The sequence below is a fragment of the Amycolatopsis thermophila genome (genome assembly GCF_030814215.1).
In the GTDB taxonomy this organism is placed as follows: Bacteria; Actinomycetota; Actinomycetes; order Mycobacteriales; family Pseudonocardiaceae; genus Amycolatopsis_E; species Amycolatopsis_E thermophila.
In genome coordinates, this window is record NZ_JAUSUT010000001.1 from 5802687 (window position 1) to 5858082 (window position 55396).

Sequence of the window (55396 nt, forward strand, 5' to 3'; positions counted from 1 at the left end):
CCGAGCAGGTGGTCAAGCACAAGCTCGGCCTCAAGCCGGTCGACCGCCAGGACGCGATGATCGACTACCTGCGCGGTACCCCCGGCGTGCGGGACGTGGTGGTCTCCGGTGGTGACGTGGCGAACGTGCCGTGGCACCAGCTGGAGTCGTTCCTGATGCGGTTGCTGGACATCGAGACGGTGCGCGACGTCCGTTTGGCGACCAAGGCGCTGGCCGGGCTGCCGCAGCACTGGCTGCAGCCCAAGATCGTCGAGGGCCTGGAACGGGTGGCCGGCACCGCGCGGCGGCGCGGGGTGAACCTGGCGATCCACACGCACGTCAACCACGTCCAGTCGGTGACCCCGCTCGTGGCCGAGGCGGCGCGGACAGCGCTGGAGGTCGGGGTGCGCGACGTGCGGAACCAGGGCGTGCTGATGCGCGGGGTGAACGCGACGCCGGCGGCGCTGCTGGACCTGTGTTTCGCGCTGCAGGGCGAGGCGAACATCCTGCCGTACTACTTCTACCTGTGCGACATGATCCCCAACGCCGAGCACTGGCGGCTGGCGGTGTGGGAGGCGCAGGAGCTGCAGCACTCGATCATGGGGTACCTGCCGGGCTACGCGACCCCGCGCATCGTGTGCGACGTGCCCTACGTCGGGAAGCGGTGGGTGCACCAGGTCGCCGAGTACGACCGCGAGCGCGGCATCTCCTACTGGACCAAGAACTACCGCACCGGGATCGAACACGCCGACCCCGAGGCGCTGCGCCGCCGCTACCCGTTCTACGACCCGATCTCCACCCTGCCCGACGAGGGCCGCGCCTGGTGGGCGGCCCGGCAGGGGTAGCCCGGCCGCGTCCGGACGGCCCGATCGCGCCCGGCTTCGTCACCCTGGCCGGCGTGGGCGCCTGCACACTGTGGCCAGGCGCCGAGCCCACCCACCGGCCGCCCGGGTCACCGGCCAGTGCGCGCGCGGTCCGCTGTGGACGGTGCAGGAAACCGCCGCGAGCCACGCAGTCGGCGATCGTGATCAGCAGGTAGGCGATGAACGCGAGCGGCCAAGTCCCTCATGCGCGGCGTCAGCGCCCGTTCACCTACCAGCCGTGGCGCGGGTGAGCCTGCGCCATGTCGGCGCTAGGCGTGGCGCAACGCCTGGTTGAGGAGGTTTCCGCTGTGGTCGAGGCAGTCGTCGCAGATGGTGGCGTCGGTCTGCGGGCAGTGCATGCGCGGCAAGGTGCGGCGGAAACCGAAGAAGCCGGTGCGGTCGGTGCGGTCGCAGAACTCGCACGGCGCGCCGCCCGCCCGCACCCGTTCCAGGTCGGTGCCGCCGTGGCTGGTGCGGGCGTGACCGTCGCGCACCAGGCCGAGCCCGGCTTCCACGCACCGCGCGCAGATCGGGCCGTTCGGGCCGGGGACGCGGCGCTCGCCGGCCGCGGGCTGGGTGTCGCAGAACCTGCACCGCATCGTCCAGGGTTCCCGCGCGGGTGACGCGGGAAACCCCGTCACTCGACCCGTGCGATCAACGCGCCCTGGACGAGGGCGTCGCCCTCCTTGGCGAGCAGGTACACGACCCCGGAGGCGGGTGCGGAGATCTCGACGTCGACCTTGTCGAGCGCCACCTCGGCCAGCAGGTCACCTTCGGCGACCCGTTCGCCGTCGTGGACGAACCAGGTCGCCACCACGCCCTCGGCGTCCGGGTCCTTCTCCGACAGCAGCGGGAACAGCACCTCGGTCACGTCACCGCCACCTCCCCGCACACCCCGGCGGGGCGCACGCACCCAGCATGGGACCCGCCGCGCCCCGGTGACAAGCACTAACCCCGGACGAGCGCCCGGAGCGCGTCGTCCAGGTCGCCCGCGGACTCCAGGTGCCGGGCCGCGGACTCGGCCAGCGACTTCCACGTCCCCGGGGATTCCACCATCTGCCGCACCGCCCGGGTGAGTTCACCGTCGGCCTCGCACACGACCGCCAGCCCGGCTTCGGCCATCAGGCGAGCGTTGGCGCGGCCGTGCGCGGCGATCGGGCGGTGCATCAGCACCGGCCGCCCGCAGGCGAGCGCCTCCAGCCCGGTCGCCCCGCCCGCGTTGGTCACCACCACGTCGGCGGCGACGGTGAACGCGGGCATCTCGTCGGTCCAGCCCAGCACCCGCAGCCGCGGATCGGTCAGCCGCCCCAGCGCGCGGACCAGCCGCTCGTTGCGGCCGCACACCACCACCGGCACCACGGACGGGTGCGCCGCCAGCAACTCCGCGGCGGCCGCCTCGACCTGCCCGAACCCGAGCGACCCGCAGGACACCAGCGCGACGAACGCCTCGGCCGGCAGCCCCAGACGACGGCGGGCCTCGTCCCGGTCGCCGGGCCGGAACGCGGCGCGCACCGGCGGCGCCGACACCGCGACCGGCGCGTCCGGCACGCACCGCACCGCGGGCGGGATCGCCACCGGGTGCATGACGAGGTTGCGGTCGACGCTGCCGTAGACCCAGAACGGGTGCGGCGCGAAGTCCGAGATCCACGCACCCACCGGGGCGGGCAGGCTGCCGCGACGGCGCAGCCACTCCAGCCCGGCGGTGCCCAGCGGGTAGGTGGACAGCACCAGGTCGGGTTCGCCGATGACGCGGGCCAGCCGCCGCCCGCACCAGGCGCCGGTGAAGCGCTTACCCGCCGCGGCGAACCACCGGGATCGCCACAGCAGCGCGTAGAAGAACTCGTACAGCCACGGGGTGCGCCGCACGTTCGTCACGTAGATCAGCCGGAACAGCGGCCCGACGCCCGGGCCCATCACGTCGAGCGCGTCCAGCCACCGGATCTGCGCTTCCGGCCACAGCCGGTGCACGGCCTCGGCCAGGGCGCGGCCGGTCGCGTTGTGCCCTTCGCCCATGGTCGCCGACAGCACGAGGACCTGTTTCACCGGACCTCCGGAGTTTCGTGGGTCAGACGCGTGGCCCGGGCGGCCAGCACGACCACGCCGGCGAGGACGACCAGCCCGGCCACGGCCGCCCCGGTGATTGCGGCCGGGTCGGTGGTGGCGGTCTCCCCCAGCCACCACAGCCCGATCGCGACGCCGACGAGCGGGTCGAGCGCGGTGATCACGGCCAGCGCCGGGGTGAGGAACTCGCCGCGCTGGAAGGTGTTCTGGCTCAGCAGGAACCCCATCGGCCCGACCACGCACACCACGTAGAGCACGGGGTGCGTGAACGGTGCGAGGAGGTCCTCGCGCGCCTGACCGGCGACCACCTTCATCAGCCCCGCGGTGACGCCGTAGAGGACGCCGGTGGCGACCGCGAGGCCCAGCACGGCCGCCGCCCCGGAGGCGAGCACCGACACGGCGAGCCCGGCCACGGTCAGCGCGGCCAACGTCAAGGCCAGCGCCACCGGTGCCGGGCCGGACACGAACGTCGTCGTGCCGGTCTCGCCCGGGCGGGCCAGGACCATGAACACCGCCAGCCCGGCCACGCACAGCACCGACCCCGCGGCGAGGACGGCGTCGGGCGGGCGGTGTTCCAGACGGGCGGAGAAGAACCCGGCGAAGATCAGCGACGTCACCAGCAGCGGCTGGACCACCAGCAGCGGCGCGAACGCCAGCGCCACCAGCTGCAGCACGAGGCCGGCGACGGTGGCGGCGATCCCGGCCAGCCACAGCGGGCGGCGCACCAGCCGGGACAGCAGGGCCGGGTCGAGCGTGCGGGCCCGGTCGACCTGTTTCGTGGCGCGCGCCTGGGCGGCGCTGGCCAGTCCCATCAGGGCGGCCCCGGTGACCGCGGCCGGGACGGCCACCACCAGCGAGCTCGTCGGCACCCTTCCCCCTCGGGGCGGTGATCGGTGTTCACCACGACGGTAGCGGGGAACGATGATCATCGGGACCGGGGTTCACAAGGGCTTCGGCGGCTCTTCTCTAAACTGCCACCGGTGCGACGGTATCGGTGGTGGATCGGCGGGGGCGTTGCGCTCTTCGTCGCGGCCCTGGTGGGGATCTTCGTGTTCGCCGGGCCCAGCACACCACCCGGGCCGATCCAGCGTCCCGGCCCACCGGGCACCGGCCCGCTGACGATCGTGTCGATGGGCGACAGCACGCTCTCCGGTGAGGGCGCGGGCAACTACACCGCCGACACCAACGGCGCCAACGGCGACTGGTGCCACCGCTCCCCCGACGCGACGGTGAAGAAGACCGACGTCCCCGGCATCGTGGAGAAGGTCAACCTGGCGTGCTCGGGCGCACCGGCCGCGCAGGTCGGTCTGGGCGAGGCGAAGCAGTGGACCGAGCCGTCGCAGGCCGGGCAGCTGGCGGAGCTGGTGAAGACCCACCGGGTCGCGGCGATCGTGGTCGCGGTGGGTGCCAACGACGATCCACACTTCTCGCAGCTGATCTCGCAGTGCTTCCAGGCGTGGTTCGTCTCGGGCAACGCGCCCTGCCGCACCGCGATCGCGCCGACGTGGCAGCAGCGGGTCGACGCGATGGTGCCGAAGGTGGTGTCCGCGCTCGGCGACATCAAGTCGGTGCTCGCCCGCGCCGGGTACCGGCCCGACGACTACCAGCTGGTGCTGCAGTCCTACGCCGCGCCGATCGGGCCGGGCATCCCGGCGAACCTGCAGAACCTCAACGGGTGCCCGTTCCGCACCGAGGACCTGCAGTGGGTGGTCGAGCGGGGCGTGCCGGTGCTGTCCCGTGGTCTGGCGGCGGCCGCCGCGCAGGCCGGCGTCCGGTTCCTGGACCTGTCGCGAGCCGGCATCGGGCACGAGGCGTGCAGCGGCGGCGCCGATGCCTCGAAGGAATGGTTCAGCCGGCTGACGCTGCAGCTGAACGACCTCGCGGACGCCGATCGCGCCGGTCATGCCATCCAGGAATCGTTCCACCCGAACGCCAACGGCCACGCGCAGATCGGCCGGTGCCTGACGGAGTTCCTGGCCACCGCCGAACCGGCCGCCGCCTGCCTCTCCGGCGCCGACGGCAACCTCCATCCCGCGGCGGCGGTCACGGCCGGGTGAGAGGCTGGGCGCCCGGTGCGCCGCTACAGGTCGAGTGCGGCGCGGAGGGCGATGTCCACCTGTTCCTGCGTCTGCTGGTCGATCTCGGCGATGCGTTCGACGAGCCACCCGCGGTACAGGCGGGTCAGGAAGAGCGTCGAGATCCAGAAGCGGCTGTCCAGGGCGACGCCGAGGATGTCCTGCGGGTCCTCCTCGAGCAGCTCCGTCCCGATGAGCCACGGGCGCTCCGACTCGTTCACCCCGTCGGACGACAGCAGCAGCACAGTGCGTTCCCGCGCGGGCTGGGTGGGCGGCTTGTACGCCCAGATTTCACCCTTCCGCACGCAGGTCCTTCTCGGCCGCGGCCAGTTCGGCCTCGTCAGCCGCCGCGAGTGCTTCGGCACCGTGCGGTCGCGAGCGGTAACCGGTGCGGACCGCCTCGCGGCGGGCGGCTCGCGACAGCCACGCGGACAACGAGACGCCGTGCGCCTTCGCCGCGCGTTCGGCGTACTCGATCGCCGCGGTGTCCAGCGAGAGCGTGACCTTCCGAGTTGCCATACCTTTTATCGTACTCATCGCCCGGCGCTCTGTCACACCGTCGGCGGACGGCCCTCGAACGGCGTGGACAGCACGACCGTCGTGCGGGTGGAGACCTTCGCCGCTTCCCGGATCCGCCGCAGCAGCTCCTCCAGATCGCGCGGCGACGCGACCCGCACCAACAGGATGTAGGACTCGTCCCCCGCCACCGAGTAACACGACTCGATCTCGCGGATGTGCTCGATGCGCTGCGGATAGTCGTCCGGCGCGGCCGGGTCGTTCGGGGTCAGCGAGATCAGCGCGGTCAGCGGCAGGCCGATCTGCTCGCTGTCCAGCCGCGCCACGTACCCCTGGATCACGCCACGCTGCTCCAGCCGCCGCACGCGCTGGTGCACCGCCGACACCGACAGTCCCACCCGCTCGGCCAGATCGGTGAAGCTGCACCGGCCGTCCCCGGCCAGTTCCCGCGCGATCGCCTGGTCCAGCGGCTCCAGCGGCCCGCTCACGAGTCGAGCACGACGAGCTCGTGCGGGCGCTGGTTGAGCGGTTCCACCCCGTCGGCGGTGACGACCACGATGTCCTCGATCCGGGCGCCCCACCGGCCCGGCCGGTAGATGCCCGGTTCGACGGAGAACGCCATGCCCGGCTCCAGCACCAGGTCGTTGCCCTCGACGAGGTAGGGCTCCTCGTGCACGTCGAGCCCGATCCCGTGCCCGGTGCGGTGGATGAAGAACTCCCCGTACCCGGCGTCGGCGATGATCTCGCGCGCCGCGGCGTCGATCGACTGCGCCGTCACGCCCGGCCGCACCGCCTCGACCGCGGCCTGTTGCGCGCGCTGCAGCACCGCGTAGGTCTCGGCCACGTCGGCGTCCCGCGGCTCGCCGACGGCGTAGGTGCGGGTGGAGTCGGAGTTGTAGCCCTCGGGGATCGGGCCGCCGATGTCGACGACCACCACGTCACCGCGCTCGATGACCCGGCCGGACACGTCGTGGTGCGGGCTGGCGCCGTTCGGGCCCGACCCGACGATCACGAAGTCGGCACGCAGGTGGCCCTCCTCGACGATCGCGGCGGCGATGTCGGCGCCGACCTCGGCCTCGGTCCGGCCGGGACGCAGCCACTCGGCGACCCGGGCGTGCACCCGGTCGATGGCGGCGCCGGCCCTGCGCAGCGCGTCGATCTCGGCGGCGTCCTTGCGCATCCGCAACTCGCGGATCACCGGCCCGGCCAGCGTCTGCTCCGCGGAGCCGAGCGCGGCGCGGAAGGCCAGCACGTGCAACGCGATCAGCCCGTCGCTGACGGCGACCCGGCCGGGTTTGCCGAGCCGGTCGGCCACCATGCGGTAGGGGTCCTCACCGTCGACCCAGGTGACCACCTCGACGCCGAGTTCCCCCGTCGGCACCGCCGCGTAGCCGGGGGCCTCCAGCTTCGGCACGACGAGGGCCGGGGTGCCCTCGGCCGGCACCACGAGCGTCGTCAGCCGTTCGAACGAGCCGCCGGCCTCGCCGAGCAGGTACCGCAGGTCCGAACCCGGCGCGATGAGCAGGGCGTCGGTGCCGGCGTCGGCAGCGGCGGCGCGGGCCCGGTCGAGGCGGGCGCGCAGGGTTTCCGGGGCGAGGGCTGGGATCTCGGGTGAACGGGACGACATGCCACGCAGCGTATCTGGCCCGGGCCGCGACCGCGTCTGGCAGGCTGTGCTCCGTGACACTTGCCCTGCTGGACTCCGCGAGCCTGTACTTCCGGTCGTTCTACGCGTTGCCCGATTCGATGACGGCACCGGACGGCACGCCGGTCAACGCGGTGCGCGGGTTCACCGACACGCTGGCCCGCATCGTCACCGACCGGCGGCCCAGCCGGCTCGTGGCGTGCCTGGACGCGGACTGGCGGCCGCAGTTCCGGACCGAGCTGCTGCCCAGTTACAAGGCGCACCGTGTGGCCGACGCCGAGGCCAACGAGGAGGAGGTGCCCGACACGCTCACCCCGCAGGTGCCGATCATCCTCGAGTTGCTGGAGGCGTTCGGGTTCGCCACCGCGGAGGCGGCCGGGTACGAGGCCGACGACGTCATCGGCGCGCTCACCGCGCGGGAGAAGACCGACCCGGTCGAGGTGATCACCGGGGACCGGGACCTGTTCCAGCTGGTGCGCACCGAGCCGACCCCGGCGTCGGTGATCTACGTGGGCAAGGGCTGGGCCAAGGCGGAGGTGCTGGGGCCGCCGGAGATCGCCGAGCGCTACGGCGTGCCGGTGGCCGGCGCGGGCACGGCGTACGCGGAGATGGCCGTGCTGCGCGGCGACCCGTCCGACGGGCTGCCGGGCGTGGCCGGGATCGGTGAGAAGACCGCGGCGAAGCTGATCACCCAGTTCGGGTCGCTGGACGGCCTGATCGCGGCGGCCGCGGAGGGCAGCAAGGACGTGCCGCCGAAGACGCGGGTGAAGCTCGCCGAGGCCGCGGAGTACCTGCGGGTGGCGCCGACGGTGGTGCGGGTCGCCGCCGACGCGCCGGTGGAGATGTCCGGGCCGGACACCCTGCCCGTCACCCCGGCCGACCCGGACCGCGTCGTCGAGCTGGCGGAACGGTGGAACCTGGGCGGCTCGGTGACGCGGCTGGTCAAGGCCCTCACGGCGGCCGCCCGCCGCTGATCAGCCTCCGGAGGCGACGGCCGCGCGCTGGGTCTGGATGGCCTTGCGCAGCGCGGTCACCACGGGTTCGACCGGGCGGCTCAGCTCGGCCAGCCGCGCCTTGTACTGGCGCCGTTCGGCGCGGCTGAGGATCGTGCGCAGTTCGGCGGTGCCGGCCAGGGCGCACAGCGCGCCGAGGCGGGGGTCGACCCGGTAGGCCGGTTGCGCGCCGCGCACGGTGCGGCGCACCTCCTCGGCCAGGCGTTTCGCGTCCGGGGTGTGGCGCAGCGCGATCCGCGGGACCGGGAACAGGCCGAGCACGCGGCCGGTCTCGACCTTGATCACCCGTTGCTCGGCCAGGTGGTCGCGCACCGCCGGCACCATTTTGGAGCTGCGCCGCGACACCCAGCGCCGCCAGGACCGGGCCGGGGCGTCCCTGATCTCCAGCAGCACCGGTTCGAGCACCGGGTCCAGCGCGGCCGCCCGGCCGGCGGGCACGGCCTTGCCGCCGTCGTCGACGAGGTGCCCGCCGAGCACCAGGTCGGCCAGGGCGGCGGCGCGCAGCGCGTAGCCCAGTTCGGACCGCGAGGCCAGGCGCTTCTTCTGCGTGTCGTAGGCCAGCAGGAAGAGCTGCCCGGCCAGCGAGTCAGGTCGTTGCATCGTCGTCCTCTTTCCTGGGACGTCCCCGCGGACGCATGCGGCCGACCTCACGGGGCAGCCGTCCGGCGTCCGCGAGTGCCTTCCGCAGCAGGAACTCGATCTGGGCGTTGGTGCTGCGCAGCTCGTCCCCGGCCCAGCGCGCCAGCGCGTCGTGCACGGCCGGGTCGAGCCGCAGCAGGATCTTCTTGCGTTCCGGCATCTACTGGTACAGCGTTCCGGTGTTGACCACCGGCTGCGCGTCGCGATCACCGACGAGGACGACGAGGAGGTTGCTCACCATCGTCGCTTTGCGTTCCTCGTCGAGCTCGACGACGTCGTGCTCGGCCAGGCGGTCCAGTGCCATCTCCACCATGCCGACCGCACCTTCGACGATGCGCTGGCGCGCGGCCACCACGGCCCCGGCCTGCTGGCGCCGCAGCATCGCCTGGGCTATCTCGGGCGCGTAGGCCAGGTGCGTGATCCGCGATTCGATGATCTTCACCCCGGCGGAGGCGACGCGGGCAGCGATCTCGGCGGACAGCTTCTCGGTGATCTCATCGGCGTTGTCCCGCAGCGACATCCGGTTGTCGTCCGGCGTGTCGTAGGGGTAGGCGTTCGCGATGTGCCGCACCGCGGTCTCGCTCTGGATGGCGACGAACTCGGCGAAGTCGTCGACCTCGAACGTGGCCTGCGCGGTGTCGGCGACCTGCCACACCACCACCGCGGCGATCTCGATCGGGTTGCCGTCGGCCTCGTTCACCTTCGCCACGCCGGTCTCGTGGTTGCGGATGCGGGTGGAGACCTTGCGCCGCTGGGTGAACGGGTTGACCCACTGCAGCCCGGCGGTGCGCACGGTGCCGACGTAGCGGCCGAGCAGCTGCACCACGCGCGCCTCCCCCGGCGCCACCGGGGTCAGGCCGCCGAGAAGCACCACACCGGCGATCAAGGCGACGATTCCGCCGCCCATGATTCCCCCGGACCCGTGACCAACGGTGATCAGCACGATGCCGGCGGCCATCAGCAGCAGCGCCAGCCCCAGCATCGCGAACCCGTTGACCACGGTCGCCTGCCGTTCGCGCGTGCTCGGCGCCGGCATGTCCACGATTGTCTCCACGGAAGAGCTCCCCTCGCTTGCCTCGATGGCTTGAATGTAGCATAGTGATATCACATTTTCTATCGAGTGAATGGGGGACCACGTGGCGGACGGGCAACTGGAGATCGACGGCCTGACCAAGCGTTACGGGCCGAGACAGGCGTTGTCGGACATGACGTTCGAGGTCCGCGCGGGCGAGCTGTTCGGGTTCGTCGGCAGCAACGGCGCGGGCAAGACCACGACGATGCGGATCGTGCTGGGGGTACTGGCGGCCGATGACGGTGAGGTGCGCTGGGACGGCGCGCCGGTGACGCTGGAGACGCGCCGTCACATCGGCTACATGCCCGAGGAGCGCGGCCTGTACCCGAAGATGAAGGTCGGCGAGCAGCTGGTGTACCTGGCCCGGTTGCACGGGATGCCGGCCTCGGCTGCGCGCCGGTCGGTCGAGGCGTGGACCGAGCGGCTCGGGGTGGCCGCGCGCCGCGACGACGAGGTGCAGAAGCTCAGCCTGGGCAACCAGCAGCGGGTGCAGCTGGCCGCGGCGCTGGTGCACGATCCGGCGATCCTGGTGCTCGACGAGCCGTTCTCCGGGCTGGACCCGGTCGCGGTGGACGTGATGAGCCAGGTGCTGCGGGAGAAGGCCGCCGAGGGCGTGCCGGTGGTGTTCTCCAGCCACCAGCTCGACCTGGTGGAGCGGTTGTGCGACCGGATCGGCATCGTGCGCGACGGGCGCATGGTCGCCTGCGGCACGGTGTCGGAGCTGCAGGCCGGCTCGGTCGTGCGGCTCGTGGTCGACGCGCCGGCCGCGCCGCCGGGCTGGGCCGAGGGGCTGCCGGGGGTGACCGTGCTGCGGCACGAGGGCGGGCGCACCGAGCTGGAGCTGGCCGAAGGCGCCGATGACCAGGCCGTGCTGCGCGCGGCGCTGGCGAGCGGGCCGGTGCACGAGTTCGCGCGGCGCCGGCAGTCGCTGACCGAGTTGTTCCGGCACGTCGTGACCGAGGAGGTGGCGGCATGACCACGCCGCGGATGGACCAGGGCGGCTGGTCCGGTGTCTCGCTCATCGCCTCCCGCGAGATCGGCATCCGGTTGCGGTCGAAGGCCTACCGGCTGAGCACGCTCGCACTGCTGATCGTGATCATCGGGTTCACGGTCGTGATGAAACTGATCGGCGGGAGCGGCGCCGACGGCACGGTCGGGGTCACGAGCACGACCTCGGCTCTGGCCGCGCCGATGCGGGCCGCCGCGGCCGCGGTCGGCGAGACGGTCGAGGTGAGGACCGTGCCCGACGAGGCCACCGGCGAGGCCCAGGTGCGCGACGGCGACCTGGACGTGCTGCTGGTCGGCGACGGCAGCCGCGTGCAGGCGGTGGTGAAGAAGGACCTGGACGACAAGGGCCGCACGGCGCTGGAGCTGCTGGCGAGCCGGCTCGCGCTCGACCGGCAGATCACCGGCCTGGGCGGTGACCCGGCGCAGGTCAACGCCGCGGTCGCGAGCGCGGGCGTGGACGTGCGGCCGCTGGAACAGCCGTACCCCTACAACGGGCAGCAGCTCGTGCTGGGGATCATCGCCGGCGTGCTGATCTACCTGTCGCTGATGCTCAACGGGCAGTCGGTGGCGCAGGGCGTGGTCGAGGAGAAGACCAGCCGGGTGGTCGAGCTGCTGCTGGCCACGGTGCGGCCGTGGCAGCTGATGACCGGCAAGGTGCTCGGCATCGGCGCGGTGGGGCTGATCCAGATGGTGGTGATCGGCGTCGTCGGCATCATCGCGGGGCTGGCCACCGGGGTGCTGACGATCTCGGTGTCGGCCGCGGCGGGCACGGTGGTGTGGCTGATCGTGTGGTACCTGCTGGGTTTCCTGATGTATTCGATCGTGTTCGCCGGGCTGGGTGCGCTGGTGTCGCGGCAGGAGGACGTGGGCGGCGCGGTCACGCCGGCGCTGTTCTTCGTCGTCGCCGGGTACGTCGTGGGGATCTCGGTGCTGCCCAGCGACCCGGGCAGCGGGCTGGTGGCGCTGCTGTCGGTGATCCCGGTGTTCGCGCCGACGCTGATGCCGATGCGCCTGGCGATGGGCGGGGTCGCGCCGTGGGAGGCGATCCTGTCGGTCGGGCTGGTCGTGGCGCTGATCCCGGTGCTGGTGTGGTTGTCCGCGCGGATCTACCGCAACGCCGTCCTGCGCACCGGCGCGAAGGTGGGTTTCCGCGAGGCGCTGCGCGCGGCGTGAGCAAGATCGGAGAAGACCGGCGGCCGGTGTTCTCCTAGGGTCGGAGGTGAGCCGGCCCCGCCTGGGGGCGGGGCCGGCCGTCACCAGCGGGTCGGCTCGCGCCGGGTCACGGTCCAGCTGCCGGCGATCGCCCAGCACCCCGCGCTCGCACCGGCACCTCCCGTGCGGTCAGCTTCAGCGCGGGTGAGGTCGTCGCCTGGCTCGGCCTCTCCCACCTTCCAGCCCGTATCACGCCGTGAGCGATGGACCTGGCCGAGCAGTATGCGTGGAACGGCGTGGCCACCCAGCAGGCCGTGGGGAATGCTGCGCTGGCACGGCTGGGAGAGGGGCCATGAGCCCGGGAGGAGCATGCGAGTGGTAGGCGCGCCACCGCGGCCCAGCCGACTTGCTCTGGGTCTACTGGTGGACCGCTGCTACTCGACCCCGATGCTTCCTGGCCTGGTACTGGATTCACGCCTCCTCCAGCGCGCGCTCCTTCACCGCTGCCAGCAGCGCGATGGCCGAGTCGACACCGATGTCCTCGATCACGCACCGCTCGGCCAGCTCCACCGCCCACTCGGCGAAACGGCCCGGATCAGGGTCGAGAGCCAGCCAGCGGAACACCGAGTCGGCCGTGTCATCCCGCACGAACCGGATCAGCGCCAGCATCGCCATTTCGACGTGATCCACGACGTGCCGCTGCAGCGAGTACAGCCTCTCCCGCCCCCGCCACTCCCGCACCAGCTCGTCCACACCGGCCCAGGTCACCTGGCTCGTGCGGGGCATTCTCGTTCCGACCGCATGGTGGAATTCCTCCCACACGTGCCACAACAGGCCGGGCGACGGCGGTTCAGGCACGCACCGCGCCAATTCCGTGTCCTCCAGCAGCACGGTTACCGCCTGCCGGGCCTGGACCACCCGCTCGTCGGAGCGCGGCAGATCGACGATCCGGCTCCAGTCGCATTCGTCCCAAGGCTGCGGCAACGACCGTAGTGCGCGGGGCAGAACGTAGTCGCCCTCGGGATCACGCCACCGCGCGACGTGCGGATCCCACATCTCCTCGGCACCCGGCTCCGTTCCCGGCCAACTCATGTCTGCCCCCTGCGCTCCTGCGCCGGCTTTTCACGGAGGGCCCGCCCGGGAACAGCGCGCGGGGCTCCAGATCCAGCCGCGTGGTCGGTACCGCCTCGGGTGGGTCGAGGTCGACGACCAGGTCGCCGAGGCGGCGGATGGTGTGGGTGATGTACGGGGTGATGGTCGTCATCGTGGTCGATCGGATGTCCTCCGGCGGCCAGCGCGGTCGCCGGCCGATGACCAGTGCTCCCCCCAGGTCAACGGGAAGCGTCACCGGCCGGCGCCGCGGGCGGTGGACCCGGCGACTACCGGTCCTGTGCGCCCCCGAAGTCCGTACGCTTGATCTTCGCGCGGCGGCCGTCCGCGTGGTGGAACACGATGCCCTCCGCCAGGTGACCCGGCGCGAACCTGCTCTCCAGCGTGGCGAGGAAGTCCCGCAGTTCGGCGTACCCGCGGGGCACGTCGGGGATCACCGGGGCCCGCAGGTCGAACGGGACGCACACGTGGGAGCTCAGCGCGAGCGGGTTGCCCTGGATGCGGGGGCCGAGCGCTTCGCACGAGTGCTCGCCGTCGGGCCAGGTGGAGACGTCGGTGGCGGCCGCGGCGGCGAGGATCCACTTGTCCTCGGCGGACTCCTCGCGCGCATCGGCGTACCAGCCGTCCACGATGCCCTGCCGCTTCTGCGCCTTGGACGGGTTGCGCCGCTTCTCCACGCGCACCAGCTGTCCGCTGCGGACGGTCAGGCGCACGTTGGTGCCGTCGAGCTTCTCGGTCCCCACGCCCGCGCCCTCGAACACCCACGCGCATTCCGCGCGCGGCCGGTCGATCACGTGGAAGCGCTCGTCGCGCTCGAACAGCGTGGGGATCTTCTCCATGACGTCCATGATCAGCCACCGGGACGAAGCGGCACAACGGATTTAGAACGGCGTCCCGCACCACGGCGGCACCGGCACGGGGAACAGGGTGTCCGCGCGGGGCAGGGCCGCGGCGTCGGCCACCTCGATCCGGCCGGCCGCGGCGAGCGCGCTCGGCAGGGCGTCGCCGAGGTAGAGCATCGCCAGGACGTCCGGCGCCATCCGCAGCTCCGGCTCCGCCGCAGTGGTCCGGACCTCCTCCGGCCCGATCCGGTAACGGCCGGTGTTCGACGGCAGCAGCGGGTCGCTCACCTCGACCACCACCGGCTCGCCAGGGCCGTAGGTGCGGGCCGCGAGCGCGGCGGGCACGTCGACCAGCCGCAGCCACAACTCGTCGTCCAGACCCGTCACCGCGGCGGCACGCGGATCGGTCAGCACCGTGCGCAGCGGGTCGCCGAGCGGGCGGCCGGGCGCGCGGATCTCGGAGACGAGGTCGACCCGCAGCAGGAACCGCCACAACCCCGCCAGCGCCCGGGTGTCCGCCGCGTGCAGATCCCGCACCGTGAGCACCGCCCCGGTGTTCGGATGGTCGAACGTGCGCACGTCCTCCGTGCGGTAGAGCACGAACCCGTCGTCCCCGTCCGGTCCGGTGTGGACGGCGACCTGGTGCTCGCCGATCAGCCGGTGCCGCGCGTAGGACCACCACACGTCGGGGCGCTCGATCATGCCCGGCCGCAACGCCGGCCCGGCGTACAACCGGGGCACGACATCCCGCGCTTCCGCCGTCGAGAGGAGCCGCACGGCACCACCGGCAGGCGCGTCGGGGCGCAGCGCGGCCCGGGTGACGCGCAGGGCCTGGGAACGGGTCGCGACGCCGTAACCGAACCGGCCGTAGATCGTGGTCTCGCTCGCGTGCAGGACGGCGACCACGTCACCACGGCGGGCGCAGTCTTCGAGCTGCGCGGCCATCAGCGCGGTGAGGATGCCGCGGCGGGTGTGGTCGGCCCGCACCCCGACGCCGTCGACGGCCGCGGCGGGAAGCGCTTTCCCGCCGGGCACCGCGAGCCGGGTGGCGAACGAACCCGCCACACCCACCGGGTCGCCGCCGGCGAAGGCGGCGAATCGGCGCTCGGCGGGGAACGACCCGGCGCGGCATTCCCACACCTCGTCGGTGACGGTGGCGTGCAGGGAGCGGCCGAGCAGCTCGAACGCCACCCGCTCCTCCCCCACGGCCAGCGGCCGGATCTCGGCGGCGGTCATGGCTCGGGTTGCGACACCTCGTAGCCGCCATCGGCGTCGCGCACGGTGATCGTCACCTTCTTCTTCTCCCCCGCGATGTCCACAGTGCACTCGAAGACGCGGCCGGTGACGACGTCCTCCCCGGCCGGGCACGACACGTCGCCGACGCCGGTGAGGAGGTAGGACTCGGTGAGCACCCGCCGCACCCCGTCCTGGACGCGCACCGGGTCGAAGACGCGCCGCACCGGTGTCAGGCTCTTCGTCGATGCCGGAGTGGACGTCGCGGGCGGAACCGGTGGTGCGGACGGCGCGGGCGGCGGGGCACTGTCGCACGCGGACAGCAGCAGCGCGGCACCGGTGACCACGACCGCGGTCCTCACCAGCCTGATCACCCCCGCAGAACGGCTTCTCAGAAGTGTGTACCACACCACGCCGGCACCGGCGTGGCGAACAACCGGTCGGCCCGCTCCAGCGACGAGGGCGCCACCGGCTGGATCCGCCCGGCCGCCGCCAGCTGCGAGGGCCGCCACGCGCCGAGGTAGATCATGGCCAGCGCGTCCACCCCGAGCCGCAGGTCCGGGGTCTCCTCCGTGCGCTCGACACCGTCGGGCGCTACGCGGTAGCGCCCGGAGTTGCCGTCCAGCACCGGGTCGGCGACCTCCAGCACGACCGGTTCGCCCGCGTACGACCGTGCCGCCAGCGCCGCCGGGACGTCGGCCAGGCGCAGCCACAGCTCGTCCCCGCCGCCGGTGTCCTTCACCGCCCGGATGTCGGTGAACAGCAGTTCGGGCAGCTCGTCCAACGGCCGCTCCTCGGCGCGGAGGGTGTCGACGAGGTCGACGCCGAGCACGTAGCGCCACAGGCCGGTGGACGCCTCGCTGGTGGCGGTCTGCAGGCTGATGATGTTCAGCACGGCGGGGTCGTTCCAGTGCTTGCGCTCCACGGAGTAGACGACGTAGCCGTCGGGTCCCTGGGCGCCGTGGTGGACGGCGGTGACGACCGGGCTGGTCGCCTCGCGCGCGTGGCGTTCCCAGCCGGGCCACCAATAGGGCGGGCGGGTCATCATGCCGGGCCGCGTGTGCGGCAGCGACTCGTACAGCGCCGGCAACCGTTCGAGGGCGGTGTCCAGCGACCACAGCTCGACCTGCCCGCCGGCGGGGACGTCGGGCCGGAGCACGGCTCGCCGCCGGTCGATCTCGTAGCCCCGGCTGCGGGTCGCGACGCCGTAGCCGAAGCGGTTGTAGATCACGCCTTCGCTCGCGCGCAGGGCCGCGAACGGCAGGCCGCGGGCGGCGATGTCGGCGAGCTGGGTGCGCATCAGCCCGGTGAGGATCCCGCGGCGCGTGCGGTCCGGCCGCACGCCAACCCCGGTCACCCCGGCGACACCCGCGCGGGCGCCGCCGGGCAGGGTCACCTCGGCGTCGAACGAGCGGGCCGTGCCGATCAGCTCCGTGTCGAACGCGCCCAGCGTGCGGCCGGGCTGCAGCATGCGCTCGGACAGCTTCCACGTCTCGTCCGTGGTGGGCACCACGTGGAGGGTGGAGCGGAACAGGTCGACGGCAGCGCGGTGCTCGTCGGGCCGCAGCGTGCGCACGGTGTAGTCACTCACGACGCGATCGTTCCCGACGGCGCCGCCCCGCGCCAGCCAATTACCGGGGGTAGGCGACCTCGTAGTTGGCGGCGTCGTCCTTGATGGTGACGGTGACCGTCTTGCCCTTGCCGTCCACCGTGGTGGCGCAGTCGAAGGTGCGGCCCGCGACGACCTCCTGGTCGGCCGGGCAGGACACGCTGCCGACGTTGGTGAGCTGGTAGTTGCCGGTGAGGACCTGCTTGACGCCGTCCTGGACCGCGGTCTGGCTCAGCACCGTGGTCTTGAGGAAGCCGGGTGCGAGGAACGCGGTGACGCAGAACGCGGCGACCACCACGACCAGCGCGCCGACCCCGGTCAGCAGTCCCTTGGCGCTGTTCTTCTTCGGCGGTTGCTGCCCGTAGCCGGCCGGTGTGCCCTGGCCGGGGAACTGCTGCTGCCCGGGGTACTGCTGGGCGCCGGGGTGCGGGGACGGCGCCTGTCCCGGGTACGGCTGACCGTACTGGGGCTGCGCGTACCCCGGCGGCTGCCCGTGCTGCGGTGGCTGCGCGTACTGGGGTTGCTGCCCGTGCTGTGGCGGATAGCCGGGCTGCTGGCCGTACTGGGGCTGACCCTGTTGGGGCTGCCCGCTCCACTGCTGGGGGTCGTTGCCGCCGTAGGGCGTGCTCATCTGTCCGCCTCCGCTGTCGTCCTCGCTCAGCGCGATCCAACCACAACGCTGGGTGGGCCGCGCTACTCGGCGCCCGCCGCGACGACGCCGCGCCGCAGCGCCTTGACCGCCTGGGCGGCCGCGTCGCCGACCGGGTCGGCCTTGCCGAGCACGGTCTTGATCTGGTCGAGCAAGTCGACCACCTGCCGCGACCAGCGCACGAAGTCGCCGGCGGACAGTTCCTGGCCGTTGGCGTCGGCGGCGGTGAGCACCTTTTCGAGTGACTCGCCGCGCGCCCACCGGTACACCGGCCAGGCGAACCCGGCGTCCGGTTCGCGGGTGCGGTCCAGGCGGTGGCGGCGCTCGTCCTCGGCCAGGTCGGCCCAGATCTTCGCGGTCTCCTGCCACGCCTTCGGCACCCCGCCCGCGGGCAGCCGCGGCTCGCCCGGGGAGTCGCGGCGGGCCTCGAACACCAGGGTCGAGACGACGGCGGCCAGTTCCGGCGGGGTCAGCCCCTCCCACACGCCGTGCCGGATGCACTCGCTGGCGAGCAGGTCGGATTCGCTGTAGAGGCGGGCCAGGCGGGCGCCGTGCTCGGTGACGCGGTCCTCGCCCTCGGCGAGGTAGCCGCGCTCGGCCAGCAGCGCGCGGATCCGGTCGAACGCGCGCGCCAGGGAGTGGGTGGTGGCGGCGACGCGGCGTTCCAGCTGCTCGGTTTCGCCGGCCAGCCGGTGGTAGCGCTCGACCCAGCGGATGTTCGCTTCACGCTCGGCGAGCCCGTGGCACGGGTGGGAGCGCAGCGCACGGCGCAACGCGGCCAGCTCGCCGTCCTCGTTGGTGCCGGACCGGCGTTTCTGCCGTCCCGGCAAGGCGATGCCGGAGTCGCGCAGGTGCGAGGCGATGTCGCGGCGCGTCTTGGGTGAGCGCAGCTCGACGTGCTTGGGCAGCTTGATGCGGCCCAGCGGCTCGACGGGAGCGGGAAAGTCCGACAGCGACAGCGGCCCGGACCACCGGTCCTCGGTCACCACCACGGGGCGCGGCTCGCGCACCGGGTCCAGGCCGGGGTCGATCACCACGGCCAGTCCTGCGCGCCGACCGGCGGGCACGGCGATGACGTCGCCCTTGCGCAGCTTTTCCAGCGACACCGCGGTGTCGGCGCGGCGCGCCGCGGTGTTCTGCCGGGCCAGCGCCTTCTCCCGGTCGGAGATCTTCTTGCGCAGGCCGACGTAGTCGAGCATCGCGTCGAAGTCGCCCGTCACGGCCTCGGCGTAGCCCTTGAGCGCCTCGCGGTTCTTCTCGATCCGGCGGGACAGGCCCACCACCGACCGGTCGGCCTGGAACTGGGCGAAGGACTGTTCCAGCAGCTCACGGGCCTGTTCGTGGCCGAGCTGGGCGACCAGGTTGATCGCCATGTTGTAGCCGGGCCGGAACGACGAGCGCAGCGGGTAGGTGCGGGTGGAGGCCAGCCCGGCGACCGCCTTGGGATCCACGCCCGGCTGCCACACCACGACCGCGTGGCCCTCGACGTCGATGCCGCGGCGCCCGGCCCGGCCGGTGAGCTGGGTGTACTCGCCGGGGGTGAGGTCGACGTGCGCCTCGCCGTTGTACTTGACCAGCCGCTCCAGCACGACGGTGCGGGCGGGCATGTTGATGCCCAGCGCGAGTGTCTCGGTGGCGAACACGACCTTGACCAGGCCGCGGACGAACAGTTCCTCGACGGTCTCCTTGAACGCGGGCAGCAGCCCGGCGTGGTGGCCGGCGACGCCGTTCTCCAGCGCCTCGCGCCACTCCCAATAGCCGAGCACGCCGAGGTCGCCCTCGGGCAGGTCCTTGGTGCGCGTGTCGACGATGCGCCGCACCTCGGCCGCCTCCTCCGGGGTGTTGAGCCGCAGCCCGGAGCGGGTGACCTGGCCGACGGCGGCGTCGCAGCCGGCCCGGGAGAAGATGAACACGATCGCCGGGAGCAGCCCGGCCGCGTCCAGGCGGCTGATCATGTCCACGCGGGACGGGGGCCGGAACCGGGGGCCGCGCGAGTACTGGCGCCCGCCCCGGCCGCGCCGCAGCGCCGCGGGGGCGTGCATGCGGCCGACCTCCTCCACGCGCCGCAGCAGCCCGGGGTTCATCCGCAGCTCGCCGTCGGAGCCGTCGTCGGCGAACAGGTCGAGCAGGCGGTTGCCGACCATCATGTGCTGCCACAGCGGGACGGGCCGGTGCTCGTCGACGACCACGGTGGTGTCGCCGCGCACGGTGACCAGCCATTCGCCGAACTCCTCGGCGTTGGACACCGTGGCGGACAGGCCCACCACGCGCACGTACTCGGGCAGGTGCAGGATCACCTCTTCCCACACCGCGCCGCGGAACCGGTCGGCGAGGTAGTGGATCTCGTCCATCACCACGTAACCGAGGTCGTCGAGGGCCGAGGAGCCCGCGTAGAGCATGTTGCGCAGGACCTCGGTGGTCATCACGACGATCTGGGCGTTGCCGTTGATCGAGGTGTCGCCGGTGAGCAGGCCCACGGTGCCGGCGCCGTAGCGGTCCACCAGGTCGCCGTACTTCTGGTTGGACAGCGCCTTGATCGGGGTGGTGTAGAAGCACTTGCGGCCCTCGGCGAGCGCGAGGTGGACGGCGAACTCGCCGACCACGGTCTTGCCGGCGCCGGTGGGCGCGCACACCAGCACGCCGTGGCCGTCCTCCAGGGCGCGGCAGCCGCGGATCTGGAAGTCGTCGAACCCGAAGGCGGCCTCGTCGGCGAACCGGGTCAGCTGGGGGTACTGGGCGCGGCGCTTGGAAGCCTGGTAGGCCTCGGCCGGCGACACGGAAGGGCGAGGGGCCACCTTGCCAGGGTGTCACATCCCGTGTCCGCGTCGCATGCGGCGGGTGTCATCCCAGGACAGTGAGCGCGCCGGGCTCGCACCGCGCGGTGACCGTACGCGCCGAGAGCATCTCGCCGTCGGCGCACAGGGGCCAGCCGGTGGCCTCGATCCGCACCTCGCGGGCGCGCAGGGTGCGCACGGCGGGGTGGCGCAGGTGCCGGCCGTGGCGCAGGCCGGGCATGATCCGCAGCAGGTCGGCGCGGGTGGCGTGGCCGACGACGGTGATGTCGAACAGTCCGTCGCCCGGGTCGGCGCCGGGGCAGATCCGCATGCCGGCGCCGTAGCAGCTGGTGTTGCCGATCGCGATGAGAGTGGCGTCGAGGGCGAGGTGCTCGGTGTCGGCGGTGAGGGTGACCGGGCGGGCCCGGAACGCGGCGAGTTCGGCCAGGACGGCGAGGTCGTAGCGGTGCGGTCCGGGCGGCCACGTCAGGCGGGCGGCGCGGGCGTTGACCGCGGCGTCGAAGCCGGTGCACAGGACGGTGGCGAACCAGGTGCCGTCGACGTGGCCGAGGTCGACGCTGCGGTGGCGGCGCTCCCGCAACGCGCCCAGCACCGCGTCGACGGCGCGCATCGGGTCGAGGGGGACGCCGAGGCCGCGGGCGAGGTCGTTGCCGGTGCCGGCGGGGACGAGCCCGAGCGGGGTGCCGGTCGCGGCGCAGAACTGCACCGCGTGGTGCACGGCGCCGTCGCCACCGAGGACGACGAGCGCGTCGAGCCCCTCGGGCAGGGACGACGGGGACGCGGTGCCGAGCAGCTCCAGCCGGTCCACGCCGGTGCGCAGGCGGTCGGCCACGGTGCCGGCGATCCTGGCCGCCGCACCGCGGCCGGTGTCGGGGTGGACGGCCAGTGCCGCGCGGATACCCATCGTGGACGGCCGGTTCAGGTCGTGGTCCCGAAGCGGCGGAGCCGTTCGCGCGCCCCGCACCGCGGCGGTGCCTCGCGAACGCGGTGCCGAGGTGGTGAACCGGCGCTCAGGACGCCCACCACCGGTGCCGCCACCCGAACCAAGTCAGCGCACGTCCTAGGTCACGTCCTCGGTCGTGGGTTTGCCCGGCGTCTCCTCGTCGAGGGTGCTGGGTGTGTAGTCGAACGGTGCGGCCTCGTCGTCGGCCAGGTTGTCCCAGCCCTCGTCCCGGCGGGTGCGTTCCTTGCGCCGGTCGTGGACGCGCGCGATCTGGATCGCGAGCTCGAACAGCAGCGTCAGCGCACCGGCCAGCGCCAGCATCGAGAACGGGTCCGACCCGGGCGTGGCGAACGCGGCGAAGACGAACAGGATGAAGACGATGCCGCGGCGCCACTTCTTCAGCTGCTCGTACTTGACCACGCCGACGAAGTTCAGCATGACCACCAGCAGCGGCAGCTCGAAGCTGACCCCGAAGATGATCAGCAGCGACAGCACGAACGAGATGTACTTGTCACCGGTGAGGCCGGTGATGAAGAAGTCGTTGCCGAAGCCGGTCAGCAGCTGCAGGGCGTGCGGGATGAGCAGGTAGGCGATGACCGCGCCACCGGCGAACAGCACGCTCGCGAAGCCGACGAACGTCAGCGCGTACCTGCGCTCCTTCGAGTACAGGCCGGGGGCGATGAACGCCCACAGCTGGTACAGCCACAGCGGCGAGGTGAGGACCGCGCCACCGGCGAGGCCGACCTTCAGCTGGATCATGAAGGCCTCGAACGGCACGGTCTGCAGCAGGTAACAGCCGGTGCCGTTGCCGCTGCCCAGCCGTCGTTGCGGCGGGATCGCGCAGTACGGGTCGTTGATGATGCTGCCGAGCGACGGGACCGGCCCCAGCCTCGTCTGGAACCAGATGAAGCCGAAGATCCCGCCGGCGATCACGGCGAGCAGTGCCCACCCGAGCCGGCGCCGGAACTCGTAGATGTGCTCGATGAGCGTCATCGTGCCGTCGGGGTTGAGCCGGCGGCTGCGCTTGCGCCGCCGGTCCCTCCGGCTCGTGGGGGCGGAGTCCGCCACGACAGGCTCCGTCCTCGCCTCAGCTGGCGTGCTTGTGCGCCTGGTCGGCCTTGTCCGCCGCCTGCTGCTTCTTCAGCTCGTCCAGCTGCTTCTGCAGCTGCGCGACCTGGTCGTCAGCGGTGTCCACCCGCACCTCGGAGGCCGCGATCTGCTTGCTCTCGGGCCCGGTGGCCTTGTCCTCGTCGCGGAGGTCCTTGGTCTCGGCCTTGAAGATCTTCATGGACTTGCCGATGGACCGCGCGGCGTCGGGCAGGCGCTTCGCGCCGAACAGCAGGACCACGACGAGCACCAGGATGATCAAGTGCCACGGCTGCAACCCGTTCAGCATCAGTGGCCTCCTTCCTTGCTTGTGACCAATGCTACTTGCTCGGAGGCGGGACGCCGCCGTTGACCGATCGCGACGCGCAGACCGGCCGACCGGGCCTTGAGCAGCCCGGTGCGGTCGGCAACGCTCGCCGTCACCATGCTCGACGTCCGCTTGAACCGGCGCAAGACCCCGAATGTCCGGATCAGGACAACACTGAGCACGATCACTCCGACGGCGGCGAGCACGATGCTCGGCAGGTACGACACGCGATCACCCTACTGGCCCAAGGTGGCCGGGAGGTGACGTGCCCTTTCCAGTGCGGCGGCCGCCCGGCTACGCACCGCATCGGCCAGTCCGGGCGGGCTTTCCACCCGCGCGTCGCCGCCCAGGCCCATCACCAGACGCACCATCCAGGACTCGTCGCCGTACCGCATCCGCACCCGCAGGCGCCCGCCGTCGAGCTCGCCGAGCTCCTCGCACGGGTAGTACTCGGCGACCCAGCGGGCGTCGGGTTCGAGGACGAGGACGGCCTCGGGCTGATCGGGGCGGGCGCGGAACACGCCGTCGGAGATGTCGGTGGGCCGTGCGGCCGGCGGCGGCGCGGCGGGCTCGTCGAGGACGGCGACCTCGTCGATGCGGTCCAGGCGGAACAGCCGCACGCCCTCGGCGCGGCGGCACCACGCCTCGAGGTAGCCGACGGCCTGCACGATCAGCAGCCGCATCGGGTCGACCGTGCGCTCGGTGATCTGGTCGCGGGAGGCGGTGTAGTAGCGGATCCGCAGGGCCCGCCCGGCGCGCAGGGCGTTCTGCACGACCCGCCGGGTGGCGGCGGTGCGCTCGCCCTCGCGCACGGCCAGTCCGACCACCACGCCGGAGGGCTGGGCCTGCCCGGCGGCCGCCTCGATCTTGGCGATCGCGCGGTGCACCGCGTCGGTGTCGACCACCCCGGGGGTCTCGGCCACCGCGCGCAGCGCGACCAGCAGCGCCGTCGCCTCGCCGCCGGTGAGCCGCAACGGCCGGTTCATGCCCGCGTCGAAGGTGACCGTGACGGTGTCGCCCTCGAAGGACAGGTCGATCAGGTCACCCGGACCGTAGCCGGGGAGCCCGCACATCCACAGCAGCTCCAGGTCGCGGCGCAGCTGGCGGGCGGTGACTCCGAAGTCGCGGGCCGCGTCCTCGATGCGGATGCCGGGGCGCGCCAGCAGGTAGGGCACCAGCGCGAGCAGCCGCGGCATGCGGCCGGTGGTTCCGCTCATCGGCGCACCTCGTGGTGCAGGATCGACTCCAGCCGCCCGCGCACCGCCTTGGCGAGCACGTCCGGCTCCAGCACCAGCACGTCCGGGCCGTGCCCGGCGATCCAGTCCGCGGCGCTTTCCGGGAAGTACAGGTCGATCTCGGCGAGGTCGCCCGCCACACCGTCGACCGTGAGCCGGCCGGTGAGCCGGGCGCGGCGGCGCACCCCGGCCGCGCGGTGGTCGGCGATCCACAGCTTCGCGGTGGTGACCGGGGACGGGTCGGGGTCGTTCGCGCCGGCGATCAGCTCCAGCAGGTTGACGTTGTCCGGCCGCTCGACCTCACCCGGCGCACCGGCGGTGCGCACGTCGCCGACGATGCGGGAGAGCCGGAAGCAGCGGGGCGCGCCGCGGTCCCGGTCGTGACCCACGACGTACCAGCGGGCGCGCCAGGACACCACACCCCACGGTTCGAGGGTGCGGGTCAGCCGTTCCGCGGAGCCGGAGCGGCGGTAGGAGAACTGGACCGGCCGGCGGTCCTGCACGGCGGCCACCAGCGGGGTGAAGGCCGGTTCGGCGCGGACGCGGGACTCCACGACCGGCGGCTCGGTGTGGTCGACGTCGACACCGGCGGCGCGCAGTTTGACCAGCGCACCCTGGGCCTGACCGGTCATCTCCGGCGAGTCCCACAGCCGGACCGCGAGCCCGACCGCCGCCGCCTCGTCGGGGGCCAGCTCGATCTCGCCGAGCTCGTAGTCGCGGCGGGCGATGCGATAACCCTCGGCCGGGTCGAACGCCGAGTTGCGGCCCGTCTCCAGCGGGATCCCCAGCTCACGCAGCTCGGTCTTGTCCCGCTCGAACATGCGGGAGAAGGCCTCGTCGCTCACGGCGTCGGCGTATCCGGGCACGATCCCGCGAATCCGGTCAGCGGTCAGGTACTGCCGGGTCGACAGCAGAGCGAGCACCAGGTTGACCAGGCGCTCGGCGCGGGCGGTGGACACGCGACAACAGTAGCTCGCACTGGTGATCGAATCCCCCAGGACCGCCCCGGCGCGCCCGGTTATGTCACGAGATGCCCATCCGTGCCGCGGCCAGACGCGGATTTCAGTGGGCGCGGACGATCGCGCGGATGCGGTCGCGCAGGCGCTCGGACAGCACCGTGCCGCCCAGGCCTTCGCCGATGACCTCCATGGTGCGTTCCAGGGCCAGCTCCCGGTCGGCGGGCGGCGCGGCGGCCAGCGGGCCGTCCAGGTGGAGCATCACCAGGCCGTGGACCGCCGCCCACGCGGACATCTCGGCCATCGGCCGCCGCCGCTCGGGCAGGTACCCGACCTCGGCGAGGTTGTCGATCTCGGCGACCAGCTTGCGGAACGGCGCGGCCGCGTCCAGGTCCGGCAGCGGCGGCAGCGCGGACAGCCCGCCGGTGAACGCCGTGCGGAACAGGCCCGGCTCGGCCAGCGCGAACGTGAAGTAGCCGCGCCCCAACGCGGCGAGCCGGCTCAGGCCGCGCTCCACCGGGTCGTCGAGGGGGCCGAGGCTGTCCAGCGCCGCGGTCATCGACCGGGCCAGTTCCTCCAGCGCGCGCTCCTTCACCGCTGCCAGCAGCGCCTCGTGCCCGGCGAAGTGCCGGTAGGCGGCGGTCGGGGTGACGCCCACCGCCCGCGCGGCCGCCCGGATGGTGACCGCGGCGGGGCCGCCGGCCCGGGCCAGTTCCGCGGCCGCCCGCACGAGGGCGTTGCGGAGATCGCCGTGGTGGTAGCCCGTTCGAACGGGCGCTGAGGAACTCACAGGGTGATGTTGACACCCGTACACATCAGTGGCAAGTTGACGGCCGCAAAGTTTACGCCTGCCAACTTCCATGGGAGGGCGCCATGTTCGCTCGGCTCGGCCGGTTCGCCGCCGACCACGCCCGGCTCGTCCTCGTCGCCGCCGCCGTGCTCCTGGCCGGCGCCGCCGTGCTCGGGATGACGGCCTTCGGCAAACTCCAGTCGCAGGGGTTCGACGACCCCGGCTCCGAATCCAGCCGGGCCCGCCAGCTCGCCGAGACCCACTTCGGCGGCGAGGCCGACCTGCTGTTCCTCGTCCAGGCCCACGACGGCACGGTCGACGACCCCGCCACCCGCGCCGCCGGCACCGCGCTCACCGACCGCCTCGCCGCGGACCCCGCCCTGGCCTCGGTCAGCTCGTACTGGCAGACCGCCGCGCCCCCGCTGCGGGCCGCCGACGGCCGGTCCGCCCTCATCGTCACCCGGCCCGCGGACACCTCCAGCGAGGCCGTGCGGGCCATCGTGGACCGCTACCAGGGCGACGCGGGCGTGGTCACCGTCACCGCGGGCGGCGGGGCGGCCGCCGGCCTCGACATCACCGACCAGGTCAGCCGCGACCTGCTGGTCGCCGAGATGATCGCCGTGCCGGTCATCCTCCTCCTGCTGTTCCTGGTCTTCGGCAGCGTCGTGGCGGCGCTGCTGCCACTGGTCGTCGGCGGGATCGCGGTACTGGGCACCTTCGCCGAACTGGCGGTGTTCGGGTCGCTCACCGACGTGTCGGTGTTCGCGATCAACCTGACCACCGCGCTCGGGCTCGGCCTCGGCATCGACTACGCCCTGCTGATGGTGAGCCGGTTCCGGGAGGAACTGGGCGGCGGCACGGACACCCGCACCGCGGTGATCCGGACCGTGGCCAGCGCGGGCCGCACGATCACCTTCAGCGCCGCCACCGTCGCCGTCGCGCTCGCCGCGCTGCTGCTGTTCCCCCAGTACTTCCTGCGGTCCTTCGCCTACGCCGGCATCGGCGTCATCGTGATCGCCATGGTCACGGCCCTGCTCGTCCTGCCCGCGCTGCTGAGCGTCCTCGGGCCGAGGGTGAACGCCGGGCGGCTGCCGTGGGCGCGCGGTCGCGCACCGAGCACGGTGTCGGCGTTCTGGGGCCGGGTCGCCGCGCAGGCGATGAAACGGCCGGCGCTCGCGGCGGTGCCGGTGCTCGTGGTGCTCGTCGCGGCCGCCACTCCCCTGGCCGGCGTCCGGTTCGGCACGCCCGACGACCGCGTGCTGCCGGAGACCGCGGCCAGCCGCACCGTCGGCGACGCGCTGCGGGCGGACTTCCCCGGCAACGAAAGCCGCGCGATCGACGTCATCGCCGTCGGCCCCGGCGAGGCGACCGCCGACTACGCCAGCGGCCTGTCCGCCCTGCCCGGCGTCGACCACGTGACTTCCAGCGCGGGCACCTTCGCCCACGGCCAACCCGCTGGTCCCGGCAACCCGACGCTGGCCGCGCCACAGGCGCAGCGCCTGTCGGTCGTCACCACCGCCGACTCCCGCTCCCCGGAAGCCGAAGCGGTGGTCGCCGCAGTGCGGGCCCTGGCACCCCCGCCGGCAACCGAGGTCGCCGTCGGCGGCGACGCGGCCACCCTCGTCGACAGCAAGGACGCCATCGGCAGCCGCATCCCGCCAGCCGCCGGGCTGATCGCCGTGACCACGTTCATCCTCCTGTTCCTGTTCACCGGCAGCGTGCTGCAACCGCTGCGCGCGCTGCTGTTCAACCTGCTCAGCCTGTCCGCCACGATGGGCGTGATGGTGCTGGTCTTCCAGGAGGGCTTCGCCTCCGGTGCGCTCGGGTTCACGCCGCTTCCGCTGGACACGAGCATGCTGATGCTGCTGTTCTGCATCGCGTTCGGCCTGTCCATGGACTACGAGGTGTTCGTCGTCAGCCGCATCAAGGAAGCCCACGACCGGGGCCTGGACCCACGCGAGGCGGTCGTGCACGGGTTGTCCCGCACCGGCCGCATCGTCTCGGCGGCCGCCCTGCTGCTCGCGATCAGCGTGTTCGCCTTCGGCACCAGCGGGGTCAGCTTCATCCAGATGTTCGGGCTCGGCACGGGGCTGGCGATCCTCATCGACGCCACCCTCGTGCGCGGCGTGCTGCTGCCCGCGGGCATGCGGCTGCTCGGCCGCTACGCCTGGTGGGCCCCCAAGCCACTACGCCGGCTGCACGACCGCGTCGGCGTCGCCGAGGCCACCAGGGAACCCGCCGCGGTGCGCTAGCGGCGCTCGAAGGGGATCTGCTCGCCCGCCTCCACCGGGAACGGCAACCGGTTCTCCGGTGGGGGCAGCGGGCACGTCGCCAGGTCGATGAACGCGCACGGCAGGTTCACCGCCCGGTTGAAGTCCAGCTCCACCCGCCCCTGCGCGTCCGGCGACGCGATCGCCAGGCTGCGGTTGGCCGCATACGTCGTCACGCCCGATGTGGCGTCGGTGAACAGCACCGACAACCCGGCCCCGCCCTTGCCGTTGAACGCGGTCAGCGCGTACTCCACGCCCGCGTGCGCGAACCGCAGCACGCCCGGCGACGAGTACACATGCGACAGTCCTTCCACGACCGCCCCGACGGTCACCGGCCGCGGCTCGGCGAACGGCTCGAACCGCCCCGGCAGCACCCACGCCGGATCCGGCTCGTAGGCGGGCACGCCGCGGAACGCGACCCGGACCGGCGCCGCCGGATCCCGCAACCGCACCAGGTACCCGCCGCGGCGCGCGACCTCCACCACCCGGTCGCCGGCTTTCACCATCTCGCCCGGCCCGCTGTTGACCAGCTCGAACCGCGCCGTACCGGACACGCCGAACTCCTCGCCCGGCTCCACCGCCACGACCGCCGCGTCACCGGCTTCGCGCCAGGTACCCGGAATCCCCTCGAACCGCTGCGGCTCGGGCGTCAGCCAGTGCCGCGCGGTGATGCTCAGCCAGCCGTGCGGCTCCGCGAGCACCCGCTCCCGCTCGGCGTGCCAGGCACGCCACTGGTCGGCGAACGTCACAGCGAACTGATCAGCCGGTCGACCCGCTCGTCCACCGCGCGGAACGGGTCCTTGCACAACACGGTCCGCTGCGCCTGGTCGTTGAGCTTCAGGTGCACCCAGTCCACCGTGAAGTCCCGCCCGGCGGCCTGCGCGGCGGCGATGAAATCACCCCGCAGCTTCGCCCGCGTCGTCTGCGGCGGCGTGTCCTTGGCCAGCTCGATCTCGCCGTCGTCGGTGATCCGCCGCACGAGGCCCTTGCGCTGCAGCAGGTCGAACAGGCCCCGCCCGCGCCGGATGTCGTGGTAGGCCAGGTCCAGCTGCGCCACCCGCGGGCTGGACAGGTCCAGGTTGTGCTTGGCCCGGTACCGCTCCACCAGCCGGTGCTTGATCGCCCAGTCGATCTCGGTGTCGATCATGCCGAAGTCCTGCTGCTCCACCGCGTCCAGCGCGCGACCCCACAGCTCCACCACCCGCTGCGCGGTCGGACCCGAGTCGTTGGCCTGGACGTGCTGCACCGCGCGGCCGTAGTACTCGCGCTGGATGTCCAGCGCCGAGGCCTCCCGCCCGCCGGCCAGCTTCACCGGCCGCCGCCCCGTCAGGTCGTGGCTGATCTCCCGGATCGCCCGGATCGGGTTGTCCAGCGTGAAGTCCCGGAACTGCACACCCTGCTCGATCATCTCGAGCACCAGGTTCGCCGTGCCGATCTTCAGCAACGTCGTCGGCTCGGCCATGTTCGAGTCGCCCACGATCACGTGCAACCGCCGGTACCGCTCCGCGTCGGCGTGCGGCTCGTCGCGCGTGTTGATGATCGGCCGCGACCGCGTGGTCGCGCTCGACACACCCTCCCAGATGTGCTCGGCCCGCTGCGACAGGCAGTACACCGCGCCCCGCGGCGTCTGGAGCACCTTGCCCGCACCGCAGATCAGCTGGCGGGTCACCAGGAACGGCAGCAGCACGTCCGCGATCCGGGAGAACTCGCCCGCGCGCGTCACCAGGTAGTTCTCGTGACACCCGTAGGAGTTGCCCGCCGAGTCGGTGTTGTTCTTGAACAGGAAGATGTCCCCACCGATGCCCTCGTCGGCCAGTCGCCGCTCCGCGTCGACCAGCAGGTCCTCGAGGATCCGCTCACCGGCCTTGTCGTGCGTGACCAGCTGCACCAGGTCGTCGCACTCCGCGGTCGCGTACTCCGGGTGCGAACCGACGTCGAGGTAGAGCCGGGAGCCGTTGGACAGGAAGACGTTGGACGAGCGCCCCCACGACACGACCCGCCGGAACAGGTAGCGCGCCACCTCATCGGGCGAGAGCCGGCGCTGCCCGTGGAACGTGCAGGTGACGCCGAACTCGGTCTCGATGCCAAAAATCCGCCGCTGCATCTCTCAATGCTAGGCGCTTTTGGCCCCCTCGCGGTGCGCCGTTCGGGCGGCGACACGCCGCGTGGTTGCCGCGTTCCGTGCCGGAACCGCGCGCGCAAGGCCCGTCACCTGGGGTTTCCCACCGTGTGGTCCGGGCCACCCGATAGAGTGCGACCAGGACTTTCGCGAGGGGATTGCCGAACCGTGACCGACCACGCGCTGCGAGCAGACTGCGCCAGCTGCTTCGGCCTGTGCTGCGTCGCACTGCCCTTCGCCGCCTCCGCCGACTTCGCCACCGACAAGGCCGCCGGCACACCCTGCGCCAACCTGCTCGACGACTTCCGCTGCGGCATCCACTCCCGGTTGCGCGAGAGCGGCTTCGCCGGCTGCACGGTCTACGACTGCTTCGGCGCCGGCCAGCGGATCTCCCAGGAGACCTTCGGCGGCCGCGACTGGCGGCGGCACCCCCGCAGCGCCCGCACGATGTTCACCGCCTTCCCGGTGATGCGGCAGCTGCACGAGCTGCTGTTCTACCTCACCGAAGCGCTCACCCTGCCCGCCGCGCGCCCGGTGCACGACGACCTGCGCGCCGCGCTCGAGGACACCGAACGCCTGGCCGGCTCCGGCCCCGACGACCTGGCCGCCCTCGACGTCAGCGGCCACCGGGACCGCGTCAGCGAACTCCTGCTGCGCGTCAGCGAACTCGCCCGCGGCGGACGCGGCAAGAACCGCCGCGGCGCCGACCTCATCGGCAAGAAACTGCGCCGCGCGAACCTGCGTGCGGCCAACCTGCGCGGCGCCCTCCTGATCGGCGCCGACCTGCGCGAGGCCGACCTGCGCGACGCGGACCTGATCGGCGCCGACTTCCGGGGAGCCGACCTCGCGGGCGCCGACCTCACCGGTTCGCTGTTCCTCACCCAGGCCCAGCTCAACGCCGCCCGCGGCGACGCCACCACACGCCTGCCCGCCGCCCTCGCCCACCCCGCCCACTGGCGCCCCTGACCAAGCAAAAGGCCCCCGGCACCAGGACCGGGGGCCATCACAGGGACAGGATCAGCTCGCGGGCGGCGTCCCGCCGTCCTCCGGCTTCGCGTCACCGGCGTCGGCCGCCGGCTCCACCGGCAGCAGCGCATCCAGCGCCGCACCCTGGATCCGCCGGAACTTGCGGCCCGGCCGCTCCCGGTCCAGCACCGCGACCTCCAGCTTCAACGGCGCACTGTCCCCGTTGTTGCTCACGGCCCGCAGCGCACCCAGAGCGACCTGCAGCGCATCCCGGACCTCGAGGCCGTCCTCGTAGGTCTCCTTCAGCTTGTTCGCCACCGGCTCCGTCTGACCACCGGTCACCACGTAGCGCGGCTCGTCGAAGATCGACCCGTCATAGGTCAGCCGGAACAGCTGGTCCTCCTCCGGCGCCGACCCGACCTCGGCCACGCACAGCTCCACCTCGTAGGGCTTGAGCTGCTCGGTGAAGATGCTGCCCAGCGTCGCCGCGTAGGCGTTGGCCAGCGCACGCGCCGTCACGTCCCGCCGGTCGTACTGGTAGCCCTTCAGGTCCGCGTGCCGGATACCGGCGACCCGCAGGTTCTCGTACTCGCTGTACCGGCCGACCGCGGCGAACCCGATCCGGTCGTAGATCTCGGAGATCTTGTGCAGGGTGGTCGACGGGTTCTCCGCCACGAACAGCACACCGCTGCGGTACTTCAGCACGACCACACTCCGGCCGCGCGCGATGCCCTTGCGCGCGAGCTCCGAGCGCTCGCGCATCAACTGCTCGGGAGAGGCGTACAGCGGCAGCGTCACGGTGGGGCTCCAAGAATGCTCGAGGGAAGGAAACTTCGGCTACGCGGGCGGCCGGACCGTCACGTCCGTCCGCGGGTGGCCTGTTCGGCCCGGCCCGTGACGACCGTCTCGGCCACAGCGGCGGCCTGCTCGTCCGGTAGCCGCACAGAGCCGCGCTCCGCGGTGATCGTCACCAGGGTAGGGAAGATCCGGCGCACCAGGTCCGGCCCACCGGTGGCACTGTCGTCGTCGGCCGCGTCGTACAACGCCTCGACCGCCGTGCGCACCGCGCTCTCCTCATCGGCGTCCGGGTCGTACAGCTTCTTCAGCGCCGACTTCGCGAACAGCGAGCCCGACCCGATCGCGTGGTAGCCCGCCTTCTCCTCGTACCGGCCACCGGTCACGTCGTAGGACACGATCCGGCCGGCCCGCTTCGGGTCGTCGGCCTCGATGTCGTAGCCGACGAACAACGGCAGCGCCGCCAGACCGGCCATCGCCACGTCCAGGTTGCCCTTGACCATCGTGGCCAGCTTGTTCGTCTTGCCGTCCAGCGACAGCGGAACGCCCTCGATCTTCTCGTAGTGCGCCAGCTCCACCGCGTACAACCGCACCAGCTCGAGCGCGATGCCGGCGCTGCCCGCGATGCCCACCGCCGAGTACGCGTCGACGACGTGGACCTTCTCCATGTCGCGCGACGCGATCAGGTTGCCCGAGGTCGCCCGGCGGTCACCGGCGACCAGCACGCCACCGGCGAATGTCACGGCGACGATCGTGGTGCCGTGCGGCGCCTCCACCGCACCGGCGTTCGACAGCTGCCGGCGCCCCGGCAGCAGGTCAGGCGCCTGCATGCGCAGGAACTCGGCGAACGACGACGTCGTGCTCGAGAAGAAGGCAGCGGGCAGCGCGGAGCCCGCCGGGCCCGAGGTGTGTTCCATACGTGCTCGTGGTTCCCATCGACGAAGTGTGGCGCTCCCGCGACGCTCCGCGGGAGCACGACAACCGGCACTACAAGCTTCTCGGTGCGGCCACCCTAACGGCCGCCGGTGAGCGGGCTACTCGCCGCCCTTCTGCACGTACGCCCGCACGAAATCCTCGGCGTTCTCCTCGAGCACGTCGTCGATCTCGTCCAGGATCGTGTCGACGTCCTCACCCAGCTTCTCGCGGCGTTCCTGGCCGGCCGGGGCACCACCCTCGACCTCGTCGTCGGAGCCGCCGCCACCGTGCTTCTCGATCTTCTCCTGAGCCATCTCGCCTCCCGGTGAGTCCTGTCCCTAGCCTACCCAGAGACCACGACAATCGGTGGTTTTCCCGCGACCGTCAGTCCGAACCCGTCAGCGCCTCGACCAGTTCCTCGGCCGTCGCCGACTCGTCCAGCAACCGCCCGACGTGCGCCTTCGTGCCCCGCAACGGCTCCAGTGTCGGGATCCGGACCAGTGACTCACGGCCCACGTCGAAGATCACCGAATCCCACGACGCGGCCGCGATCGACGTCGCGTACTTCTCCAGCGCCCGCCCCCGGAAGTACGCTCGGGTGTCCTCCGGCGGGTTCGTGATCGCCGACTGCACCTCCTCCTCGGTGACCAGCCGCTTCATCGAGCCACGCGCCACCAGCCGGTTGTACAGGCCCTTCTGCAGCCGCACGTCCGAGTACTGCAGGTCCACCAGGTGCAGCCGCGGCGCCGCCCAGCCCAGGTTGTCCCGCTGCCGGTACCCCTCCAGCAGCCGCAGCTTCGCCGGCCAGTCCAGCCGGTCGGCGCACTCCGCCGGATCCCGCGCCAGAGCGTCCAGGACCTCGCCCCAGACCCGCAGCACCTCCTTGGACACCGCGTCCCCACCCGTGCGCTCCAGGTGCGCCGCCGCCAGCTCGTGGTAGGCGAACTGCAGGTCCAGCCCCGTGTACTTGCGGCCGTTGGCCAGCGGCACCTTCGCCTTCAACGTCGGATCGTGGCTGATCTGGTGCACCGCGCGCACCGGCTCGTCCAGCTTCAGGTCGTCGAACCGCTGCCCGGCCTCGATCATGTCCAGCACCAGCGCCGTGGTGCCCAGCTTCAGGTACGTCGAGTACTCGGCCATGTTCGCGTCACCGATGATGACGTGCAGCCGCCGGTACTTGTCCGCGTCGGCGTGCGGCTCGTCACGGGTGTTGATGATGCCCCGCTTCAGCGTCGTCTCCAGGCCGACCTCGACCTCGATGTAGTCCGAGCGCTGCGACAGCTGGAACCCCGCCTCCTCACCCTGCGGGCCGATGCCCACCCGGCCCGAGCCGGTGACCACCTGCCGCGAGGCGAAAAACGGCGTCAGACCCGAGATCACCGACGTGAACGGCGTCGACCGGGACATCAGGTAGTTCTCGTGGGTGCCGTAGCTGGCGCCCTTGCCGTCCACGTTGTTCTTGTACAACTGCAGCACGGGCTGCCCCGGCACGGTGGCCGCGCGCATCGCGGCCTCCTCCATCACCCGCTCGCCCGCCTTGTCCCAGATGACCCCGTCACGCGGGTTCGTCACCTCGGGCGCCGAGTACTCCGGGTGGGCGTGGTCCACGTACAACCGCGCCCCGTTGGTCAGGATGACGTTCGCCGCGCCCAGGTCCTCCACGTCCGGGTCGTGACCCGGCCCGCCCGGCCCCGCCAGGTCGAAGCCCCGTGCGTCCCGCAGCGGCGACTCGACCTCGTAGTCCCACCGCGCGCGGCGCGCCCGCGGGATGTCCGCGGCCGCCGCGTAGGCCAGTACGACCTGCGTCGATGTCAGTACCGGGTTGGCCGTCGCGTCGCCCGGCACGGCGATGCCGTACTCGACTTCGGTTCCCATGATCCGCCGCATGTCCCAAGCCTACGGGTCGAGCGCCGCAACGGTGAGCGGGCCACCGGTTGCGACCAGGTAAAGCACCCGGTTCTGCGATGCTGGGAGGCGATGGTGGACAGCGCCGGCGAAATGGTCGCCCACTACGACGCCGCGGGGCGCGTCGTGGGCCGGGTGCGGCGCGCCGACATGCGCGAACACGGTCTCTGGCACGCCGCGACACTGGTCCTGGTGCTCTCCGGCGACGGCTCGCGCGCCTACGTGCACCGGCGCTCGCCGGACAAGGACGTCTTCCCGGGCCTGTACGACTGCTGGGCGGGCGGAGTGGTCGCGGCGGGCGAATCCCCCGCCGAGGGCGCCGAACGCGAACTGGCGGAGGAACTGGGCGTCCACGACGTCGCGCTGCGGCCGCTGTTCACGTTCACCTTCGATCGCCCACCGGTCCGGTGCCACTACTTCGCCTACCAGACGCAGTGGGACGGGCCGGTCGTCCACCAGCCGGAGGAGATCGTGGACGGCCGCTGGATGCCGCTGGACGAGCTGCGCGCGTTCGCCGAGGACCCGGAAAGCCCTTTCGTGCCCGACGGCAGGCACGCGATCCGGGAGTGGTTCAGCCGTTCCGGGTAACGCTTTCCGGTCAAGGCCGGCCCCGGACTCTCAGCTCTGGGGCAGCTTTCCCGCGGCCAGCACGGCAAGACCCTTCAGCGCGTCCGCGGCCCGCGTCGCCGTGCTCGCGGTGACCTGCAGACCGGACAGCACGTGCCCGCCGGCCAGCAGCACGGTGCACGTCGAGCCGTCGCACCAGGCGCGCGCGGCCTCGGCACCAGCGGGACGCGCGACCGTCAGCGGCTGCCCGTCGCAGTCGACCGCCGCCAGCACCTGCGCCGCCGTCCGGTCGAGATACCCGGTGACCTGCTGCGTCAGCGACGAACCGCTGGTGTACAGCCAGGTCGAGCCGCGCGGGTCGCCGGCGGGAACGGCGTCGAAGCAGGACCCGTTGGCGGCGCGGGCGGCAGCCTCGCGCACGCCCTCCGAGGCCAGGTCGGACTTGGTGAGCACCGCCGCCGAAACGTCGTCGGCGACGTGGTTCACCGGGCCGTTCGCGGCCGCCTGGTGGACCTCGGCGCTCGACGAGGTCGCCGGCGCGGACTGCGCGGGCGACGCCCCGCCGGCCGGCTTGTCGTAGTACGTCTCGAGGTCGTTCGGACGATCCGCGCACCCGGTCAGCCCGGTCAGCACGACCGCGGCCAGCACCACCATCCCACCATGACGCACGGTGACGTTCCCTTCAGTATGCGTTGTGGGCGCCGAGATTAGTCGAAGCCGTCACTGCCACTGCAGCGAGGACCGGCGTGCCCAGTACCGCTCCGGTTCTTCGGCGAGCGCGGCGAGCGCGGCCAGTTCGGCGCGTGGCAGGTCCACCGTGGTCGCGGCGAGGTTCGCGGTCAGTTGCTGCGGGCTGGACGGGCCGACGAGGACCGTGTCCGCCCACGGCTGGGCCAGTACCGCGGCCACGGCGATCGCGTCCGCGCCGACCCCGAAACGGTGCGCCAGACGGGTGATCGCGGCGGGCGGGTCCACCACGAGCCTGCCGTTGGCGAGGGTTTCCTTGACCAGCACCACGTTCCCGGCCGCGTGCGCCTCGGCCAGCGCCGGCCCGGCCGACGGCTCGAGCACGTTCCAGGTGGACTGCACCGCCGAGAACACCGGCCGCCCGGCCACTTCCAGCTCGAACGCCCGCCGGATCGTGTCGCCCTGCGCCGGACCCGAGGTGGAGAACCCGACGCGCACCCCGTCGTCGCTGAGCGCGGCCAGGGCGCGCTGCAACGCCTCGTCGGTGAACAACGGGCTGTCCGCGGTGAGCGAGTGCACCTGGTAGAGGCTGATCGAGGATCCCAGCAGGGACCGGCTTTCGGTCCACTGCCGGGAGAAGACGCCCGCGGAGTGTTCCTTCACCTCGTGCATGGTGGCGTCCATGCGCCAGCCGCCCACATAGGTGTAGCCCCACTTGCTGGACACGGTGAGGTCGTTGTGGCCCCGTTCGGCCATCCAGCCGGCCAGGAACTCCTCGGCGCGGCCGTAGGACCGCGCGACGTCGACCCAGCGGACCCCGGCGGCGTAGGCGGCGTCGAGCACCGCGTAGGTCGCCTCCCGCATCGCCCGCACGTCCCGCCGCGCCGGCAGCTCACTGCTCCGGCCGAGATTGATGTAGGCGGGGCGCCCCAGGGCCGCCAGCCCGAGTCCGATTCGCAGGGGACTGTCCTTTCCGTGCGGGTTTTCCGGCTGTAGCTCGGTGGCGACTGCGAGGGTGCACCACCCACAGCCGCGCCGTATAGGTCGTTATACGCCTGCTGCTCGGTGCCGGAGGATCTCCAGCCACTGCTCGGAGTCCAGCGCCTGCCGGTGCAGCTTCTCCAGCCGCGCGGCCGGCGCCCGCACGTAGCCCTTGCCGAACACCGGCGCGATCTGACGCAGGCTCGCCCCCTCCTCCCGGGCGGCCAGCAGCACCCAGTCCGAGGCGTCCGCGCAGGCCGCCGACGCGCGCCGCAACTCCCCCAGCACGCGGATCAGGTCGTCCGGCGGGATCTCGTGGGCGCGGACGGCGCGGGCGGTCTCCTCCAGCCAGGCCAGGACGTCCGCCTCGGTGATCGGGGCGCGGATCTCGGCCGCGGGCTCGCTCATGCCGCGAAGTATAGGACGTTATACGGCGATTCCCGGACGACGCGCCGGGCAACCGGCCGGCCCGGACGACGTCTTCCGTACGTGTCCGACAAGATCGTCCGCCGGGTGCGCGGGGTGGCGGCCGCGCTGGGGGTGACGCTGCTGCTCGCCCCGGTGCACGGCTTCGCGGCGCTGGTGTTCCTGTTCTCGACCGGGCGGTACGACTCCAGCGGGCGGGGCGGGCCGTTCCGGAGCTGCACGGCCGACTCGGTGTCGTGCACCGGACCGAACGTGCTGGCGATGATCGTGTGCGCGCTGGTCGTCCTCGGCGGGCTCGTGCTGGCCGGATGGGCCGGACGGCGCGCCGGGCGGCCGCGGCACCGCTGACACGGCGGAGGCCGCCGGCCCGGCTGGGTCGGCGGCCTCCGTGGGCGGTCCTCGCGGTTACAGGTACTGACCGGTGTTGGTGGCCGTGTCGATGACGCGGCCGCTCTCCTGGTTCTTCCCGGTGACCAGCGTGCGGATGTAGACGATCCGCTCGCCCTTCTTGCCCGAGATCCGGGCCCAGTCGTCCGGGTTGGTGGTGTTGGGCAGGTCCTCGTTCTCCGCGAACTCGTCGACGATCGCGTCGAGCAGGTGCTGGACGCGCAGGCCGGGCTGCTTGGTCTCCAGCACCGACTTGATCGCCGCCTTCTTCGCCCGGTCCACGATGTTCTGGATCATCGCGCCCGAGTTGAAGTCGCGGAAGTACAGGACCTCCTTGTCCCCGTTGGCGTAGGTGACCTCGAGGAACCGGTTCTCGTCGGTCTCCTCGTACATGCGCTCGACCGTGTTCTGGATCATCGCGTCGATCGTGGCCTGGGTGTCCCCGCCGAACTCGGCGAGGTCGTCGGCGTGGATCGGCAGCCCCGGCGTCAGGTACTTGGAGAAGATGTCCTTCGCACCCTCGGCGTCCGGACGCTCGATCTTGATCTTCACGTCGAGCCGGCCCGGCCGCAGGATCGCCGGGTCGATCATGTCCTCGCGGTTGGAGGCGCCGATGACGATGACGTTCTCCAGCCCCTCGACACCGTCGATCTCGGCCAGCAGCTGCGGCACGATCGTGGTCTCCACGTCCGAGGAGACACCACTGCCGCGGGTGCGGAAGATCGACTCCATCTCGTCGAAGAACACGATCACGGGCGTGCCGTCGGAGGCCTTCTCGCGAGCCCGCTGGAAGATCAGGCGGATGCTCCGCTCGGTCTCCCCGACGAACTTGTTGAGCAGCTCCGGGCCCTTGATGTTGAGGAAGTACGACTTGGCGTCGCTCGAGTCGCCGTCGCCCCGGGCCTCGGCCACCTTCTTGGCCAGGCTGTTGGCGACCGCCTTCGCGATCAGCGTCTTGCCGCAACCGGGCGGGCCGTAGAGCAGGACGCCCTTGGGCGGGCGCAGCTCGTACTCGCGGTAGAGGTCGGCGTGCAGGAACGGCAGCTCCACGGCGTCGCGGATCTGCTCGATCTGCCGCCCGAGACCACCGATGTCCTCGTACCGGACGTCCGGGACCTCCTCCAGCACGAGGTCCTCGACCTCGGCCTTCGGCACCCGCTCGTAGGCGTATCCCGCCTTCGAGTCGACCAGCAGCGAGTCGCCGGGCTTGAGCGCCTGCTCGGCGAGCGGATCGGACAGCCAGACCACCCGCTCCTCGTCGGCGTGACCGACGACGAGCGCGCGGGCGCTGCCACCCTCGGTGGCCGGCGACAGGACCTCGCGCAGCGAGCAGACCTCGCCGGTGAGCTCGAAGTCGCCCGCCTCCACCACGGTCAGGGCCTCGTTCAACCGCAGGGCCTGACCGCGCTTGAGGGAGTCCACCTCCACCGCCGGCGACACCGAGACCCGCATCTTGCGGCCCGCGGTGAACACGTCGACGGTGTTGTCCTCGTACGCGGTGACGAACACGCCGTACCCGCTGGGCGGCTGGGCGAGCCGGTCGACCTCCTCGCGCAGCGCGAGGAGCTGTCCCCGCGCCTCCCGGAGGGTCTCCACGAGCTTGTTGTTCCGCTCGGTGAGCTGGGCGACTCGCTCCGACGCCTCGGCGAGACGCTGCTCCAGCACGCGGTTCTGACGGGGTGATTCGGTTAGTTTGCGCCGCAGCAGGGCCACTTCCTCTTCCAGGAAGCGGACCTGCCGCGCCGCCTCGTCCGGCGTCGTTCCAGCTCCACTGATCTCTGAAGGGTCGGCGTCCTCGTGCCGACCTCCGGGAAGGTCGTGTTGCATGTCGGCACCTCCTCGGAGTGCTTTTAACCCACGGTACCGGCGATCACCGACATGAAAAGCCCTATCCGCATCACAGGATCGGCGCGTCGCATCACGAAACCGGCCGGAACCGTTACGCAACCGGTCCGTCCGGTGCTCGGCGAACCGCTCATCGAACTACGGACAGTAGCCACCCGGCCACTTCCAGCGGCCATCCGGGCGGTGAGCGATTCACTCATGTCACGACCACCCAACCAAGGCTTTACAGGACGTTCACGAGGCGTCTTCCCCTTCTCCTCCGTCTTCAAACCCGGCCGGATTCCGCCGCACCGCACCGATCCCGGGCCACGGCAGCCCGACCGTGAAGATCGAGTTGTCCGATATCGGCGCTACGATCCCCCGCGTTGCACACCCGGCACCGAGCCGGGAGAAACCGGATGCCGCTTCGGCGCGTCGAAGGCAGGCAGACACCCGACGTGAACGAGGAGACGTCCGTCCATGACCTACCCGCCGCACGGCCAGGGACAGCCGGGCCCCTACGGACAGCCCGGCCCGCACGGGCGGCAGCCCGGCTACCCGGGCGGTCACCAGACCCCGCCGCCCGGGTTCCCCGGCGGCCCGCAGCAGTTCGGTCAGCAGGGCGGATTCGCACAGCCCGGTGGTTTCGGCGGCCCGCCGGGTGAGCCGCCGAAGAAGAAGACCGGCCTGATCGTGAGCGTCGCCGCGGCCGCCGTCGTGGTCATCGCCCTCGCCGTCACCCTCGTGCTCGTCCTCGGTGGCGACGACGAGCAGAACGGCACCACCACCGCCGCGGGCGGCTCGTCGAGCGCGAAGCCGACCGCGAAGGCCGCCAGTTCCACCCCGCCCCGGCGCTCGTCCTCGGCGGGCACCGGCTCCTCCGCCGGTGAGGACGGCGGCGGCGGGACCGGCACCGCGGACAGCGTGGCGCAGCAGGTGGTGTCGGCCATGAACGCCCGCAGCGCCAGCCGCTACGCGGCCCTGACCTGCGGCGGGGCGAGCCAGTCCGAGATCGAGAGCCTGCAGTCCGAATGGGACTCCGCCAGCGAGCTGCAGGCCACCGTGTCCGGGCCGGCCGAGATCACCGGCGACACGGCCGAGGTGCCGGTCCAGCTCAAGTACAACGGCGAGAGCCAGAGTGCGAAGATGCCCCTGAAACGGCAGGGTTCGAACTGGTGCGTCGACGAGTCCTGAGCCAACCGATCCACGAGGGGGTAACCCGATCATGACCTATCCGCCCCAACCGCCCGGGCAGCCCGGCGGCCAGCCCGATCCGTACGGCCGGCCGGGTCCGTACGGTCCGCAAGGGCAGCCGGGTCCCTACGGGCAGCAGCCGGGCGGTGGCCACCCCCAGGGCGGCCCGCAGCAGCCCGGGTACCCCCAGGGCGGGTACCCGCAGGGCGGGCAGCCCGGCTACCCCCAGACGCCCCCGCCCGGGTTCCCCGGCGCCAGCCAGCAGTTCGGCCAGGACCCGTACGCGACGCAGCAGTTCGCCGGCGGGCCGCAGGGCGGGCCGCCGAAGAAGAAGACGGGCCTGATCGTCGGTATCGCGGTCGCCGCGGTGGTCGTGATCGCCGCCGCCGTGGTGCTGTTCTTCGTCTTCACCAAGGACGACGACAACACCGCCGCGCCCGCCGCGAGCACCACCGCTCCTCCCCCGGCGTCGAGCGAGAAGCCGACCAGCGGCTCGCGCACGCCGACGTCGGCTCCCGGCGCCAACGGCACCGCGGTGCCCGGCGCGAAGGCGACCCCGGAGGAAGCCGCCCAGGCCATCGCCACGGCCTACTCGTCCGGCGACAAGGAGACGCTGCAGTCGATGGTGTGCGCGAGCAAGCCGCAGACCGTGCAGGACATCCCGGGTGGCATCACCGTGACCGTCACCGGCAGCCCGGACATCGTCGGCGACCTCGCCTACGTGCCGGTCCACGCCGTGGGGCCCGGCGGGACCAACGACTTCGACCTCGGCCTCTCCCACGAGGGCGGCGCCTGGTGCTACCTGGGCGACCGCCTCTAGCGACGGGCCACCTCAGCCGCGGCTCGGCCTGCGCTGCGGCCGCGGCGGGGTCACCCCGTCGGCCAGCCGGCGCGTGGTGAGCAGGAAAGCGGTGTGCCCGACCATCCGGTGTTCCGGGCGCACCGCCAGGCCCACCACGTGCCAGGGCCGCACGAGGCTCTCCCACGACTCGGGCTCGGTCCAGCCCTGCATTTCGCGCAGCGCCTCGGTGACCCGGGACAGCTGGGTCACGGTGGCCACGTAGACGACCAGCACCCCGCCCGGCACCAGACTGCGGTGCACGGTGTCGAGCACCTCCCACGGCGCCAGCATGTCCAGGATCACCCGGTCGACCTCACCGGTGTGGTGGCGCAGGTCGTCGACCTTCAGCGTCCAGTTCGCCGGGCGCTCGAGGAAGAACTTCTCCACGTTCTTGACCGCGTGCTCGGCGTGGTCCTCGCGCACCTCGTAGGACACCACGCTGCCCTCGGGGCCGACCGCGCGCAGCAGCGAACAGGTCAGCGCACCCGACCCGGCGCCGGCTTCGAGCACCCGCGCACCCGGGAAGATGTCGCCCCACATCACGATCTGCGCCGCGTCCTTGGGGTAGATCACCTGCGCGCCGCGCGGCATGGACAGCACGTAGTCCGCCAGCCGGGGCCGCAGTGCCAGGTACGCGGTGCCGCCGACCGAGGTGATCACCGAGCCCTCGGGCTTGCCGATCAGGTCGTCGTGCTTGAGCGCGCCGCGGTGGGTGTGGTACTCCTCCCCCTCGGCGAGCACGAGCGTGTAGTTCCGCCCCTTCGGATCGGTCAGACGCACCCGGTCGCCCGGGCGGAACGGGCCGCTCACCTGCACTTGCCAACTCCTCGAAATCGCGCGTTCGCAGCGCTCGATCTTCGCAGACGGGCCCGTCAGCGGACTCGGCGGGCCGCGAGCGCCGAACGCAGGTCCTCGCGGCGCAGCACCCCGGCCGGCCGGCCCTCGTCGTCGACCACGAGGAACTGCCAGGCGGCGGTCTCCCGGACCCGCTCGGCGATCTCCTCGCCCGGCTCGGAGGCGAGCAGCACGGTCTCGGCGCGGATCGGCTCCGTGGCGAGCTCCGCCGGGGCCTGCGGCGAGGTCTCGGCCAGGCGTTCCGCGGCGGCCTCGTCGAGCAGGCCGGCCGCGACACCGTCCGCGCGGACCAGCACCACTCCCCGTCCGGCCGCCGCGGTCAGCGCGTCCGACACCGGGCTCTCCGCGGGCAGCTGCAGCACGGGACGGGTCAGGTCGGTGACCGCGAGGCCCTCCGGCCAGCCGCGGCTGGTCTCGGCCGACAGCTCCGAACCCGCACCGACCGCGACGAACCACGCGGTGACCACGCACACCCCCAGGCGCAGCCACCGGTCCTCACTGCCGGCCGCCATGCCCACCAACGCCCACACCAGCAGCCCGGCCGCGACCAGGCCACCGCCCACGACGGCCGCGCGGGTGCCGCTGCCGCGGCGGCCGGTCATCGCCCACACCCCGGCTCGCAGCATCCGCCCGCCGTCCAGCGGCAGGCCCGGGAGCAGGTTGAACACGCCGACCGCGAGGTTGGCGACCGCGCACTCGGCCACCAGCAACCACACCGCCCCGTCCGGCGGGACCGCGAACAGCAGCAGCCCGCAGAACGCCGCGAGCAGCACGGACACGACCGGCCCGGCTGCCGCGATCAGCCCCTCCTGGCCCGGCCGTCGCGGCGTGCGGGCCACTTCGGACAGTCCGCCGAGCAGGAACAGCCGCAGCCGCCGCACCGGGATGCCCATCCGCAGCGCCACCACGCAGTGTCCGAGCTCGTGCGCGAGCACGGACAACCCGAGCAGCACGGCGAACGCCGCGGACAGCGCCCACGACACGCCCGGGCTCGCGCCCGGCAGCAGGCGGTCGACGAGCGGCTGGTAGAGCACGACCACCACGAGCGAGCCGATCCACCAGGACGGGGCGAGCAGCACCGGTACGTCCTGGACCCGGAACAGCAGCAGGCCACCGTCGGCGGTGGTCAGCACCCGCCTCGGCTGGTTTCGCTCGTGCTCGCCGGTCGCGGCCATGCCGGACAGGGTAGAGCGTGTGGTGTCAGGCGGCCGTGACCCGCGACGGGCGCGGCGCGACGATCTTGTCGTACCCCTGCTCTAGGGTGCGGGGTATGGCTCAGACGGCGACCACGGATCCCCAGCTCGGCGTGCGCCGCCCCGCGCTGTCCCCTTCCCGGGCCAGCGACTTCAAGCAGTGCCCCCTGCTCTACCGCTTCCGGGCGGTGGACCGCCTGCCGGAGGTGCCCACCAAGGCCCAGCTGCGCGGGACGCTCGTGCACTCGGTGATGGAGCGGCTGTTCGCGCTGCCCCGCACCGACCGCGAACCCGGCCGCGCCCGGCAGCTGCTCTCCCCCACCTGGGAAGAGCTGTCCGCCGACAACCCGGAGTGGACCGAGCTCTTCGACGGCGAAGACGTCGAGGGCTGGCTGGAGAGCGCGACGAAACTGCTGGACAGCTACTTCAAGCTGGAGGATCCGCGCCGGTTCGACCCGGAGGCGTGCGAGCTGCACGTCGAACTGGAGCTGGAGTCGGGTGTCCGGCTGCGCGGGTACGTCGACCGGCTCGACGTGGCGCCGACCGGCGAGATCCGCGTCGTGGACTACAAGACCGGCGCCGCGCCGCGGCAGATCGGCGAGGCCAAGGCGCTGTTCCAGATGAAGTTCTACGCCGTGGTGCTGTGGCGGCTGCGCGGGGTCGTACCCCGCCAGCTCAAGCTGATGTACCTCACCGACGGGCAGTCCCTGGCCTACACGCCCGACGAGGCCGAGCTGCGCCGGTTCGAGCGCACCCTCGAGGCGATCTGGGAGGCGATCCTCAAGGCCGGCCGGACCGGGGACTTCCGGCCGAACCCGAGCAAGCTGTGCGACTGGTGCGCGCACCAGTCGCTGTGCCCGTCGTTCGGCGGGACACCGCCGGAGTACCCGGGCTGGCCGGAGCCGGACCCGGGTGTGGAGACGGCACTGGATCGCGCGGACTGAGACGACGAGACATGACGGACAACGCTTTCTACCTGCCGCTGGGCGGCGACCGCTACCAGCCGACCGAGCACACCGCCGGGCCGTGGACCCCGGACGCGCAGCACTTCGGGCCACCGTCGGCGCTGCTCGCCCGCGCGCTGGAGGGCCTGGCGGCCGACCGGCCGGGCCTGCTGGCCCGGGTCACCGTGGAGATCCTCGGCCCGGCGCCGCTGACCGAGCTGACCGTGCGGTCCTGGGTCGAGCGGCCGGGCCGGTCGGTCGAACTGCTGGGCGCGGAGCTGCACGACGGCACCCGCGCGGTGGCGCGCGCGTCCGCCTGGCACATCGCCGAGTCCGACAGCGCGGCCGTGGCCACCGAGGAGCCTGCGCCTCCGCCGCCGGAGGACTGCCCCCCGGCGGCGTGGCCGGACAGCTGGCGGCCCGGCGGCTACCTGGGTGCGATGGAGTGGCGCGCCATCGCCGGGTCACCGGCCGAGCCCGGCGCGGCCTGGGTGTGGGGCCGGCAGCGGGTCGAGCTGGTCGCCGGTGAGAAGCCGACGCCCCTGCAGCGGCTGTTCGCGGTGGCCGACACCGGCAACGGCGCGTCGAACTTCCTCGACCCGGCGCGCTGGTGGTTCATCAACAGCGAGCTGACCGTGCACCTGCGGCGGGCCCCGGCCGGCGAGTGGATCGCGCTGGACGCCCGCACGGTGATCGGCCCGACCGGGGTGGGCACGGCCACCAGCACGCTGTCCGACGTGCGGGGGCAGGTGGGCCAGGCCGCGCAGGCGCTGATGGTCCGGACACGCTGACGGGTTCGACCGTCCCCCGCGGGCCGCACGAGATCCACTACTCTGCGGCCAGGATCGACTGACCTGGGAGCGCTCGAGTGCAGATCACCTCGGTGGTCAACCAGAAAGGCGGCGTCGGCAAGACGGCGCTGAGCGTCGGGGCCGCCGCGGCGCTGGCCGAACGCGGCCGTCGGGTGCTGCTGATCGACCTCGACCCGCAGGGTCACGCGACCACGGAGATGCTGGGCCTGGAGGAGGTCCCGGCGCACGCGCCGAGCCTGGCCAAGGCGCTGACGAAGATGTGGAAGGGCCCGGTCGAGGAGCTGATCGTGCCGCACCGGCGCAGCCACCTGGGCCCGGGTGGCGCGTTCGACGTCATCCCCACCTCCCCGGGCATGTTCGACCTGGTGCGCAGGCTCGACCAGTTCCGGGTGCCGGGGTGGCAGCTGGCGCGGGTGGTGCAGTTCGCCAACTACGACCACGTGATCATCGACTGCCCGCCGGCGCTGGACGTGCTGACGAACAACGCGCTCGCGGCGACCCACGGCATCCTGGTGCCGGTGCAGCCCGACCGCACGAGCATCCGGGCGCTGCGCCTGCTCAACGACCAGCTGCACTTCGTCCAGCAGGCGCTCAACCGGCCGCCGATCCCCTACTTCGGCGTGGTACCGGGCCTGTACCGGCGGCCGATGTCGGGTTATGCGGTGGCGGCGCTGGAGGAGCTGCGGCAGTTCGGGTACCCGCTGCTGGCGCACGTGCCGCTGGGCGTGGTGATGAACGAGGCCGCCGCGCACGGCATGCCGGTCACCACGTTCGCACCGGAGACCACGCAGGCGGTGGCGTTCCGGGAGATCGCGGCGGTGCTGGACGCGCACCTGGCGCGGCAGCCGCCCTCCGCCCCGATCCCGGCCGAGGACGACTTCGTGTTCGAGGACTTCATCACCCAGGTCGCGCAGACCCGCAACGAGAACGACAACGGCGTGCGCAAGCGGCTCTACGACCTGATGCCCAAGCGCCCGCGCGACTAGTGGACCTGCGTTCGGTCCCGCGGCCGCCCGGTGCGTTCCAGAAAGCGCTCTCGGCCGCGGAGATCACCGCGATGGCGGAGCGCGCCTTCGGGACGCGGCCACTGTCCGCTGTGGAGCTCAGCGGTGGTCTGTACAACACGACGTACCGGGTGGAGTTGCCCGGGGAGACGGTGATCCTGCGGGTCGCGCCGGAACCCGGGCGACAGTACCGCATCGAGCGGGAGCTGATGCGCAACGAACACGCGGCCCTGCCGTTCCTCGCGCCGATCGGGCATCTGGTGCCGCGCACGCTCTTCGCCGACTTCACCCGCGAGATCGCCGGGCGCGACCACGTGTGGCAGACCCTGCTCCCCGGGAGGCCCGCGCGGGAGTTTCCACAGTGGACCGGCGTGTACCGAGCTGACCCGTGTGGTGCACGAAGGTTCGGCGTCCACAGGTCGCCGTGCAGCAGCCGGGGCCCGCTGATCTCGTCCAGCACCGCGCGGTACCGCGCGGCCGATCCAGCCACTGCCCCCACATCCGACGCGTCCAGGCTGGATTCGGTGAGATCCGCGACCAGGTCCCCGAAGTAGGACGAGCACCGCCTCACCCCACGTGCCGAACCGGGGGCCACCCACCCGGGCCGAACGAGGGGCCCCGCACCTGGCGCGCGTTGATCTACCGGGCCCGCCATCTGGGCGCGGTCCGGCTGGAGCGCCACCGCCTCGGCCGGACCGACCGCGTCGCGGCGAGCTACCCGGAGATGGCCACGATCCTCGACAGCCTGTCCGACCCGCCTGGGGCCCCGAGGTTTGCCCGAAGCTCGTCCTGAGGTGATACGTCGAAGTCCCGGCGTATATGTCGTTATACACTTCGTGTGGCGCAGGCGTGCGCCCGTGACTCCAGGTACCGCCGTTCCGGCGCGCTCTGCGTCGCCCGTGCCGCACGGCGGTAGGCCTCCTCCGCGGCGGCCAGGTCGCCGGCCCGCTCCAGCAGATGCGCCCGCACCGCGTCCACCCGGTGGTGCCCCGCCAGCGCCGGGTCGCGCTCGGCCCCGGCCAGCTCGCGCAGACCGGCCCGCGGGCCGGCGACCTCGGCCACCGCCACGACCCGGTTCAACGTCACCATCGGCCCGGGCGCCACCGCCGCCAGGAGCTCGTAGAGGCCCGCGATCTCCCGCCAGTCGGTGTCCTCGGCGCGCTCGGCCTGTCCGTGGACGGCGGCGATCGCGGCCTGCAGCTGGTACGGCCCGGCCGGCGCGGTGCTCAGCGCCCGCGTCACCAGCTCCGTCCCCTCGGCGATGAGGGCACGATCCCAGCGGGACCGGTCCTGCTCGGCGAGCGGGACCAGCTCCCCGGCGGGACCGGTGCGCGCGGCGCGGCGCGCGTCGGTCAGCACCATCAGCGCCAGCAGGCCCGACACCTCCCCCTCGTCCGGCAGGCGCGCGTGCAGCTGCCGGGCGAGGCGGATCGCCTCCTGGGTCAGATCCACGCGCTGCAACGACTCCCCCGCGCTCGCGGTGTGGCCCTCGGTGAAGATCAGGTACAGCACGTTGAGCACGATCGCCAGGCGCTGCCCGTACTCCTCCGGCGCCGGCGGCCGGAACCGCGCCCCGCCGGCCTTGATGCGCTGCTTGGCGCGGCTGATGCGCTGCGCGACGGTGGATTCCGGCACCAGGTAGGCCCGCGCGATCTCCGCCGTGGTGAGCCCGCCGACCGCGCGCAGCGCCAGCGCCACCTGCGAGGCCGGGGTCAGGGACGGGTGGCAGCACAGCATCAGCAGCGTGAGCGTGTCGTCGGCGGCGGCGACCGGCTCGGGGTCCGGCGGCGCCATCATCGCGACGGTCTCCTCGCGCCGACGCCGCGCCGTGTCGGCGCGCCACAGCTCGATGCGCCGCCGGGACGCCGTGGTGATCAGCCAGCCCTTGGGGTTGGCCGGCATCCCCTGCACCGGCCACTGCGTCGCGGCCGCCAGCAGCGCCTCCTGCACGGCGTCCTCGCACGTGTCGAAGTCCCCGTAGCGGCGGACCAGCGCGGCGAGCACCTGCGGGGCCAGCTCGCGCAGCAGCGTGTTCACGGCAGGAAGACCCTGAGATCCTGGGTGGGGCGCACCTCGACCAGGCCCACCGAGGCCTCCGGGATGCGGGCGGCGCACTCGACGGCCCGCTCGATGCTGTCGCACTCCAGCACGTAGAACCCGGCCAGCTGCTCCTTGGCCTCGGCGAACGGCCCGTCGCCCGCGATCACCTGGCCGTCGCGCACCAGCACCCGCTTGCCGGTCTCCGGCGGGGCGAGCGAGGACGATGTCACCAGCTCGCCGGACTCGGCCAGGTCGCGGTTGAGCGCCTCGTAGGCCAGCAGTCCCTGCCGCTTCTCGTCGTCGGCCAGGCGCTCCCAGATCTCCTGGGACGCGGGGTTGCGGTAGATCAGGACCAGGAACTTCATCGGACCTCCCCGGATCCGCCGGACAATTTCCTCACCCGGGATGTCGAGACCGGCGCGGCGGGTTCGACGTCCCCGGTGGAAGTCAGCAGCCTAACCGGAGGAACGACGATGACCAGCATGATCGACCAGCAGGACCAGATCCGCGCCTTGATCGAGGACCAGGCCGCCGCGATGCGGGCGGGCGACGCCGAAGCCGTCGTGGAGCGGTACGCGCCGGAGATCGTCTCGTTCACCCTCGCGCCGCCGCTGGTGCACGGCCCCGCCGAACTGCGGGACCCGGAGACGTTGCGCGGGTGGTTCGCCGGGTTCGCCGGGCCCGTCGACTACGAGGTCCGCGACCTGCACGTCACGGTGGGCGGGGACGTGGCGTTCACGCAAAGCCTCAACCGCATGTCGGCGGTCCCGGCCGGCAGTCAGGAGCCGTTCACGCTGTGGTTCCGCTCGACGGTCTGCCTGCGCCGCGACGGCGGCCGCTGGCTGATCGCGCACCAGCACCAGTCGACGCCGTTCTACATGGACGGCACCTTCGCCGCCGCGCTGGACCTGGAGCCCTAGAGCAGCTCGCCGACCAGCCAGGACACCAGGGACAGCGACCCCATCGACACCAGGGTCGACACGAGCACGCAGTCCCGCACGAACCGGCTGTCCAGGGCGTACTGGCTGGTCGCGATGAAGATGTTCTGCGCGGTGGGCAGCCCGGCGCACACCGTGACGATCATCAGCACCGGGTGCGGCAGGCCGAGCAACAGGCCGATGCCCAGGGTGATCGCGGGCTGGGCGACCAGCTTCAGCCCGACCACCGTGGCCATCTCGGCGCGCCGCGTTCCCGCACCCTCCGGCGGGCCGCCGCTGGTGAGTGACATCCCGAGCACCAGCAGCGCGGTGCCCACCCCGGCCGAGGCGATCAGGTGCAGCGGCTGCGCCGCCAGGTGCGGCAGGTGCAGCCCGCTCGCCCGGAACAGGACCCCCGACATGGACGCGGCGATCACCGGTGTGCGCAGCGGCAGCATCAGCAGCGTGCGCCACCGCGACCGGCCCGGCTCCCGCGCGTCGCTCTCCAGCAGCGCCAGCAGGGACGGCATCAGCACCAGCGTCTGCATCAGGATCACCACGATGATGAACGCGGAGTCCCCGAACAGCTGCAGCAGCACCGGGATGCCGAGGTTCCCGGCGTTGGCGTAGCAGGAGGCCATGCCGCTGACCGCCCACTCGGACAGCTTGCGCCGGAACACCCACTTGCCCAGCGCGAAGCCGATCGCCCCCACCACCACGGTGCCCGCCAGGAACGCGATCACGCCCGGGTTCAGCAGGGCGGTCAACGGCGTGTCCTGCATCGTGGTGAACAGGACCGCGGGCATCGCGACGATGAAGACGTACTTGGTCAGAGCCGCCTCGGCACCGGCGCCGAGCACCCGGAACTTGCCGAGCAGGTACCCCAGCCCCGTCAGCGCCCAGATCGGCACGAACGCGGCCAGGACACCGCCGCTCAAAGCCGGCAGGACCGGATGTCGGAGGCGAGCACCGCCTTCGCACCCACCTCGGCCAGTTCGTCCATGATCTGGTTGACCTTCTTGCGCGGCACCATCGCACGCACCGCGACCCAGTCCGGGTCGGCCAGCGGCGCGACCGTCGGCGACTCCAGGCCCGGCGTGATCGCGACCGCCTTGTCCAGCAGCGTGCGCGGGCAGTCGTAGTCGAGCATCATGTACTGCTGCGCGAACACCACACCCTGCAGGCGGGCGGTGAGCTGCGACTTCGCCTTCGCCGAATCGCTGCCCGCGCGCTGCACGAGCACCGCCTCCGACGCGCAGATCGGGTCGCCGAACGCGACCAGGTTGTGCTGGCGCAGGGTGCGGCCCGAGCCGACCACGTCGGCGATGGCGTCGGCCACGCCGAGCTGGATCGAGATCTCCACCGCGCCGTCCAGCCGGATCACCTCGGCCTCGACACCCTGGCGCGCCAGGTCGTCGCGCACCAGCTTCGGGTAGGACGTGGCCAGTCGCTTGCCCTGCAGGTCGGCCGGCTTCCAGTCCTGCCCGGCAGGGGCGGCGTAGCGGAAGGTGGAGCCGCCGAAGCCCAGCGCGAGCACCTCCTCGACCGGCGCGCCCGAGTCGAGCGCCAGATCGCGGCCGGTGATGCCGAGGTCCAGCTCGCCCGAGCCGACGTAGATCGGGATGTCCTTGGGGCGCAGGAAGAAGAACTCGACCTCGTTGACCGGGTCCAGCACGGTCAGGTCGCGCTGCTCATGCCGCTGGCGGTAACCGGCCTCGCCGAGCATCTCCGACGCCGGCCCGGCCAGCGCTCCCTTGTTCGGCACCGCAACCCGCAGCATGCCCTCACTCCTCGTTCGTTTCCCGGCCCGCTACAGGTAGCGGTACACGTCCTCGGTGGTCAGCCCGCGTCCGAGCATCAGCACCTGAACCCGGTACAGCAGCTGGGAGATCTCCTCGGCCAGCCGCTCGTCGGACTCGTGCTCGGCGGCGATCCACACCTCACCGGCCTCCTCGAGCACCTTCTTGCCCTGCGCGTGCACGCCGGCGTCCAGTGCCTCGACGGTTCCCGACCCCGCGGGTCGGTTCTGGGCCCGGTCGGTGAGCTCGGTGAACAGCTCGTCGAAGGTCTTCACGGTCTGTAGATCCTTCCATCCGGACCCCGCCGCCGGCGATCCGGGCCGCCCCGCTGACGCGAGCGTCACAGCAGGGCGCGGAGGGTGCCGGCATCGACGCCGGTGAGCGAGGTCCGGAACACGCGGCGTGGCCCGGGGGCGACGGCGACGTCGTTGGGCACCACCAGCACGGTGCAGCCCGCGGCGGCGGCCGACTCGGTGCCCGGTGGCGAGTCCTCGACCGCGACGCACCGGGCGGGGTCGGCCCCGAGCAGCCGCGCCGCGCGCAGGTAGGGCTCGGGATGCGGCTTGTTGTGGCCGCCGACCTCGTCGCCGCACACCGTGACGGCGAAGAACTCGCGGCCGATCGTGTCCAGCGCCAGCTCGGTCAGGGACCGCTCGGTGGAGGTGACCAGCGCGGACGGTACCCCGGCCCGCCGCACCGCGGCCAGGGCCTCACGGGCACCCGGCCGCCACGGCAGCTCGTCGGCGAACAGGTTCGCGGTCCGGTCGCGGATCCAGGCGCCGGTGTCCGCCACGGCCGCGGCCGTGGGCTGGTGGCCGGTGACCGTCAGCAGGTAGCTCGCGGTGGCGTCCATGTTGGACCCCACCAGCGTGAGCCGCTGCTCGGTGGTCAGCGTGCCGCCCAGCCATTCCGCGCACTCGTACAACGCCACGTCCCACAGCTTCTCGGAATCGACGAGCGTGCCGTCCATGTCCCAGAGCACGGCGGCCAAGCCGTCCGTCAACGGATTCTCCCTCTCCTTCAGGTGTTGAAGTACTTGGCTTCGGGGTGGTGGCACACGATCGCGTCGGTGGACTGCTCCGGGTGCAGCTGGAACTCCTCGGACAGCTTCACGCCGATGCGCTCGGCGTGCAGCACGTCCACGATCTTCGTGCGGTCCTCGAGGTTGGGGCAGGCGCCGTAGCCGAGGGAGAAGCGGGCGCCCCGGTAACCGAGCTTGAAGAAGTCCTCGACGTCGCGCGGGTCCTCGTCGGCGACCGCGCGGCCGCTGGCGAAGCGCAGCTCCTGCCGGACGCGGCGGTGCCAGTACTCGGCCAGCGCCTCGGTCAGCTGCACCCCCAGGCCGTGGACCTCGAGGTAGTCGCGGTAGGCGTCGTTGGCGAACAGTTCGTTGGCGTAGTCGGCGATCGGCTGGCCCATGGTGACCAGGGTCAGCGGCAGCACGTCGACCTCACCGGTCTCGCGCGGCCGGTAGAAGTCGGCCAGGCACAGGTAGCGGTCGCGGGTCTGGCGCGGGAAGGTGAACCGGGCCCGCTCGCCCGCGTCGGCGTGCGCCCCGGTGAGCACCACCAGGTCGTCGCCCTCGGCCACGGCCGGGAAATAGCCGTAGACGACCGCCGCGTGCTGCAGCACCCCGTCGGTGGCCAGCCGGTCCAGCCAGTAGCGCAGCCGCGGACGGCCCTCGGTCTCCACCAGCTGCTCGTAGCTGGGCCCCTGGCCGCCACGCGCACCGCGCAGGCCCCACTGCCCCAGGAACGTCGCGCGCTCGTCGAGGAGCGCGGCGTACTCGGCGACCGGGATGCCCTTCACCACGCGGGTGCCCCAGAACGGCGGCACGGGCACGGGCACATCGGTCGCTACATCGGAACGGGCGGGAATGGGGGCCTCCGGCTCTCGGGCGGACTTGCGGGCTTCGGCGATGCGCAGGGACCGCTCGCGGCGGGCCTTGCGCTCGGCTCTGCGCGCCTCCTCCTCCGCGCTGATCTCCGGCGCCCGGCCCTGCTTCGCGGCCATGATCGTGTCCATCAGCCGCAGGCCCTCGAACGCGTCCCGCGCGTAGCGGACGTCGCCGTGGTAGAGCTCGGCGAGGTCGTTCTCCACGTAGGTGCGGGTCAGCGCCGCGCCGCCGAGCAGCACCGGCCAGCGGCCGGCGACCCCGCGGGAGTTCATCTCCTCCAGGTTCTCCTTCATGATCACCGTCGATTTCACCAGCAGACCGGACATGCCGATCGCGTCGGCGCCGTGCTCCTCGGCGGCGTCCAGGATCGCGTTCACGGGCTGCTTGATACCCAGGTTGATCACGTCGTACCCGTTGTTCGACAGGATGATGTCGACCAGGTTCTTGCCGATGTCGTGCACGTCGCCCTTGACCGTGGCCAGCACGATCTTCCCCTTGGTCTGGACGTCGCCTTGACTCTGCTCCTGGATGTGCGGTTCGAGGTAGGCCACCGCGGTCTTCATGACCTCGGCCGACTGCAGCACGAACGGCAGCTGCATCTGGCCGGAACCGAACAGCTCGCCGACGGTCTTCATGCCCGACAGCAGGGTGTCGTTGACGATGTCCAGGGCCGGCTTCTCCCGCAGCGCCGCGTCCAGGTCGGCCTCCAGGCCGGTGCGCTCGCCGTCGACGATCCGCCGCTCCAGGCGTTCGAACAGCGGCAGCGCGGCCAGCTCCTCGGCGCGGGAGGCGCGGCTGGAGGCCGCCGAGACCCCCTCGAACAGCGCCATCAGCTTCTGCAGCGGGTCGTAACCCTCCCGCCGCCGGTCGTAGATCAGGTCGAGCGCGACCGCACGGTGGTCGTCCGGGATCCGCGCCATCGGCAGGATCTTCGACGCGTGCACGATCGCAGTGGACAGCCCGGCCTCGACGCACTCGTGCAGGAACACCGAGTTGAGCACCTGGCGCGCGGCGGCGTTGAGCCCGAAGGAGACGTTGGAGATGCCCAGCGTCGTCTGGACCTCCGGGTAGCGGCGTTTGAGCTCGCGGATCGCCTCGATCGTCTCCAGCGCGTCGCGGCGGGTCTCCTCCTGCCCGGTGGTGATCGGGAAGGTGAGGCAGTCCACCACGATGTCGGACACCCGCATGCCCCAGTTGGTGACCAGGTCCTCGATCGTGCGGGTGGCGACCCGGACCTTCCACTCGGCGGTGCGGGCCTGGCCCTCCTCGTCGATGCACATCACCACGACCGCGGCGCCGTGCTCGGACACCAGCCGCATGATCTTCTGGAAGCGGGAGTCCGGGCCGTCGCCGTCCTCGTAGTTGACGCTGTTGACCACGCACCGGCCGCCGAGCCGCTCCAGCCCGGCCTGCAGCACCGCCGGCTCGGTCGAGTCGAGCATGATCGGCAGCGTGGACGCCGTGGCCAGCCGCCCGGCCAGCTCGGCCATGTCCACCGCGCCGTCCCGGCCCACGTAGTCCACGCACAAGTCCAGCAGGTGCGCGCCGTCGCGGGTCTGCTCGCGCGCGATCTCCACGCAGTCCTCGTAGCGGCCCTCGAGCATGGCCTCGCGGAACTTCTTCGACCCGTTGGCGTTGGTGCGCTCCCCCACCATCAGCACCGACGCGTCCTGGGCGAACGGCACCGCCTGGTACAGCGACGAAACGCCCGGCTCGTGCCGGGGCCGTCGCTGCGCCCGCTCGACCTCGCGCACCGCCTCGGCCAGCTGCCGGATGTGCTCGCCGGTGGTGCCGCAGCACCCGCCGACCAGGCCCACCCCGAACTCGCGGACGAACCCCGACAGCGCCTCGGCGAGGCCCTCGGGGGTCAGCGGGTACACCGCGCCGTCCGGGCCCAGCTCCGGCAGGCCCGCGTTCGGCATCACCGACAGCGGCACCCGCGCGGACTTCGACAGCGTCCGCAGGTGCTCGCTCATCTCCGCCGGGCCGGTCGCGCAGTTCAGCCCGATCACGTCGACGCCCAGCGGCTCCAGCGCGGCCAGCGCCGCCGACACCTCGGTGCCGAGCAGCATCGTCCCGGTGGTCTCCACCGTGATCGACGCGATCACCGGCACCTCCCGGCCGGCGGCGCGCATCGCCCGGCGGGCGCCCAGGACCGCGGCCTTGGTCTGCAGCAGGTCCTGCGAGGTCTCCACGAGCACCGCGTCCACCCCGCCGTGCAGCAGGCCGGTGACCTGCTCGACGTAGGCGTCCCGCAACTGCGCGTACGGCGCGTGGCCCAGGGTGGGCAGCTTGGTGCCGGGCCCGACCGAGCCCAGCACGAACCGCGGCCGCTGCGGCGTGGCGAACTCGTCGGCGGTCTCGCGCGCCAGCCGCGCCCCGGCCTCCGCCAGCTCGGCGATGCGGCCGGCGATCCCGTACTCGCCCAGGTTGGCCATGTTCGCGCCGAAGGTGTTCGT

The 55396-nt window shown here is 72.4% G+C and carries 60 protein-coding genes (2 of these 60 only partly in view); 16 read left to right on the forward strand and 44 right to left on the reverse strand.

The features are described 5' to 3' along the window. Positions 1 to 824, forward strand: partial view of a KamA family radical SAM protein gene (locus FB470_RS28480; protein WP_306996484.1) — the 3' portion only. The gene continues 547 nt to the left of window position 1, outside the view; the window shows 824 of its 1371 coding nt (coding positions 548-1371); its start codon lies beyond the left edge, outside the window; it ends in the stop codon at positions 822 to 824. 287 nt (positions 825 to 1111) lie between these two features. Here the strand turns inward: FB470_RS28480 and FB470_RS28485 are convergent, their stop codons facing one another. The 4 genes from FB470_RS28485 to FB470_RS28500 all read right to left on the reverse strand — a co-directional run bounded on the left by FB470_RS28485 (position 1112) and on the right by FB470_RS28500 (position 3772). Next, the gene (locus tag FB470_RS28485; protein WP_306996485.1) at positions 1112 to 1441 is read right to left on the reverse strand and encodes a hypothetical protein; all 330 of its coding nucleotides are present in this window, start codon (positions 1439 to 1441) and stop codon (positions 1112 to 1114) included. A 38-nt stretch (positions 1442 to 1479) separates the two neighbouring features. Continuing rightward, positions 1480 to 1713, reverse strand: coding sequence for a lipoyl domain-containing protein (locus FB470_RS28490; protein WP_306996486.1), 234 nt, complete (start codon positions 1711 to 1713; stop codon positions 1480 to 1482). A 77-nt stretch (positions 1714 to 1790) separates the two neighbouring features. Further along, positions 1791 to 2885: an MGDG synthase family glycosyltransferase gene (locus FB470_RS28495; protein ID WP_306996487.1), complete on the reverse strand. Its 1095-nt coding sequence runs from the start codon at positions 2883 to 2885 to the stop codon at positions 1791 to 1793. Beyond that, entirely contained in the window at positions 2882 to 3772 is an 891-nt protein-coding gene (locus FB470_RS28500) for a DMT family transporter (RefSeq protein WP_306996488.1), read from the reverse strand. The genes FB470_RS28495 and FB470_RS28500 overlap by 4 nt, the downstream gene beginning before the upstream one ends. A gap of 111 nt (positions 3773 to 3883) precedes the next feature. Here FB470_RS28500 and FB470_RS28505 point away from each other — a divergent pair, with 111 nt between their 5' ends. Next, positions 3884 to 4960 carry a GDSL-type esterase/lipase family protein gene (locus tag FB470_RS28505; protein ID WP_306996489.1) on the forward strand — a complete coding sequence of 359 codons (1077 nt, stop codon included), beginning with the start codon at positions 3884 to 3886 and terminating at the stop codon, positions 4958 to 4960. Positions 4961 to 4983: 23 nt separating this feature from the next. On the opposite strand, the gene FB470_RS28510 is transcribed toward FB470_RS28505, so the two are convergent. From FB470_RS28510 to FB470_RS28525, 4 genes are read right to left on the reverse strand one after another with little or no spacing between them, the layout of a single operon-like run. Further along, positions 4984 to 5283 (reverse strand): hypothetical protein, encoded by a 300-nt coding sequence (locus FB470_RS28510; protein WP_191243367.1) that lies wholly within the window; start codon positions 5281 to 5283, stop codon positions 4984 to 4986. Continuing rightward, positions 5270 to 5497: a hypothetical protein gene (locus FB470_RS28515; RefSeq protein WP_306996490.1), complete on the reverse strand. Its 228-nt coding sequence runs from the start codon at positions 5495 to 5497 to the stop codon at positions 5270 to 5272. Before FB470_RS28515 ends, FB470_RS28510 begins: the two co-directional genes overlap by 14 nt. A gap of 32 nt (positions 5498 to 5529) precedes the next feature. Further along, a complete protein-coding gene (locus tag FB470_RS28520; protein WP_306996491.1) occupies positions 5530 to 5982 on the reverse strand; it encodes an Lrp/AsnC family transcriptional regulator in 453 nt (150 codons plus the stop codon). Next, positions 5979 to 7121, reverse strand: coding sequence for a M24 family metallopeptidase (locus FB470_RS28525; RefSeq protein WP_306996492.1), 1143 nt, complete (start codon positions 7119 to 7121; stop codon positions 5979 to 5981). Before FB470_RS28525 ends, FB470_RS28520 begins: the two co-directional genes overlap by 4 nt. Positions 7122 to 7174: 53 nt before the next feature. On the opposite strand from FB470_RS28525, the gene FB470_RS28530 reads away from it, so the two are divergent. Then, positions 7175 to 8113 (forward strand): 5'-3' exonuclease, encoded by a 939-nt coding sequence (locus tag FB470_RS28530; RefSeq protein WP_306996493.1) that lies wholly within the window; start codon positions 7175 to 7177, stop codon positions 8111 to 8113. Here the strand turns inward: FB470_RS28530 and FB470_RS28535 are convergent, their stop codons facing one another. The 3 genes from FB470_RS28535 to FB470_RS28545 are packed head-to-tail and all read right to left on the reverse strand — an operon-like array spanning position 8114 to position 9845. Further along, on the reverse strand, positions 8114 to 8752 hold the full coding sequence (locus FB470_RS28535) for a GOLPH3/VPS74 family protein (protein WP_306996494.1): 639 nt from the start codon (positions 8750 to 8752) through the stop codon (positions 8114 to 8116). It abuts the gene before it with no gap. Then, a complete protein-coding gene (locus FB470_RS28540; protein WP_306996495.1) occupies positions 8739 to 8951 on the reverse strand; it encodes a type II toxin-antitoxin system antitoxin in 213 nt (70 codons plus the stop codon). Before FB470_RS28540 ends, FB470_RS28535 begins: the two co-directional genes overlap by 14 nt. Next, entirely contained in the window at positions 8952 to 9845 is an 894-nt protein-coding gene (locus tag FB470_RS28545) for an SPFH domain-containing protein (RefSeq protein WP_306996496.1), read from the reverse strand. It abuts the gene before it with no gap. A gap of 70 nt (positions 9846 to 9915) precedes the next feature. Here FB470_RS28545 and FB470_RS28550 point away from each other — a divergent pair, with 70 nt between their 5' ends. Both FB470_RS28550 and FB470_RS28555 read left to right on the forward strand, forming a co-directional pair. Then, positions 9916 to 10839, forward strand: a complete 924-nt coding sequence (locus FB470_RS28550) for an ABC transporter ATP-binding protein (protein WP_306996497.1) — start codon at positions 9916 to 9918, stop codon at positions 10837 to 10839. A gap of 11 nt (positions 10840 to 10850) precedes the next feature. Next, positions 10851 to 12044: an ABC transporter permease gene (locus FB470_RS28555; protein WP_306999519.1), complete on the forward strand. Its 1194-nt coding sequence runs from the start codon at positions 10851 to 10853 to the stop codon at positions 12042 to 12044. Positions 12045 to 12494: 450 nt separating this feature from the next. Here the strand turns inward: FB470_RS28555 and FB470_RS28560 are convergent, their stop codons facing one another. From FB470_RS28560 to FB470_RS28625, 14 genes are all read right to left on the reverse strand, one after another. After that, positions 12495 to 13115: a hypothetical protein gene (locus FB470_RS28560; RefSeq protein ID WP_306996498.1), complete on the reverse strand. Its 621-nt coding sequence runs from the start codon at positions 13113 to 13115 to the stop codon at positions 12495 to 12497. Positions 13116 to 13402: 287 nt separating this feature from the next. Next, positions 13403 to 13972 (reverse strand): hypothetical protein, encoded by a 570-nt coding sequence (locus tag FB470_RS28565; protein WP_306996499.1) that lies wholly within the window; start codon positions 13970 to 13972, stop codon positions 13403 to 13405. A 42-nt stretch (positions 13973 to 14014) separates the two neighbouring features. Beyond that, complete coding sequence (locus FB470_RS28570) at positions 14015 to 15211, reverse strand: GNAT family N-acetyltransferase (RefSeq protein ID WP_306996500.1); 1197 nt, start codon at positions 15209 to 15211, stop codon at positions 14015 to 14017. Continuing rightward, positions 15208 to 15570 (reverse strand): DUF4333 domain-containing protein, encoded by a 363-nt coding sequence (locus FB470_RS28575; RefSeq protein WP_306996501.1) that lies wholly within the window; start codon positions 15568 to 15570, stop codon positions 15208 to 15210. The genes FB470_RS28570 and FB470_RS28575 overlap by 4 nt, the downstream gene beginning before the upstream one ends. 29 nt (positions 15571 to 15599) lie before the next feature. Continuing rightward, positions 15600 to 16799 (reverse strand): GNAT family N-acetyltransferase, encoded by a 1200-nt coding sequence (locus tag FB470_RS28580; RefSeq protein ID WP_306996502.1) that lies wholly within the window; start codon positions 16797 to 16799, stop codon positions 15600 to 15602. A 40-nt stretch (positions 16800 to 16839) separates the two neighbouring features. Then, positions 16840 to 17448 (reverse strand): DUF4333 domain-containing protein, encoded by a 609-nt coding sequence (locus FB470_RS28585; protein WP_306996503.1) that lies wholly within the window; start codon positions 17446 to 17448, stop codon positions 16840 to 16842. 62 nt (positions 17449 to 17510) lie between these two features. Then, positions 17511 to 20261, reverse strand: a complete 2751-nt coding sequence (locus FB470_RS28590; protein WP_306996504.1) for a DEAD/DEAH box helicase — start codon at positions 20259 to 20261, stop codon at positions 17511 to 17513. A gap of 46 nt (positions 20262 to 20307) precedes the next feature. Further along, a complete protein-coding gene (locus tag FB470_RS28595) occupies positions 20308 to 21165 on the reverse strand; it encodes a diacylglycerol/lipid kinase family protein (RefSeq protein WP_306996505.1) in 858 nt (285 codons plus the stop codon). A gap of 156 nt (positions 21166 to 21321) precedes the next feature. Then, positions 21322 to 22272, reverse strand: coding sequence for a twin-arginine translocase subunit TatC (tatC, locus tag FB470_RS28600; protein WP_306996506.1), 951 nt, complete (start codon positions 22270 to 22272; stop codon positions 21322 to 21324). Positions 22273 to 22291: 19 nt separating this feature from the next. Beyond that, complete coding sequence (gene tatA, locus FB470_RS28605; protein WP_306996507.1) at positions 22292 to 22600, reverse strand: Sec-independent protein translocase subunit TatA; 309 nt, start codon at positions 22598 to 22600, stop codon at positions 22292 to 22294. Then, complete coding sequence (locus FB470_RS28610) at positions 22600 to 22845, reverse strand: bacteriophage holin (RefSeq protein WP_306996508.1); 246 nt, start codon at positions 22843 to 22845, stop codon at positions 22600 to 22602. The genes tatA and FB470_RS28610 overlap by 1 nt, the downstream gene beginning before the upstream one ends. Before the next feature lie 9 nt (positions 22846 to 22854). Further along, a complete protein-coding gene (locus FB470_RS28615; protein WP_306996509.1) occupies positions 22855 to 23835 on the reverse strand; it encodes a helix-turn-helix transcriptional regulator in 981 nt (326 codons plus the stop codon). Further along, positions 23832 to 24812, reverse strand: a complete 981-nt coding sequence (locus FB470_RS28620; protein WP_306996510.1) for a helix-turn-helix transcriptional regulator — start codon at positions 24810 to 24812, stop codon at positions 23832 to 23834. The genes FB470_RS28615 and FB470_RS28620 overlap by 4 nt, the downstream gene beginning before the upstream one ends. Positions 24813 to 24915: 103 nt before the next feature. Continuing rightward, positions 24916 to 25599, reverse strand: a complete 684-nt coding sequence (locus tag FB470_RS28625; protein ID WP_306996511.1) for a TetR/AcrR family transcriptional regulator — start codon at positions 25597 to 25599, stop codon at positions 24916 to 24918. Between the two features lie 83 nt (positions 25600 to 25682). On the opposite strand from FB470_RS28625, the gene FB470_RS28630 reads away from it, so the two are divergent. After that, positions 25683 to 27851 (forward strand): MMPL family transporter, encoded by a 2169-nt coding sequence (locus FB470_RS28630; protein WP_306996512.1) that lies wholly within the window; start codon positions 25683 to 25685, stop codon positions 27849 to 27851. Here FB470_RS28630 and FB470_RS28635 read toward each other — a convergent pair. After that, a complete protein-coding gene (locus tag FB470_RS28635) occupies positions 27848 to 28618 on the reverse strand; it encodes a DUF1684 domain-containing protein (protein ID WP_306996513.1) in 771 nt (256 codons plus the stop codon). The two genes, FB470_RS28630 and FB470_RS28635, sit on opposite strands and share 4 nt — an antisense overlap. Beyond that, positions 28615 to 29973, reverse strand: a complete 1359-nt coding sequence (pafA, locus tag FB470_RS28640; RefSeq protein WP_306996514.1) for a Pup--protein ligase — start codon at positions 29971 to 29973, stop codon at positions 28615 to 28617. The genes FB470_RS28635 and pafA overlap by 4 nt, the downstream gene beginning before the upstream one ends. 183 nt (positions 29974 to 30156) lie before the next feature. On the opposite strand from pafA, the gene FB470_RS28645 reads away from it, so the two are divergent. Further along, a complete protein-coding gene (locus FB470_RS28645; RefSeq protein WP_306996515.1) occupies positions 30157 to 30954 on the forward strand; it encodes a pentapeptide repeat-containing protein in 798 nt (265 codons plus the stop codon). Positions 30955 to 31005: 51 nt separating this feature from the next. Here FB470_RS28645 and prcA read toward each other — a convergent pair whose 3' ends face one another. The 4 genes from prcA to dop all read right to left on the reverse strand — a co-directional run bounded on the left by prcA (position 31006) and on the right by dop (position 34551). Further along, positions 31006 to 31752 carry a proteasome subunit alpha gene (gene prcA, locus FB470_RS28650; RefSeq protein ID WP_306996516.1) on the reverse strand — a complete coding sequence of 249 codons (747 nt, stop codon included), beginning with the start codon at positions 31750 to 31752 and terminating at the stop codon, positions 31006 to 31008. Positions 31753 to 31811: 59 nt separating this feature from the next. Further along, positions 31812 to 32666 (reverse strand): proteasome subunit beta, encoded by an 855-nt coding sequence (gene prcB / locus FB470_RS28655; RefSeq protein WP_306996517.1) that lies wholly within the window; start codon positions 32664 to 32666, stop codon positions 31812 to 31814. A gap of 117 nt (positions 32667 to 32783) precedes the next feature. After that, positions 32784 to 32978, reverse strand: a complete 195-nt coding sequence (locus FB470_RS28660) for a ubiquitin-like protein Pup (protein WP_017982463.1) — start codon at positions 32976 to 32978, stop codon at positions 32784 to 32786. Positions 32979 to 33048: 70 nt separating this feature from the next. After that, positions 33049 to 34551 carry a depupylase/deamidase Dop gene (gene dop, locus FB470_RS28665; protein WP_306996518.1) on the reverse strand — a complete coding sequence of 501 codons (1503 nt, stop codon included), beginning with the start codon at positions 34549 to 34551 and terminating at the stop codon, positions 33049 to 33051. Between the two features lie 90 nt (positions 34552 to 34641). On the opposite strand from dop, the gene FB470_RS28670 reads away from it, so the two are divergent. Next, entirely contained in the window at positions 34642 to 35157 is a 516-nt protein-coding gene (locus FB470_RS28670; RefSeq protein WP_370876595.1) for an NUDIX hydrolase, read from the forward strand. A 30-nt stretch (positions 35158 to 35187) separates the two neighbouring features. On the opposite strand, the gene FB470_RS28675 is transcribed toward FB470_RS28670, so the two are convergent. From FB470_RS28675 to FB470_RS28685, 3 genes are all read right to left on the reverse strand, one after another. Beyond that, positions 35188 to 35805 (reverse strand): hypothetical protein, encoded by a 618-nt coding sequence (locus FB470_RS28675; RefSeq protein WP_306996519.1) that lies wholly within the window; start codon positions 35803 to 35805, stop codon positions 35188 to 35190. A gap of 51 nt (positions 35806 to 35856) precedes the next feature. Beyond that, positions 35857 to 36783 carry an aldo/keto reductase gene (locus FB470_RS28680; protein ID WP_370876707.1) on the reverse strand — a complete coding sequence of 309 codons (927 nt, stop codon included), beginning with the start codon at positions 36781 to 36783 and terminating at the stop codon, positions 35857 to 35859. A gap of 87 nt (positions 36784 to 36870) precedes the next feature. Then, a complete protein-coding gene (locus FB470_RS28685; protein ID WP_306996521.1) occupies positions 36871 to 37212 on the reverse strand; it encodes a hypothetical protein in 342 nt (113 codons plus the stop codon). Positions 37213 to 37293: 81 nt separating this feature from the next. Here FB470_RS28685 and FB470_RS28690 point away from each other — a divergent pair, with 81 nt between their 5' ends. Then, positions 37294 to 37578, forward strand: coding sequence for a hypothetical protein (locus FB470_RS28690; RefSeq protein WP_306996522.1), 285 nt, complete (start codon positions 37294 to 37296; stop codon positions 37576 to 37578). A gap of 57 nt (positions 37579 to 37635) precedes the next feature. Here the strand turns inward: FB470_RS28690 and arc are convergent, their stop codons facing one another. Continuing rightward, the gene (gene arc / locus FB470_RS28695) at positions 37636 to 39444 is read right to left on the reverse strand and encodes a proteasome ATPase (RefSeq protein WP_306996523.1); all 1809 of its coding nucleotides are present in this window, start codon (positions 39442 to 39444) and stop codon (positions 37636 to 37638) included. 477 nt (positions 39445 to 39921) lie between these two features. On the opposite strand from arc, the gene FB470_RS28700 reads away from it, so the two are divergent. After that, a complete protein-coding gene (locus FB470_RS28700) occupies positions 39922 to 40635 on the forward strand; it encodes a hypothetical protein (RefSeq protein WP_306996524.1) in 714 nt (237 codons plus the stop codon). 31 nt (positions 40636 to 40666) lie between these two features. Continuing rightward, the gene (locus FB470_RS28705) at positions 40667 to 41455 is read left to right on the forward strand and encodes a hypothetical protein (RefSeq protein ID WP_306996525.1); all 789 of its coding nucleotides are present in this window, start codon (positions 40667 to 40669) and stop codon (positions 41453 to 41455) included. 12 nt (positions 41456 to 41467) lie between these two features. Here the strand turns inward: FB470_RS28705 and FB470_RS28710 are convergent, their stop codons facing one another. Both FB470_RS28710 and FB470_RS28715 read right to left on the reverse strand, forming a co-directional pair. Further along, complete coding sequence (locus FB470_RS28710; RefSeq protein ID WP_306996526.1) at positions 41468 to 42292, reverse strand: tRNA (adenine-N1)-methyltransferase; 825 nt, start codon at positions 42290 to 42292, stop codon at positions 41468 to 41470. Between the two features lie 56 nt (positions 42293 to 42348). After that, positions 42349 to 43506 (reverse strand): site-2 protease family protein, encoded by a 1158-nt coding sequence (locus FB470_RS28715; RefSeq protein ID WP_306996527.1) that lies wholly within the window; start codon positions 43504 to 43506, stop codon positions 42349 to 42351. A gap of 95 nt (positions 43507 to 43601) precedes the next feature. Here FB470_RS28715 and FB470_RS28720 point away from each other — a divergent pair, with 95 nt between their 5' ends. From FB470_RS28720 to FB470_RS28735, 4 genes are all read left to right on the forward strand, one after another. Then, positions 43602 to 44468, forward strand: coding sequence for a RecB family exonuclease (locus FB470_RS28720; RefSeq protein WP_306996528.1), 867 nt, complete (start codon positions 43602 to 43604; stop codon positions 44466 to 44468). An 11-nt stretch (positions 44469 to 44479) separates the two neighbouring features. After that, positions 44480 to 45259 carry a thioesterase family protein gene (locus FB470_RS28725; protein ID WP_306996529.1) on the forward strand — a complete coding sequence of 260 codons (780 nt, stop codon included), beginning with the start codon at positions 44480 to 44482 and terminating at the stop codon, positions 45257 to 45259. A gap of 77 nt (positions 45260 to 45336) precedes the next feature. Further along, the gene (locus FB470_RS28730; protein ID WP_306996530.1) at positions 45337 to 46266 is read left to right on the forward strand and encodes a ParA family protein; all 930 of its coding nucleotides are present in this window, start codon (positions 45337 to 45339) and stop codon (positions 46264 to 46266) included. A 71-nt stretch (positions 46267 to 46337) separates the two neighbouring features. Next, positions 46338 to 46838 carry a phosphotransferase gene (locus tag FB470_RS28735; protein WP_306996531.1) on the forward strand — a complete coding sequence of 167 codons (501 nt, stop codon included), beginning with the start codon at positions 46338 to 46340 and terminating at the stop codon, positions 46836 to 46838. Positions 46839 to 47109: 271 nt separating this feature from the next. Here FB470_RS28735 and FB470_RS28740 read toward each other — a convergent pair whose 3' ends face one another. Then, complete coding sequence (locus tag FB470_RS28740) at positions 47110 to 48321, reverse strand: RNA polymerase sigma factor (protein WP_306996532.1); 1212 nt, start codon at positions 48319 to 48321, stop codon at positions 47110 to 47112. Next, on the reverse strand, positions 48318 to 48689 hold the full coding sequence (locus tag FB470_RS28745; RefSeq protein WP_306996533.1) for a YciI family protein: 372 nt from the start codon (positions 48687 to 48689) through the stop codon (positions 48318 to 48320). Before FB470_RS28745 ends, FB470_RS28740 begins: the two co-directional genes overlap by 4 nt. Before the next feature lie 108 nt (positions 48690 to 48797). On the opposite strand from FB470_RS28745, the gene FB470_RS28750 reads away from it, so the two are divergent. Continuing rightward, positions 48798 to 49244 carry a YybH family protein gene (locus FB470_RS28750; RefSeq protein ID WP_306996534.1) on the forward strand — a complete coding sequence of 149 codons (447 nt, stop codon included), beginning with the start codon at positions 48798 to 48800 and terminating at the stop codon, positions 49242 to 49244. On the opposite strand, the gene FB470_RS28755 is transcribed toward FB470_RS28750, so the two are convergent. The 5 genes from FB470_RS28755 to metH all read right to left on the reverse strand — a co-directional run. Further along, positions 49241 to 50179: an AEC family transporter gene (locus FB470_RS28755; protein WP_306996535.1), complete on the reverse strand. Its 939-nt coding sequence runs from the start codon at positions 50177 to 50179 to the stop codon at positions 49241 to 49243. The genes FB470_RS28750 and FB470_RS28755 overlap by 4 nt on opposite strands. Next, entirely contained in the window at positions 50176 to 51021 is an 846-nt protein-coding gene (gene hisG / locus FB470_RS28760; protein WP_306996536.1) for an ATP phosphoribosyltransferase, read from the reverse strand. The genes FB470_RS28755 and hisG overlap by 4 nt, the downstream gene beginning before the upstream one ends. A 30-nt stretch (positions 51022 to 51051) precedes the next feature. Further along, entirely contained in the window at positions 51052 to 51315 is a 264-nt protein-coding gene (locus FB470_RS28765) for a phosphoribosyl-ATP diphosphatase (RefSeq protein WP_306996537.1), read from the reverse strand. A 65-nt stretch (positions 51316 to 51380) separates the two neighbouring features. Then, positions 51381 to 52043: an HAD family hydrolase gene (locus FB470_RS28770; RefSeq protein ID WP_306996538.1), complete on the reverse strand. Its 663-nt coding sequence runs from the start codon at positions 52041 to 52043 to the stop codon at positions 51381 to 51383. Between the two features lie 17 nt (positions 52044 to 52060). Further along, positions 52061 to 55396 carry the 3' portion of a methionine synthase gene (gene metH, locus FB470_RS28775; protein WP_306996539.1) on the reverse strand. It continues 216 nt past the right edge of the window, so the window shows 3336 of its 3552 coding nt (coding positions 217-3552); its start codon lies off the right edge, out of view; its stop codon occupies positions 52061 to 52063.

What these genes read in the sequence shown, in the direction of transcription:
- pafA (WP_306996514.1), bottom strand. Translation starts at nt 29,973, where the DNA reads ATGCAGCGGCGGATTTTTGGCATCGAGACCGAGTTCGGCGTCACCTGC.
- FB470_RS28745 (WP_306996533.1), bottom strand. Translation starts at nt 48,689, where the DNA reads ATGAAGTTCCTGGTCCTGATCTACCGCAACCCCGCGTCCCAGGAGATC.
- FB470_RS28535 (WP_306996494.1), bottom strand. Translation starts at nt 8,752, where the DNA reads ATGCAACGACCTGACTCGCTGGCCGGGCAGCTCTTCCTGCTGGCCTAC.
- FB470_RS28725 (WP_306996529.1), top strand. Translation starts at nt 44,480, where the DNA reads ATGACGGACAACGCTTTCTACCTGCCGCTGGGCGGCGACCGCTACCAG.
- FB470_RS28565 (WP_306996499.1), bottom strand. Translation starts at nt 13,972, where the DNA reads ATGGAGAAGATCCCCACGCTGTTCGAGCGCGACGAGCGCTTCCACGTG.
- arc (WP_306996523.1), bottom strand. Translation starts at nt 39,444, where the DNA reads ATGCAACACGACCTTCCCGGAGGTCGGCACGAGGACGCCGACCCTTCA.
- FB470_RS28660 (WP_017982463.1), bottom strand. Translation starts at nt 32,978, where the DNA reads ATGGCTCAGGAGAAGATCGAGAAGCACGGTGGCGGCGGCTCCGACGAC.
- FB470_RS28670 (WP_370876595.1), top strand. Translation starts at nt 34,642, where the DNA reads ATGGTGGACAGCGCCGGCGAAATGGTCGCCCACTACGACGCCGCGGGG.
- FB470_RS28525 (WP_306996492.1), bottom strand. Translation starts at nt 7,121, where the DNA reads ATGTCGTCCCGTTCACCCGAGATCCCAGCCCTCGCCCCGGAAACCCTG.
- prcB (WP_306996517.1), bottom strand. Translation starts at nt 32,666, where the DNA reads ATGGAACACACCTCGGGCCCGGCGGGCTCCGCGCTGCCCGCTGCCTTC.
- FB470_RS28685 (WP_306996521.1), bottom strand. Translation starts at nt 37,212, where the DNA reads ATGAGCGAGCCCGCGGCCGAGATCCGCGCCCCGATCACCGAGGCGGAC.
- FB470_RS28735 (WP_306996531.1), top strand. Translation starts at nt 46,338, where the DNA reads ATGGCGGAGCGCGCCTTCGGGACGCGGCCACTGTCCGCTGTGGAGCTC.
- FB470_RS28720 (WP_306996528.1), top strand. Translation starts at nt 43,602, where the DNA reads ATGGCTCAGACGGCGACCACGGATCCCCAGCTCGGCGTGCGCCGCCCC.
- FB470_RS28570 (WP_306996500.1), bottom strand. Translation starts at nt 15,211, where the DNA reads ATGACCGCCGCCGAGATCCGGCCGCTGGCCGTGGGGGAGGAGCGGGTG.
- FB470_RS28485 (WP_306996485.1), bottom strand. Translation starts at nt 1,441, where the DNA reads ATGCGGTGCAGGTTCTGCGACACCCAGCCCGCGGCCGGCGAGCGCCGC.
- FB470_RS28515 (WP_306996490.1), bottom strand. Translation starts at nt 5,497, where the DNA reads ATGGCAACTCGGAAGGTCACGCTCTCGCTGGACACCGCGGCGATCGAG.
- FB470_RS28560 (WP_306996498.1), bottom strand. Translation starts at nt 13,115, where the DNA reads ATGAGTTGGCCGGGAACGGAGCCGGGTGCCGAGGAGATGTGGGATCCG.
- FB470_RS28705 (WP_306996525.1), top strand. Translation starts at nt 40,667, where the DNA reads ATGACCTATCCGCCCCAACCGCCCGGGCAGCCCGGCGGCCAGCCCGAT.
- hisG (WP_306996536.1), bottom strand. Translation starts at nt 51,021, where the DNA reads ATGCTGCGGGTTGCGGTGCCGAACAAGGGAGCGCTGGCCGGGCCGGCG.
- FB470_RS28750 (WP_306996534.1), top strand. Translation starts at nt 48,798, where the DNA reads ATGACCAGCATGATCGACCAGCAGGACCAGATCCGCGCCTTGATCGAG.
- tatA (WP_306996507.1), bottom strand. Translation starts at nt 22,600, where the DNA reads ATGCTGAACGGGTTGCAGCCGTGGCACTTGATCATCCTGGTGCTCGTC.
- FB470_RS28555 (WP_306999519.1), top strand. Translation starts at nt 10,851, where the DNA reads ATGGACCAGGGCGGCTGGTCCGGTGTCTCGCTCATCGCCTCCCGCGAG.
- FB470_RS28595 (WP_306996505.1), bottom strand. Translation starts at nt 21,165, where the DNA reads ATGGGTATCCGCGCGGCACTGGCCGTCCACCCCGACACCGGCCGCGGT.
- FB470_RS28630 (WP_306996512.1), top strand. Translation starts at nt 25,683, where the DNA reads ATGTTCGCTCGGCTCGGCCGGTTCGCCGCCGACCACGCCCGGCTCGTC.
- FB470_RS28700 (WP_306996524.1), top strand. Translation starts at nt 39,922, where the DNA reads ATGACCTACCCGCCGCACGGCCAGGGACAGCCGGGCCCCTACGGACAG.
- FB470_RS28715 (WP_306996527.1), bottom strand. Translation starts at nt 43,506, where the DNA reads ATGGCCGCGACCGGCGAGCACGAGCGAAACCAGCCGAGGCGGGTGCTG.
- FB470_RS28540 (WP_306996495.1), bottom strand. Translation starts at nt 8,951, where the DNA reads ATGCCGGAACGCAAGAAGATCCTGCTGCGGCTCGACCCGGCCGTGCAC.
- dop (WP_306996518.1), bottom strand. Translation starts at nt 34,551, where the DNA reads ATGCGGCGGATCATGGGAACCGAAGTCGAGTACGGCATCGCCGTGCCG.
- FB470_RS28550 (WP_306996497.1), top strand. Translation starts at nt 9,916, where the DNA reads ATGGGGGACCACGTGGCGGACGGGCAACTGGAGATCGACGGCCTGACC.
- FB470_RS28585 (WP_306996503.1), bottom strand. Translation starts at nt 17,448, where the DNA reads ATGAGCACGCCCTACGGCGGCAACGACCCCCAGCAGTGGAGCGGGCAG.
- FB470_RS28615 (WP_306996509.1), bottom strand. Translation starts at nt 23,835, where the DNA reads ATGAGCGGAACCACCGGCCGCATGCCGCGGCTGCTCGCGCTGGTGCCC.